This is a genomic window from Umezawaea beigongshangensis (assembly GCF_016464305.1).
Classification (GTDB): Bacteria; Actinomycetota; Actinomycetes; order Mycobacteriales; family Pseudonocardiaceae; genus Umezawaea_A; species Umezawaea_A beigongshangensis.
The window spans coordinates 533,726-591,396 of the sequence record NZ_JAEIOJ010000003.1; the positions used below are offsets into that span (position 1 = coordinate 533,726).

Sequence of the window (57,671 nt, forward strand, 5' to 3'; positions counted from 1 at the left end):
CGACGCCGAATGCCAGCCGGACACCGTCGCGGGGGGGGCGGGCGCGGGGGCGGCCGGGCCGCGGGGGGGCGCCCCCCGCCGGGGGGGGGGGGGGGGGGGGGGGGGGGGGGGGCCCCCCCCCCCCCCCCCCCCCCCGCCCCGGCAACCTGATGAGCCGGACCCCGCCGTCGTTGGCTAGCCTTGGCGCCTTGCCACAGCTCAGCTGGTACGACACGAGGAGAGCAGCACCCGTGATGCGCACGCACGAGGCCGGAACGCTCCGGGCCGAGCACGCCGGGCAGACAGTCACCCTGACCGGGTGGGTGGCACGCCGGCGCGATCACGGTGGGGTCATCTTCATCGACCTGCGCGACGCCTCCGGTGTCGCCCAGGTCGTCTTCCGCGAGGGCGAGATGGCCGAGCGCGCCCACCGGCTGCGCTCCGAGTTCGTCGTCAAGGTCGTCGGAGAGGTCTCGCCGCGACCCGAGGGCAACGAGAACCCCGAGCTGCCCACCGGCGCCATCGAGGTCTACGCCTCCCAGCTGGAGGTGCTCAGCGAGTCGGCCCCGCTGCCGTTCCCGCTGGACGACCACCTGGAGGTCGGCGAGGAGACCCGCCTGCGCCACCGCTACCTGGACCTGCGCCGCAGCGGTCCGGCCCGCGCGATGCGCGTGCGCAGCGAGACCAACCGCATCGCCCGCGAGGTGCTGCACGCCGAGAACTTCGTCGAGGTCGAGACCCCGACGCTGACGCGCTCCACGCCCGAGGGCGCCCGCGACTTCCTCGTGCCCGCCCGCCTGCGCCCCGGCTCCTGGTACGCGCTGCCGCAGTCCCCGCAGCTGTTCAAGCAGCTCCTCATGGTCGGCGGTCTGGAGCGCTACTACCAGATCGCCCGCTGCTACCGCGACGAGGACTTCCGCGCCGACCGCCAGCCGGAGTTCACCCAGCTCGACGTCGAGATGAGCTTCGTCGAGCAGGACGACGTGATCGCGCTCGGCGAGCGCGTCATCACCGCGCTGTGGAAGGAGCTGGCCGACCACGAGATCACCACCCCGTTCCGCCGCATCTCCTACGCCGAGGCCATGGCGAAGTACGGTTCGGACAAGCCGGACCTGCGCTTCGACCTGGAGCTGACCGAGCTGACCGAGTACTTCAAGGACACGCCGTTCCGGGTGTTCCAGTCGCCCTACGTCGGCGCGGTCGTCATGCCCGGTGGCGCGAGCCAGCCCCGCCGCACGCTCGACGCGTGGCAGGACTGGGCCAAGCAGCGCGGCTCCCGCGGCCTGGCCTACGTGCTGATCGGCGAGGACGGCACGCTGTCCGGCCCGGTCGCCAAGAACCTCTCCGACGCCGAGCGCGCCGGACTCGCCGAGGCCGTCGGCGCGAAGCCCGGCGACTGCGTGTTCTTCGCCGCGGGCACCGCCTCCAGCGCGCGCGCCATCCTCGGCGCGGCCAGGGTGGAGATCGCCCACCGCGTCGGCCTGATCGACGAGAACGCCTGGTCGTTCGTGTGGGTCGTGGACTTCCCGATGTTCGAGTCCACCGGTGAGCTGAAGGACGGCGACGTGGCCGTGGGCGGCGGCGAGTGGACCGCGCTGCACCACGCGTTCACCTCGCCCACCCCGGAGTGGATCGACCGCTTCGAGTCCGACCCCGGCAACGCGCTCGCGTACGCCTACGACATCGTCTGCAACGGCAACGAGATCGGCGGCGGCTCCATCCGAATCCACCGCGCCGACGTGCAGCAGCGGGCGTTCTCGGTCATGGGCATCACGCCGGAGGACGCGCAGGAGAAGTTCGGCTTCCTGCTGGAGGCGTTCAAGTACGGCGCCCCGCCGCACGGCGGCATCGCCTTCGGCTGGGACCGCATCGTCATGCTGCTGACGGGGTCCGACTCGCTGCGCGACGTCATCGCCTTCCCCAAGACCGGCGGCGGCTACGACCCGCTGACCGCCGCGCCGGCGCCGATCACGCCGCAGCAGCGCAAGGAGGCCGGTGTGGACGCCAAGCCCCCGGCCGCGCAGAACCCCGGAGCCTGATCGGTCGTGCTGCACCTGCGTGCGATCTGTCCGACCGACCGCACCGACGCCGTGCTGGACGTCCTGCGCGAGCACGACGGCGTGACCCACGTCGTCGTGCTGCGCGGTGCGGCCGTCCAGCCGCCGGGTGACCTGGTCGAGGCGGACGTCGCCAGGGAGTCCACCGACGACGTGGTGGCCGACCTGTGCGCGCTCGGCGTCGACGAGCGCGGCGGCATCACCCTGGAGCAGATCGACACGTCGCTGTCCGACGCCGCCGACCGGGCGGAGGAGGCCGCGCCCGGCGACGGCGCCGACGCCGTCGTGTGGGACGGGCTGGTCAACCGCACCGGCGAGGAGTCCAGGCTCAACGCGACGTTCCTGGCGTTCCTCGTCGTCGCCTGCCTGCTCGCCGCGGTCGGCGTGATCACCAACTCGCCGGTGACGGTGATGGGCGCGATGGTCCTGGGACCGGAGTTCGGCCCGCTGGCCGCCATCGCCGTCGGACTGGTCCAGCGCAGGTGGGACCTGGTGCGCCGGGCCGCTCTGGCGCTGGTGGTGGGCTTCCCGGTCGCGGTGCTGATCACCGCGCTGGCCACGCTGCTCGGCTCGTGGGCCGGGCTGTTCGGCCGCGAGGAGGTGCTGGCCGGGCACGAGATGGACTTCGTGTTCCAGATCGGCCCGTTCTCGCTGGTGGTCGCCCTGCTGGCGGGCGCGGCCGGGATGCTGTCGATGACGTCGGCCAAGTCCGCGGCGCTGGTCGGCGTGTTCATCTCGATCACCACCGTGCCCGCGGCGGGGTACGCGGCGGTCGCCGCGGTGCTCGGCGAGTGGGTGATCTGTGCGCAGGCGCTCGGGCAGCTCGCGATCAACCTGACGGGCGTCGTCGCGGCCGCCGCGCTGGTCCTGGCGGTGCTCAGGAGGGGGCGGCGGCACCGTACCGTCGTCCGGCCGCTTCCCGAGGGCTGAACGGCGCATCCGGAACGGGACCCGCGCGTTATCTGCGGGTGGTAGAAGTCGGGGTCCGTGGCCGGTGCGGCCACGCTCCGGGATTCTCGCGCGAGGGCGGGACCGGGGGGCCGTCGGGGAGTAGGGTCGGAGGAGATGAGCGTGGAGATCACCGCCGGCTCGCCGGACGTGGACGACGCAGCTCCCTCCGAGATCCTCGACGCGGTGGCAGCGGCGGAGTCCGTCCTCAGCAACCGGTTGGGTGCGAGAGTCGGTCTGGCCGATCCCGAGGACCTGGGCGGGACCGGTCGTTCCGTCGTCGTCAGGGTCCGGGTGGCGTCCACCCCGTTCTCCCTCCCGCGCACGCTGGTCGTCAAGAGGTACCCGCCGGCCGCGGCCGACCGCGACTCCTTCGCCCACGAGGCCGTCAGCCACCAGCTCCTCACCGCGCTGCCCTCCGAGGAGCGGCTCACCCCCGAGCTGTTCGCGCAGGACAACGTCAAGCGGCTCGTCGTGCTGGAGGACCTGGGACGCGCGCCGCGACTGGCGGACAAGCTGCTGGGCGCCGACGCCCGCTCCGCCGAGCGCGGCCTCCTGTCGTGGGCGCACGCGATGGGACGGCTGCACGCCACCACCGCGGGCCGCGACGCCGACTTCGACGCCCTGATGCGGCGTCAGCGCACCCAGTGCTGCCAGGACCCGGTGGCGGTCGACGTGCACACGGCGCTGGCCGGGCTGCCCGAGCTGCTGGAGACCGAGCTGGCCGTGGCCACCTCACCGGACGCGCTGGCCTTCGCGCTGCGCGCCGGCAAGCGCTTCGGCTCCTCGCGGTACCGCGCGTTCAGCCCGTCCACGTCCTGCCCGGACAACCACATCGTCACCAGCAGGGGCGTGCGCTTCCTCGACTTCGAGGGCGGGTGCGTGCGCGACGTCGTGTTCGACGCCGCCTGCCTGCGGGTGCCGTTCCCGACGTGCTGGTGCGGCTGGAGCCTGCCGCCCGGCATGTCCGAGGCGATGCTCGCCGCGTGGCGTGCCGAGGTCAGCTCGGTGTGGCCGGACCTGGAGGACGACGCGGTGCTCCTGCCGCGCCTGCTGGAGGCCCAGCTGCTCTGGGTGTGGCTGTCCACCTGGCGCGGACTGCGCGGCATGGAGGCGCTCGACGTGTCGGGCCACCGGCTGCTGGACTCGCCGCCGCGGCACCGGGTGCTCACCTCCCGCTGGGCGCGGCTGCGCACCGAGGCGCTCGCGCTCGGGGAGCACGCGGTGGCCGAGCACGCGGTGGCGATGGTCGCCGCGCTGACCGCGAAGTTCGGCCCGGAGGCGGCCGTCCTGCCGCTGTACCCCGCGTTCCGCTGATCTCCCGCCCCGACCCCGCCGCGGCCGACGCTGGTCAGTCCTGCTGCTCCATCACGAGCAGCGCGCCGTTCGGCTGACCGGAGGCGGACCGCAGGGAGCTGCACACCACCCGCACCAGGACCTCCCGGCCCTTGCGGTTGACCGACGTGATCTTCAGCTCGGTCGTGAAGGAGACGTCGTTGAGGGCCTGGCGCACCGCGGGCCGCAGGTCGGCCACCGGCAGCCCGCTGTCGATGTTGAGCAGGTGCTCGCCCTCGGCCTCGTCGCGCCGCACCCCCCACAGCTCCTCGGCGCCGCTGTTCCAGGCCATGACCCGCATCCCGAGGTCGAGCACGACGACCCCCGCGCGCAGCGACGTGAGGATCGACTCCAGGAAGTCGTTGACCTGGTCCAGCTCACCGCTGCGCTCGCGCAGGGTGTCGTTGATGGCCTGCAACTCGTCGTTGGTGGACTGGAGCTCCTCGTTCATCGTCTCCAGTTCCTCGTTGGTGGACTGGAGTTCCTCGTTGGTGGTCTCCAGCTCCTCCACGGTCGACTGGAGTTCCTCGTTCGTGGTCTCCAGTTCCTCGTTGGTGGACTGGAGTTCCTCGTAGGCGGTTTCGAGCTGCCGGTTCGCGAGTTCCAGGTCCTGGAGCAGCCGGTGGGCCGCGCTCACGTCGTCGAACACGACGGTCACGCCGATGACCCGCTTCGCCACGTCCAGCAGCGGGTTGGCGGTGATCTCCAGCCAGTACCTCTCACCACCGCGCGACCACTCGATCTCCTCGCTCCGCACGGCCCTGCGCTCGGTCCTCGCCCGCTCCACGTACCCGCGCAGCTCCACGGGCCGGTAGGACAGCTCCAGGTCGCGCAGCGGCCGGCCCACGTCGCCGGGCAGCAGGTCGAACAGCTCCTGCGCCCGCTGGTTGATCAGCGCCACGACCTCGTCGGTCGTGACGACGACCTGGGCGACCGGGCTGCTGAGGAAGGCGTGCTCCTGGAGCCTGTCCAGGCTGTCCACCGAGCTCCTGCGGTCGTGGAAGTACGCCTGCGACACGAACGAGGTCACGGGTGGGGAGTCGTTCCCCGACTTGCGGAACAGCCGGTGCTTCAGGTCGATCGCCTCGAAGATGCGGCCGTGGCTGAGGAGCATCTCGGCCTTGCCGAGGAACAGCACGCCGCCGGGGTTCAGGGCGAAGTGGAACCGGCCCAGGATCTTCGACTGCGTCTCCTGGTTGAAGTACATCAGGGTGTTGCGGCAGACGAGCAGGTCGATCCGGGAGATCGGCGCGTCCTGCACGAGGTCGTTGCGCCCGAAGATCACCGACCGGCGGAGGTCCTTGTGGAAGGCGTACCGGCCGCCGGACTGCTCGAAGTAGGCAGCCAGGAGCTCCGGCGGGACGCCCTGGAGCTCCCGCTCGCCGTAGACGGCCTGCCTGGCCTGGGCGAGCGCCTCCTCGTCGACGTCGGTGGCGTAGATCTTCACCCGCTTGCGGAACTCCTCCACGCCCATTTCCTCGGCGAGGACCATCGCCAGGCTGTACGCCTCCTCGCCCGACGCGCAGCCCGCGCTCCACACCCTGACCGGCTCGCCGGAGCCGATGCCCGCCAGCAGTTGCGGGACCACGCTGTGCCGCAGCGCCGCCCACGCGTCCTCGTCGCGCAGGAACGCGGTCACGTTGATCAGGATGGTGTTGAACAGCGCCGCGAACTCGTCCGCGTTGACCTGGAGGTGGTCGACGTAGTCGGTGTAGTCGTCGATGCCCACCTGCGTCATCCGGTGGCGCACGCGACGCTGGAGGCTGGTGCGCTTGTAACCGGTGAAGTCGAACGCCCTGCTCTCCTTCAGGTGCAGCAGCACGTTCTCGAAGGCGTCGTCGGGCACTGTCCGGGTCTCGCTCACACGCGGTAACGCTACTCCGGGTGGACGTGCCCGGTCCGCGGGTTCAGCTCCCGGTCCAGCACCGCCCACACGACCTTGCCGTCCAGGGACGGGGCCGTGCCCCAGGCGCGGCTGATCGTCGCCACGAGCGGCAGCCCGTGGCCTCCCCGGTCGTCCGGCTCGCGCAGCGCCGGCGGTGTCGGATCGGAGTCGCGCACGGCGATCGACAGCTGACCGGGGCGCAGCTCCAGCCGCAGCCGCGGCCCGGAGGCGGTGTGCCGGACGGCGTTCTCCACCAGCTCGCTGGTCACCACCAGCGCGTCGTCCAGGACGTCGTCCACGCCCCACCGCCCGCAGGTCTCCTCGATGAACTGCCTGCTCAACCGGCTCGCGATCAGCGCGGGCGGCAGCTGCACGTGATCGCGCCGCCGGGGCGGCGGACTGCCGAGGGCGGTCACCGCGTCCCGCAGGGTGGCGAAGTACCGCACGAACCGGTGCACGCCGCTGTCCACCATCGTCTCGCGGTGCGCGGCGGTCTCCGCCGCGACGACCACCGGCACGCCGGGCCACTCGGAGATCCGCATCCAGACCGTGCTGAACACGTTCGCCACGCTGTCGGACCCGAACTCGAACTCGTCGCCGAGCTGCACCACGATGCCGACCGGTTCGTCGGCGGCGATCTTGAGCAGGCTGTCGCGCAGCTTCGCGTAGGTGGACAGGTCGAGGCGGCCGGTGGGGCGCACGACGATCGCGTCACCCAGGTGGTACGAACCGAGGACCAGCGCGGAGAGCGTCACCCCGTCTCGCTCACTGCCTGGTCGTGCAGGGCGCCCGAGAGCAGGTGCTCGCGCAGCACGGTCGCGGCCTCGTTCGCCTCCTCCTCGGTGCGCCGGTAGCGCGACACGAGGCGCTCGTGGTACTTGCCCAGTGCGCCGTCGTGCATCCTGCGCGCCAGGGTCGCCTTCTCCTCCAGGGTGCGCAGCGCCGTCCACAGCGCCTTCTCCAGGGTGGTCGACTGCGCCTCCAGGAGCGCGTCCGCCGTCCAGGCGTGGCCGACGCGGCAGCGGAAGCGCGTGCTCGTGTCGTTCAGCCGGACGAGGCCGCCGGAGCAGTCGGGGCAGCTGAGACCGGAGGGCACGCCGAAGTCGTTCACCTCGTCGGCGACAGCACCGCCGTCCCTGCTGGCCACCAGGGCCTCCATCTTCGTCAGCGGTGAGACGTCGTCGACGACGTCCTCGTCCACGACGTGCCCGGCGTGTTCGCGCACGACCTCTCCCATCTTCCCGGCGGGCAGGACGTGGTCCGCCTCGGTGTAGCGCAGAACACTCTCCGGCATGCTGCGGTAGAGGGCGTCGTCCGGGTCCTGCACGATCACCAGCCCGCCGCGCGCGGCGAGGGCGACCATCCCGGCCGCGCCGTCGTCGAGCGCGCCGGAGAGCTGGACACCGATGGTCCGGGGCCCGTGCGAGACCGCCGCGGACCGGAACAGCACGTCCACGGCCGGTCGGTGCCCGTTCTCGGTCGGACCGTGCGACAGGTGGAGCACGCCGTCCGGGACGAGCAGGTGGTGGCCGGGCGGCGCGACGTAGACGCACCCCTTCTCCAGGGGCTGGCCGTTCTCCGCGGTGAAGGCGGGCAGCGGGCCGCTGCGGGAGAGGATCGACGCCAGAGCGCTGTTCCCGCCGGACGGCAGGTGCAGCACGACGCACACGGCGGCGGGAAGATCGGCGGGCAGGCCGGCGACGAACGCGCGCAGTGCCTCGACCCCGCCCGCTGACGCTCCCACCACCACCAGATCCCTGGTCCGGGACGGCACGGGCATCACCCCTCGTCAGTTCTGCTTCCGCCACGGGTACCACCGACGGGTCCGCTCAACCCTCCACGCCCGTCCCGTCACGTAGGGTGCGCTCATGGCGTTGGTCGATCGCGTGCTGCTGGGGCCGGGCCCGTCCACTCCGTACCCGGAGGCGACGGCCGCCCTCGCCGCACCGCTGCTCGGGCATCTCGATCCGGAGTTCCTGCGGATCCTCGACGAGACGTGCGATCGGCTGCGCGTCGTGTGGGGAACCGGCAACCGCAGGACCCTGCCCCTGTCGGGCACGGGCTCCATCGGGATGGAAGCGGCCTTCGTGAACACGGTACGCCACGGCGACCCCGTCGTGGTGGCGGTCAACGGGCTGTTCGGCGAACGGATGTGCGAGGTCGCGGCCCGCCACGGCGCGGAGGTCCACCGGGTCGACCACGAGTGGGGCCAGCCGGTCGACGTGGAGCGCGTCCTGGCCGCCCACCCGGCTCCCGCGCTGGTCGGGGCGGTGCACGCCGAGACGTCCACCGGCGTGCGCAGCGACGTCGGCGCGCTCGGCGCGGCGCTGCGCGCGCGGGGGGACTCGGCTCTTCTGCTCGCCGACTGCGTGACCTCGCTGGCGGGCATCGAGGTCGCCGTCGACGACTGGAACGTGGACCTCGCGTACTCCGGCACGCAGAAGTGCCTCGGGGTCGCGCCGGGTCTCGCGCCGTTCACGATCAACGAGCGCGCCTGGGAGCGGCGGATTCCCCGGCCCGCGACCTGGTACCTGGACCTGGGGCTGATCGGCGACTACGTGGGCGGATCGGCCGGTGGTGGCCGCACCTACCACCACACCGCGCCCGTCGCGATGATCGCGTCCCTGCACGCCGGGCTGGGCCGCGTCCTGGAGGAGGGCCTGCCCGCGGTGCACGCCCGGCACGCCGAGGCCGGCCGCCGGTTGCAGGAGGGCCTGGAGGAGATGGGGCTGTCCCTGTTCGCCGCCGCGGGGCAGCGGCTGCCGGAGCTGACGACGGTCCGCGTGCCGGAGGGAGTGGACGCCGCCGCCGTGCGCGGACGTCTGCTCACCGAGTACGGCATCGAGATCGGCGCGGGCGCGGGCGAGTACGCGTCGACGGTCTGGCGGATCGGCCTCATGGGCCACAACGCCCGCCTGGACCGCGCGGAACTGGTGCTGGCCGCGCTGCGGCGGGTCCTCGGGCGCTGAGCCGTGCTCGACCGCCGCGACGGGCGTACCCCGGCGGTCGTCGTCCCCTCCTGAACGGGGGAGGGGACGACCGCCCGGAGGGGACGGCCGACCAGCTGCTGGCCGTCATCGGCCTCTCCGGACGGCCGCGCCGCGGGCCGCGAACGCTCCACTCGCGGTGCTCGAACGCTCCACTCGCGGTGTCCGAACGCTCCACTCGCGGGCAGGTCGTAGACCGTCCGGCTCCCCGGCGTCGTGGCGGTGTGGTTCGCGGCCACCCGCTCCGCGGCTGCGGTACCGCTCAGGGGCCGAACAGCAGGCGCGCGACCCCGGTGTCGGTCTCGCGACCCTCGTCGTAGCCGCCCTGGTCGCCGAGCGCGTTCATCACCACCAGGGTGTAGCGCTCGCCCGGTCCGGCGAAGCCGACGGTGTTCATCACCCAGCCGTCCACCTCCAGCGACCACCCGTTCTTCGTGCCGGGCTCGGCGGCGGGACCGGCGCCCCACACGCCCCACCGCTGCTCCTCGCCGACCGACCGCATCCGCCGCACGACGAACTCCCGGTCCTCGGCGGGCAGGCTCGACAGCACGAAGGACATCAGCCGGTCCAGGTCGTCGGCCGTGCACTTCTGGAAGCCCCAGTAGGGGAACGTGTCGCCGAAGCCCTCCTGCGGCGTCAGCGACGTCATCCCGTACTCGCCGAACGCCGCGTTGAACGCCGTGTGGCCTGGTCCGCCGTACCGCAGCCACAGCTCGTCGGCCGCGCGGTCGTCGGAGCTGTGCAGCATCGCGTCGACCAGCGCCAGGTCGGCGTCCGTCAGCTCGACCTCGCCCGCGCGCCGCCGCACCAGCAGGTCCACGACCATCGCGAGCTTGATCGTCGACGCGGTCCACACCGGATCACCGGCGTGCTCGTTGCGCCAGAGCGCGCCGGTGACGCGGTCGCGGACCACGACGCCCACCTCGCCTGGCCTGCCCGCGACCCAGTCCCGCGCCGCGACGATCCGCCGTTGCAGGTCGCACTCGAACCCCGAGTCGGGCACCGGGCACTCCCCGGCGGCCCGAGCGGAGGAAGAACCGCCGGTCACGGCCCGCGGCTCGGCGCCGCACGCGGTGATCCCGCAGATCAGCGCCACCGCGGCGAGCACCGGCCCAGCACGTCGGATCATGGCCGCACCCTAGTGCCGCGAGGACGGCGAACGCAGGGTCTGGCGCGTCTGCCCGTGCGATCCACGACGAGCCTTCGTGCCCGAGAACAGCCCCGTCCGCCGCCGTGCCGTGCTCGCCGGAGACGCCGCCGGGGTCCGGCCCGCGGTGGGAGTTCGACCACCCCGCCCACGACGACGTCGGCCCGGCCACGATCTCCACCCCGGTCACGCGGTCCGCGCCGAGCGGGGCGCGACGACCACCCCGCTGCGCGCCGTCGCGGTCGACGACTGCCGCCGGTCCGGCGGCGGCGACTTCCCGCACGTCTCCACCGCCCCCGTGCCGCTGGACGAGCAGCGGGAGATCTGCCCGCTGGTGATCGACCACGCGCGGGTGACCGGCGAGGTCCACCCGGCCACCGTCGCGTCCACCGACCGGCGGCTCGTCGCGAGCGGCAGACCGGTCGTCGTCACCCCCCGACCGCCTGCGGCCGTTCCTCCCGCGACTCGAAGCGGTGGGAATCGCCGCTTGCGGTGGGGAGCGCGGCTCACCGCTGGCATGGTGAGCCGCGTGGTGACCGGACAGGAGGGTCCCGACCAGCTCAGAGCCCTGTCACTGGTCGTGGCCAGACAGCGCGAGGAGCTGGCCCGGCTGCGCCGGGCGGCGCGCACGACAGCCCTCGTGGAGCAGGCCAAGGGCGTCGTCGCCGAACGCCTGGGGTGCAGTCCGGAGCAGGCGTTCGACCACCTCGTGCGCCTCACCCGACCGGGTGAACAACGGTTGGTGGACGTGTGCGCCGAGATCGTCGGCGCACCGGCACCGCCCGCCGGGTCCCCCGAGCCGGTCGACAGCACCGTCTTCGTCCGGGCCGAGCACCTGCGACCGGCCCGGAGGGCCGAGCCCGAGGTGGACGACACCGCCCACCTCGCCGCGCTGGCCGCGCTGGGCGGCGTCGCTGACCCGGCCGAGCTGGCCCGCGTGCTGCGGGAGGAGGCGCTGTCCGGCGGCGGCACGGTCCTCGTCTACACGGCCGAGCCCGGCGGCGGCCTGCACCTGGAGGCCGCGGCGAACGCCCCGACCAGGGTGCTCCTCGGCTGGCGGCAGGTGCCGCCGCACGTCTCCACGCCCCCCTCGACCTGCGCCTCGACCGCCGAGGCGCTCTGGCTGCCCGACCTCGCCGCTGCCCGCGCCCTGCACGGCGCGCTGGTGGGCGACCCCGAACCGCTGTGGCCCAGCCGCGCCTGGGTGCCGTTCTTCGACGGCGACCGCGTCGCCGGGGTCGTCGGCCTGCTGTTCGACGAGCCGCAGGAGTTCGGCCCGGCGGACCGCGCCCGTCTCGCGGCCCTCGTGCGGGGCGCGGGCCGCCGCCTGCTCGCGATGCTCGCGACCGGCCCGGACGGGCGCCCCCGCACCTGGACGCTGTGGGTGCAGCAGGTGCTCGACGCCCTGCCCGGCTGCGTCGCGCTGCTCACGCCCGTGCGCACCGCGGACGGCGCGGTCGTGGACCACCGGATCGAGGCTGCCAGCCCCGACGCCACCGACCCCGCGGGCCGCACCCGCGTCGAGCTGGTCGGCTCCACCGTCGTCGGCACCCACCCCGAACTCGTCGGCACCGAGCTGTGGAACGCCTGCCAGCGCGTGCTCGACACCGGCAAGCGCGAGGTCGTCGGCCCGTTCGAGCACGTCGAGGTCCGTGCGGGGGAGTCGCGCACGTTGACCTCCTCGATGACCGTCGGCCCTTTCGGCGACGCGCTGCTCGTGACGTGGCAGACGCACGAGTCGGCGCGGGAGAGGGACCGGCTGGGGCGGGTGGAGCGGCTGGGCAACCTCGGCTGGGGGCGCTGGAACCTGGTGACCGGCGAGAGCTACTGGTCCGACCAGGTCTACGCGGTCCTCGGCCGCGATCCGGCGCTGGGACCGCTGCTGCTCGACCAGGTGCCCTCGGTGGTCGTGCCCGACGACCTGCCGATCGTCGCCAACGCGATGAGCCGCCTGCTGCGGACCGGCGAACCCGTCGACGCGGAGTTCCGGGTCGACGCGGGGGGACGGGAGCGGCACGTGCGCTTCGTCGCCGAACCGACCCTCGACGCCGACGGCCGTCCCGTCGCGCTCGACGGCATCGTCCAGGACGTCACCGCCGCGCGACGGGCGCAGCGGCAGATGCTCGCGCTGCACCAGCAGGTGCGGCGGCACCGCGACGACTTCACCAGGGAGCACCAGGTCGCCACGCACCTGCGCGACGCCGTGCTGCCGCTGCCGGCCGGTCCGCTCGACCTGCCGGGCGTGCGGGTCACCGTGCGCTACCTCGCCGCCGAGCGGTGGGCCGACGTCGGCGGCGACTGGTACCAGGCGCTGGAGCTGCCCGGTGGCGACGTGCTCCTCGCCGTCGGCGACGTCGCCGGGCACGGCCTGACCACCGCGTCCACCATGGCGAAGCTGCGCTACGCCCTCACCGGGGCCGCCCTGGCCGACCCCGACCCGGCCGGGGTGCTGAGCTGCCTGAACACCCTGCTCGTGGGCGCGGCGGACGTGACGCTGGCGTCCGGCGTCGTGGCCAGGTTCGACCCGCGGACCCGCGAGCTGGTGTGGGCGCAGGCCGGGCACCCGGCGCCGCTGCTGGTGCGCGGCGGCGACGTGGAGGTGCTCGGCCGGCCGCGGGGCATGGTGCTCGGCGCGGTCCCCGACGCGCCCTACGACGTGCTGCGGACCGTGCTGCGCGAGGGCGACACGCTGCTGCTGTTCACCGACGGCCTCGTGGAGCGCAGGCCGGGCGATCCGCGCGCGGGCGACGACGTGGCGAGCCTGGTGGAGGACCTCCGCGGCATCGCCCGCGGCCTCGACCCGGCCGAGCTGCCGGGCGGGATCACCTCGGCGCTGGTGCCCGCGACGCAGCTCGACGACACCTGCGTGCTGGCGGCCACGGTGTGCGCCCCGTCGGGGTGACCACTGGCCAACACACTCGCTGGACCGGGTGAAATCCAGCGGTTCTCCTGCGGATACCCCGGTTCCGGGTGGCACCACCTCGTCCAGATCGGGTACCAACGCCGCACGCCGGTGACCGCCGGCGACCACGGTGGACGTGCTGCTGATGCGGTGATCTCCTTGCAGTTGTCGAAGAAGGTGCCCTGGTCCGTCGCGGCGCTGGTCGTGCCTGCGCTCGTCGCCGGTGTGGGAGTGGTGCGCGGTGGCGGGAAGATGGAGCGCGAGCTGGTGTCCCGCGTCGGCGGCGCGCTCGCCGTCGCCGGGTACCGGGGCGAGGTCGGAGCCAGCGGCCGGGACGTCGTGGTCTCCGACGTCGTGCCGCGCGACGCCGCGAGCGTGCGCCGGGTCGCCGCCGGGGTGCCCGGCGTGCGGTCGGTCGCCCTGCGGGAGGTCCCGGCCGGGTGGCTGACCGTGCTGCTGCGCGCGGACGAGGTCGTGCTGTCCGGCACCGCGGCCGACGCGGCCGAGCACGACGAGCTGATCGCCGCCGTCCACGCCGCCGCGCCCGACCACCGCGTCACCGACATGGTCGCGCCGGACTCCTCGCACCGGCTGCCCGTTCTCGCCGCCGCCGCGGCGGCGCTGCTGCGCGCCGCGCTGGACAGCCGGGCGCACGACTTCGGCGCGGCCGTCGACGGCGGGGGGCTCGACGTCACCGCCACCACCGCCGACGACGAGCACGCGACGGCGCTGCGCATCGCGCTGCGCGACGCCGCCGGAGACCTGCCGGTCCGCGAGCACGTCGTGATCGGCGCGCGCCCCGCGGTCGGTGACCTCGACGTCGCCGCGCTGAACGACTCGGTCGCACGACTGCTGCGCGGCAGCGGCGGCATCCGCTTCCAGCCCGGCTCGGCGGAGTTCGAGGGCGACGGCGCGGTGCTCGTCGAGCGCGTGGGCCGCCTGCTGCGCGTCGCGCCGCGCGTCACCACGACCGTCGTGGGTCACGCCTCCGCCGCGCACGACCGCGAGGACTCCCGCGCGCTCGCCGGGGCGCGTGCGAACCGCGTTCGCGACGTGCTGGCCGCCCGCGGTGTGCCCCTCGCGCTGCTGGAGGTCTCGACCTCGGTCGACGCCGCCGCGGAGTCCGATCCCGCCGCGCGTCTGGTCGACGTGCGCGTCCGTTAGGAGCTGTGCGTGTTCTGGTTGTTCTCGCAGGTGTTCGCCCTGTGCGCGGTGGCGTTCGCCGCCGGTGCGCTCCTCACCTGGCTGCCGATGCGCGTCGCGCTGCGCCGCGCGTCGGCGCGCGGCGCGGTCGTGCGCACCTCGTCCGCGGCGCTGCTGCCCGTTGCGCGCGAGCCGGAGAGACCGGTCGAGCGGGACGCCGGGGAGCCGGAGGTGAAGGGCAACTCGAAGTCGATGATCTGCCACACGCCCTCCTCGCCGTACTTCCGGCGGATGAAGGGCGACGTGTCGTTCCGGTCGGCCGAGGACGCCGTGCGGGCCGGGTACACGCTGTGGACTCCCCGCCCTCGTGGCGGGGCCGACGCGGAGCGAACGCGCGCGTCGTCGTCGGCGTTGTCATGATGGAGACGTGACTCCGACTCGCGACCAGCTCGCCGAGGCCAAGAACCTGACCCTGCCCGACGTGGTCGGACCGGGGCTCGACGTGCTGTTCTGCGGGATCAACCCCGGCCTGTACTCCGCCGCGACCGGGCACCACTTCGGACGGCCCGGCAACCGGTTCTGGCCCGCGCTGCACCTCGGCGGGTTCACGCCCCGGCAGTTCGAGCCCTCCGAGCAGGACCTGCTGCCCGAGCTCGGCCTGGGGATCACCAACCTGGTCGCGCGGGCCACGGCGCGGGCCGACGAGCTGAGCGACGAGGAGCTGCGAGCCGGTGGGAAGCGGCTCGTCGCGCTCGCGCTGGAGCACCGCCCGCGCGCGGTGGCGGTCGTGGGCGTGACGGCCTACCGCGCCGCGTTCGGCCGCAAGCACGCGAAGGTCGGGCCACAGCAGGAGCGCGTGGGGGAGTCGCCGCTGTGGGTGCTGCCCAACCCCAGCGGGCTCAACGCCCACTACGGCCGCGAGGCGCTCGGCGCGGAGTTCCGCGCGTTGCGCGAGGCGCTGCCGCGGGGCTGGTGACCACCGGTCAGTGCCGCCGGTGGTTCTGGTTGATGAGCCTGCGCAGCTCGCTCTCGCCCAGCCCGCCCCACACCCCGTAGGTCTCCTCGACGGCGAGCGCGTGCTCGCGGCACCGCGCCAGGACGGGACACGTGTCGCAGATGGCCTTGGCGCGCGCCTCGCGGTTCTCCCTGGCCGAGCCGCGTTCGTTCGGCGTGTGGAAGAACAGCGTGCTGTCCATGCCGCGACAGGCGCCGTGCAGCTGCCAGTCCCAGGAGTCGGTGACGGGAACGGGCAGTCGGGAGAGTTCGGGCATCGTCACCACGTCCTGGATCGCGTCGGGTGGAACCGGTGCAACCCACAGTAGATTCGATTCAAATTCGTTTCAACTTGGGGGACTGTGACGTGCGATCCTTCCGCGTCCGCGCGCGGCGACACGGGTCGAGCGGGAGCGCGCGGTGGAGGGAGGCGGTGGAGGAGGTGGGGTCAGCGGGTGGCGTCGGCCGAGCGCCCGGAGTGCCGCAGCACCCCGGAGATCGCCTCGTCGAGGCTCGACACGCGCTCCACACCGGCGGGCAGCCGCAGGCCGGGCCAGCCGGGGCCGCCCACGAGGACGGCGGTGTCGACGTCGCCCAGTTCGGGCAGCGGCACCAGCCGCGCGTGCTCCGCGGTGTGCGCCCACACGACGACCGCCGCCGGTGACAGCAGCGCCACGGCGTCGAGCAGCGCGGTGGCCGGGACGCGTGCGCCGAGGTTGCGGAACGCGCAGCCGCGCTCGACCAGCGCCGCCCCGAGCGCCTCCAGCGGCAGGCTGTGCTGCTCCTCCGGCGCGCAGGCCAGCAGCGCGGGCAGCCGGCCGCCCTCCGGGACGTCCGCGCTGAGCCGCAGCGCGGCGACGATGCTGCTCGTGGCGACGTGCTCGACCTCCACGCCGCCGTTCAGCTCGACCGTGCGCTCGCCCAGCGCCACCAGGAACGGCGAGAACACCTGCTCCCAGGCGTTGACCACGCCGTGCTCGCCGATCAGCTCGACCGCGAGCCTGCGCATCAGGGGGGCGTCCAGCCGGTTCGCGGCACGGGTGAACCCGCGCCTCTCCGCGGCGGCTCGCACGATCGGGGTGGTGCGCGTGCCGGTGCTGTCCGGTGCCGCTCCGCTCAGCGCGCCGGCCGCCGCGGCCGCGGGAGCGACGCCCTGGCCGGTCAGCTCCAGCATCCGGCGCAGCCGGTCCACGTCGGCGGAGTCGTAGCGGCGGTGCTTGCCCTCCTCCCGCGTGCTCGGGCCGAGCCCGTAGCGGCGGTCCCAGGTCCGCAGCGTGGTGGGGGAGATGCCGAGCATCCTGGCCACCGCACCGGCGCTCCACCGCGGGCCGGACCGGGCGTCGGGCTCCTCGGCCACGCTCGATCACTCCCCGTGTGCACCGTGAAACGCTTGTGAAACGAAATTCAGACTGTACTCGTCGTCGTGCGGGAGCACCCGGCGGCCGTTAGCTTTCGCGACGTGGCTGACGAGGTGGACGTGGTCGTCGTCGGTGCCGGACTGGCGGGTCTGAGCGCCGCTGACCTGCTGTGCGACGCGGGACTCGACGTGGTCCTGCTGGAGGCGGGCGACGAGGTGGGCGGGCGGGTGCGCACCGATCGGGTGGACGGGTTCCTGCTCGACCGCGGGTTCCAGATCGTGCTGCCCGGCTACCCGGAACTCGCGCGCCGGGTCGACCTGGAGGCGCTGCGGCTGCGGCCGTTCACCCGCGGCGCGTTCGTCCACTCGCGCGGGCGCCGCTTCCTGCTCGCCGACCCGCGCGAGGGCGGGACGGCCCTGCGCGGTCTCGCCGGACAGGGCGTGCTGGGTGCGCGCGACCTCGCCGCGCTCGCCGGACTGTCCGCCAGGGACCTGCTCGCCCCCGCCTCGGCGATCCTGGGCGGCACCGACCGCACGACCCGCCACGAGCTGAGCCGCTGGGGCGTCTCCGCCGCCGCCGTGAACTCCGTGCTGCGGCCGTTCCTCGCGGGTGTGTTCCTGGAGGCCGACCTGACCACGTCGTCGCGGTTCTTCCACCTCGTGTGGCGCAGCTTCGCCCGCGGTGGCGCGGCGCTGCCCGACGAGGGGGTGGGCGCGCTGCCCCGCCAGTTCGCCGCGCGCCTGCCCGCGGGCGTGCTGCGCCTGCGCTCGCCGGTGACCGCCGTGCGGACGGGGAGGGCCGACCTCGCCGACGGGACGCGGATCGCGGCGCGCGCCGTGGTCGTCGCCACCGACGGCGGCACCGCCGCGTCCCTGCTGCCCGGCGTGCCAGCGCCCGTGTGGCACGGCGTCACCACCTGGTACTTCACCACGCCCGAGCCTCCGCTGAACCGGCCCGCGCTGCTGGTGGACGGTGACGGCGGGCCGGTCGTGAACACCGCGGTGCTCTCGGTGGTCGCGCCGTCGTACGCGCCGCCGGGACACGCGCTCGTGCAGGCCTCCGCGCTCGGCGCCGACGATCTCACGACCGAAACCGAAGTCCGAAGAGGACTGTCCACCCTGTACGGGACGGACACGCGGAACTGGGAACTGGTGGCACGGCGGGCGATCCCGCGCGCGGTGCCCGCGATGCCCGCGCCGCACCCCTTCCGCAGACCCGTCCGGTTCGGCGACGGCCGCTACGTGTGCGGAGACCACCGCGACACCGCGTCCACGCAGGGCGCGCTGTTCTCCGGCGCCCGCGCGGCGCGCGCGGTGCTGGCCGACCTGGGCCGAGCCGGTCGCGGCGGCCCGCGTCCCCGCACGACTTCGCCCTGATCAGGACGGACGTCACGAGGCGGCTCGGTTTTCCGCCGGGTCCACCCGGGTAGCCGAGGCGGCATGGCGGAAGTGAGCACGGAGATCCTCACCTCGGCGGAACGGGTGTGGGAGGTGATCGCGGACGGCTGGTCCTACGCGGGCTGGGTCGTCGGCGCCTCCCACATCCGCCAGGTGGACGAGGGGTGGCCCGCGCTCGGCACGCGCATCCACCACAGCATCGGCTTCTGGCCCGTGGAGATCGAGGACACCACCGAGGTCAAGGCGGTCGAGCCGCTGCGGATGATCGAGCTCGACGCGCGGATGTGGCCGGTCGGCGCCGCGGTCGTCCGGCTCGAACTGCACCCCGTCGCCCCCGACCGCACCAGGGTGCGGATGATCGAGCGGATCACCCGCGGCCCGGCGACGGTGCTGCCGAAGACCGTGCAGGACGTGCTGTTCCCCCCGCGCAACCGCGCGGCGCTCGCCCGGCTGGCCGACCTCGCGGTGCGCCGCCAGCGCTGAGCGCCGCGCTCGGCCTTCAGCGGTAGATCGCCCGCTGAAGGCCCTGCACCACCGCGCGGTAGCCGCCCCCGACGACGCCGTCGCGGACCAGGGCGGCCCGCGCGGCGTTCGCGCCGGCCGACCCGTGCACACCCCCGCCGGGGTGCGCCGAGGAGCTGGCCAGGAACAGCCGGTCGATCGGCGTGTCCGGCCGGGACAGGCCGGGCACCGGCCGGAACACCAGCTGCTGGTGGATCGCCGCCGTGCCCGAGTTGATCGCCCCGTCCACCAGGTTCGGGTTCATCGACTGGATCTCGGCCGGGCCGTTGACCACGCGGCCGACGATGCTCTCGCGGAACCCCGGCGCGTGCTGCTCCACCACCTGCTCGATGCGGTCCGCCCTGCGCCGCAACCGGTCCGCCGTCCAGCGCTCACCGCGCGGCACGTGCGTGTAGGCCCACACCGACTCGGTGCCCTCCGGCGACCGGGTGGGGTCCGTCGTCGTCATCTGGCCCAGCAGCAGGAACGGCGTGCGCGGCACCCGGCCGCACGCCAGGTCGTTGCCGACGCCCGCCAGTCCGTTGAAGTCCGCGCCGAGGTGCACGGTGCCCGCGCCGCGCGCCTGTGGCGCGGTCCACGGGATCGGCCGGGACAGCGCCCAGTCGACCTTGATCGTCGCGTCGTCCCACTCGAACTTCGCCAGGTCGTCGACGAGCCGGGACGGCAGCGCGTCCGCGCCCACCAGCCCCAGGTACAGCGCCGGGGCGTTGACGTCGGCGAGCACCGCCCGGCGCGCGCGCACGTCCACGCCGTGCGCGTCCCGCACGCCCAGCGCCAGCCCGCGCGCCGTGAGGACCTTCACCACGGGCCGTCCGCACTCGACCCGGCCGCCGCGGTCCTCCAGCCGTCGCACCAGCGCTGCCGTGAGCTGCCCCGCGCCGCCCTCCGGCACGGGGAACCCGACGTCCTGGCCGAGCATCGCGAGCAGCCAGCCGAACACGGCGCTGCCCGACTGGTCCGGGCCGAGGTCGGTGTGCATCGCGTTGCCCGCGAGCAGCAGCCGCGCGCCCTCGCCGGTGTAGCGCTCGTCGGCGTAGGCCCGCACGGACTGCGTCAGCGTGCGGGCGAAGCGCAGCGCCCCACCGGCACCCAGCGTCCGCAGCAGCCGCCCACCGGCCCGCACGGGCGGGAACGGCCGCAGCAGCGCCTCCAGCAGGTCGTCGCGGAGCCGCCGCCACTCCGCCACGTCGGCGCGCCACGCGTCGGCGTCACCCGGCGCGAAGGTCGCGACGGACGCGACGGTGCGCTCCAGGTCCCGCGACAGCAGCACCGCGCGGTCGTCGGGCAGCACGTGCGCCAGCACCTCCGGCGCGTGCCGCCAGCGCAGGCCGTACCGCTCCAGCTCCAGCTCCCGCATCACCGGTGATCCGGCTCCGAGCGGGTAGAACGCGCTGAACAGGTCGTTGTGGTAGCCGGGGGCGGTGTTCTGCGTCGTGCGCACCGCGCCGCCCGGCTCGTCGGACGCCTCCAGCACGAGCACCCGCCACCCCGCGTCCGCGAGCACGTTCGCCGCGACCAGACCGTTGGGACCGGACCCCACCACCACCGCGTCTGCGTCCGCGTCTGCGCTCACGCCACGTCCCTTCGTCGCTCGCCCCGACCGGGGGCACGTTTCTCCCTCCGTACCCCCGGACGAGCGATGACAACCTCAGCTTCCCCGCAGACCCGCCCTGCGCAGGGCGTCGGCCATCGCGCCGCCGCCGAACCCGGACCCGGAGCCGCCGCCGGAACCGCCGGAGCGCCCGCCCGACCGCTGCGGCTGCTGACCCCGGCCACCCCGGTCGCCGCCACCGCCGCCTCGGCCGCCGCGCTCGCCCCCGCCGCCCCGGTTCTGCTTCGCGGGCTTGCCCGGCTCGTCCTGCAACCGCAGGGTCAGGCCGATGCGCTTGCGGTCGACGTCGACCTCCAGCACCTTCACCTTCACCACGTCGCCGGACTTCACGACGTCGCGCGGGTCCTTCACGAAGGTGTTCGACAACGCCGAGATGTGCACGAGACCGTCCTGGTGCACGCCGACGTCGACGAACGCGCCGAACGCGGCCACGTTCGTCACGACGCCCTCCAGCACCATGCCGGGCTCCAGGTCGCCGATCTTCTCGACGCCCTCGGCGAAGGTCGCCGTCGTGAACGCCGGACGCGGGTCGCGGCCCGGCTTCTCCAGCTCCTTGAGGATGTCGGTGACCGTGGGCAGGCCGACCGAGTCGTCGACGAACTCGGCGGGACGCAGCGAGCGCAGCACCGAGCTGTTGCCGATCAGCGACTCGACGCCCGTCCCCGCCCGCTCCAGGATGCGGTGCACGACCGGGTAGGACTCCGGGTGCACGCTGGAGGAGTCGAGCGGGTTCTCGCCGTCCCGGATGCGCAGGAAGCCCGCGCACTGCTCGAACGCCTTCGGACCGAGGCGCGGCACGTCCTTGAGCGCCCGGCGCGAGCGGAACGGGCCGTTCGCGTCGCGGTGCAGCACGATGTTCTCCGCGAGGCCGGTGCTGATGCCGGAGACGCGGGTCAGCAGCGGCGCGGAGGCGGTGTTGACGTCGACGCCGACGGCGTTCACGCAGTCCTCGACCACGGCGTCCAGCGACCGCGACAGCTTCGACTCCGACAGGTCGTGCTGGTACTGCCCCACGCCGATCGACTTCGGATCGATCTTCACCAGCTCGGCCAGCGGGTCCTGGAGGCGGCGGGCGATCGACACCGCGCCGCGGATCGACACGTCGAGGTCGGGCAGCTCCTGCGAGGCGAACGCCGACGCCGAGTAGACCGACGCCCCGGCCTCGGACACGACCGCCTTCGTCACCTTCAGCTCCGGGTGCCGCTTGATCAGGTCGGTGGCCAGCCGGTCGGTCTCGCGGGACGCGGTGCCGTTGCCGATGGCGATCAGCTCGACCGAGTGGGCCTTCGCGAGCCGCGCCAGCGTGGCGATCGACTCGTCCCAGCGGTTCGCCGGCACGTGCGGGTAGATCGTCTCGTGCGCGACGACCTTGCCGGTCGCGTCGACCACGGCGACCTTCACGCCGGTGCGGAAACCGGGGTCCAGGCCCATCGTCGCGCGGGTGCCGGCGGGAGCGGCGAGCAGCAGGTCGCGCAGGTTCGTGGCGAACACGCGCACCGCCTCGTCCTCCGCGGCCTGGCGCAGCCGCGAGCGCAGGTCGATGCCGAGGTGCACGAGGACGCGCGTGCGCCACGCCCAGCGGACGGTGTCGGAGAGCCAGCGGTCGGCCGGGCGGCCCAGGTCGGCCACGCCGAAGCGCTGCGCGATCCGCGTCTCGTAGGAGCTGGGGCCGTCCTCGGCGGTGTCGTCGGACTCCGGCTCCAGGACGAGGTCGAGCACCCCCTCCTTCTCGCCGCGGAACATCGCGAGCACGCGGTGCGAGGGCAGCGTGGTGAACGGCTCGGAGAAGTCGAAGTAGTCGGAGAACTTCGCGCCCTGCGCCTCCTCGCCCTGGCGGACCTTCGCCACCAGGCGGCCGCGCGACCACACGGTCTCGCGCAGCTCGCCGATGAGGTCGCCGTCCTCGCCGAAGCGCTCCACGAGGATCGCGCGGGCGCCCTGGAGCGCGGCGGCGGCGTCGGCGACGTCCCCGCCCGCGTCGACGAAGGTCTCCGCGAGCGCGCGGGGGTCCTGCGACGGGTCGGCCAGCAGCGTGTCCGCCAGCGGTTCGAGCCCGGCCTCGCGCGCGATCTGGGCCTTGGTGCGGCGCTTGGGCTTGAACGGCAGGTAGAGGTCCTCCAGCCGCGCCTTGGAGTCGGCGGCGCGGATCTGGGCCTCCAGGGCGTCGTCCAGCTTGCCCTGCGATCGGACCGAGTCGAGGACGGCGGTGCGCCGGTCCTCCAGCTCCCGCAGGTAGCCGAGGCGCTCCTCCAGCGTGCGGAGCTGCGCGTCGTCGAGCGTGCCGGTGGCCTCCTTGCGGTAGCGGGCGATGAACGGCACGGTCGCGCCGCCGTCGAGCAGCTCCACCGCCGCCGTCACCTGGTTCGCGCGCACACCGAGCTCGTCGGCGATCCTCTGGTCAATGGACGTCGTCACGGGCTGGCATTCTGCCGGTGGGGTCCGACGCTTCCGGACGGCGGGGGCACCGCATCACCTGATCGTGCGCGTGCGAACGGACGCGCCGCGCGGCGACCGACTTCCCCTGGTCGGTCGCCGCGCGGCGCGGTCCGCGGCCGGGCTACCCCTGCGCCCGGACCTCGGCGGCGCACGCGAGGTCGCGCGCAGGACGCGGCCCGCCGAGCAGGTAGTCCGTCACCCGGTCGTTCGCGCAGGTGTTCCCGCCCAGCACGTAGGCGCCGTGACCGCCCTGGTCGACGGTGACCATCGCCGCCCGGTCGCCGAACGCCCGGCGCAGGGTCCGCGCCCCGGCCAGTGGCGTGGCGGGGTCGCGCTCGTTCTGCACCATCAGCACGGTGCGCGGTCCCCGGTCGGAGATCCGCACCGGCGGCTCGACGGGGTCGGGCCAGAAGGCGCAGGGCTGGACGTTGGCCCCGGCCGCGCCGAACAGCGGGTAGCGGACGCGGTCGACGGCGACGTTGCGCTGGTAGGTCTCCACCGACGTGGGCCAGCGGGAGTCGGCGCAGATCACGTGCAGGCGGCTGGAGACCAGGTTCTCCAGGTCCACGCCGGGGAGTTCCGGCAGCTCCGGCAGCGGCACGTTCGTGTCGACCGCCCTCCAGATCGCGGCCAGCGTGCCGAACGCGGCGTCGCTGTAGGTGAAGACGAACGAGAGCATCCGGAACTGCGGACCGGTCAACCCCTGAACCGGTGCCTCGTCGAGGCGACCGGCGAGGTCGAAGTACTTCGCGCGCACCTGCTGCGGCGTGCTGCCCAGGCCGAGGTCGGGGCGGGCCGCCACCCACGTCGCGAAGTCGGGGAACCTGTCCTCCATTCCGCGGCCGTACCTGCGGTTGGCGTCGACGTCCCAGCCGCCGGCGCCGAGGTTGCTGTCGAGCACGACGCGGTCGGTGGTCCGCGGGAACAGCGTCGTGTACACCGCGCCCAGGTGGGTGCCGTAGGAGTAGCCGAGGAACGACGCCGTGCGCTCACCCAGCGCGGCGCGGACCCTGTCCAGGTCGCGGGCGGTGTTCGCGGTGCTGATGTGCGGCAGCATCCAGGCCGTCGAGGACGCGGCGCACTGCTGCGCGATCTTCTTCGTCTCCTCGGCCCACTCCCGCACGTCGGCGGGCGTCACGGCGTACGGCGGGACGCTGCCCGCGGCCTGCTGCTCCTCCGTCAGGTCGCACGTCACCGGTGTGCTGTGGCCGATCCCGCGCCCGTCGACGCCGATCACGTCGTAGGCGTCGAGCACGCTCTGCGGCAGGCCGAAGGCCTTCAGCTCGGCCGGGAACATCAGGCCGGGGCTCGGTCCACCGGGGTTGGTCAGCAGGACGCCCCGGCGCTTCTCCGGGTTCGTGCTGGCCAGGCGCGAGATCGTCAGCTCGATCGTGCGTCCCTCCGGTTCGGCGTGGTCCAGCGGCACCTCGACGGTCGCGCACTCCAGGTCCGGCGCGGTGACGGCCTGCGGGCACCCGCCCCACGTCACGGTGCCGACCGGCGCCGGAGCAGCCGAGGAGACCCCCGGCACCACCAGCGCCACCACCGCGGCCACGACCGCGGACGTCGTCCTTCGCACGTGCGAACACCTCCTGGTGGCGTGACACGGCACGCCCTGGTCGACAGATGGGAGAACTAGCTGTTCAGACGGACGAGAACGTCGATCTGAGCGGTGTTGTAGAGCTCGGCGACGACCTCGCCGATCGTGCGCCCGGCGAGCGCTTCGCCCCGCGGCGCACCGGCCAGCACGCTGGTCGCGTCCGGGAAGATCCCGCGCAACCTCTCCACGACCGGGAGCTCGCGCATCCGGTCGGCCAGGTGTTGCCGGGTCCGCTCGTCCGCGTCGGCGGGCAGGTCGTCGAACTCGGCCTCCACCGGGTCCTGCTCGTACCCCCGCAGCGCCTCGGCGTACGCGGACAGCTTCTCCGGCGCGATCAGCCGTGCCAGCACCACGGCGAACGAGCGGTCCGCCGTGGACGGTGTCGCGTCGGCGATCACCCGCGCCACGTCCGGCGGCAGGGCGATCAGCACCTCCTGGTCCAGGACCAGGGCGAGTTCGGCCCGCACCCCCTGGAGGTGTTCGACGGTCGCGGCCAGTTCGGCGTCCAGCTCGCGCAACGCTTCACGGGGGTGGTCGTCGACGTCGCCCAGCTCCGCGACCTGCGCCAGCGACAGCCCGAGACCGGTCAGGCGCTTGACGTGCAGCACCCGGACGAGGTGGGGCACGCCGTAGCTCTTGTAGCCGTTGGCCCGGCGCTCGGGCTCCGCGAGCAGGCCCACCTCGTGGTAGTGCCGGATCGTGCGCAGCGTGGTGCCGGCGAGCTCCGCGAGCTGCCTGGTGCTCCACCCCACGACGTGTCCCCCTCCGGTCTCCGCGACGTGGTCCCGACGCCGACGACACCCAGTGAAAACCATGCCGCTGCGGCACGGTCAAGCTCGGCGGCGGGACTTCAGACGAAGGAACGATCCCGGAGTCCACCTTCGTCGCGACCCGTCCGCCGGGCCGAGCCGGCAGGAGCTGACGACGGGGGCGGTGTCGCTGGTCGTGCCGGACCGCGCGTTCCCCGGCCGGACCCCGGCCCCGATCGAGACGTGACGGTGCTGGCGGTGTGATCGATTCTGAAACACACTGGCAGCGCCGCACGCTCGACGCCGAGCCGGGGAGGTACCCGTGCCCAGGACTACGGACCACGTTTCCGCACCACCCGAGCCCGAGCCGAGAACCTCTCCGCTGCACCTGGTCACCGGGCGGCCTCCGGGGTGGCTGTGGTGCCTCACCGAGCCCACGCGCTGCGTGGTGGACCTGGGGCAGTTCGCGATGTCGCGGTCGCTGCTGCGCGGTGCGCCCAGCGGCGACGGGCACCCCGTGCTCGTCCTGCCCGGCCTGCTCGCCGGTGACAGCGCGACCGCGCCGCTGCGCCGGTTCCTCGCCGGGCTCGGCTACGACGTGCACGGCTGGCGGCTCGGGGCGAACCTCGGTCCCACCGCGCCGGTCGTGCGCGGCGTGCGCACGCTGCTGCGCGAGCTGACCGACGCGCGCGGCGGCCCGATCAGCCTCGTCGGCTGGAGCCTGGGCGGCATCTTCGCCCGCGAGCTGGCCCGCGAGGCGCCGGAGCTGGTGCGCCAGGTGATCACGCTGGGCAGCCCGTACGCGATGACCGACCTGCGGCAGACCCGCGCCAAGGAGGTCTACCAGCTGCTCACCCGGTTCTTCCGGCACGACGTGGAGCACCCGCTGCCCGAGCGGGCGCGGCACCCGGTCCCGGTGCCCGCCACCTCGCTGTACTCGCGCACGGACGGCATCGTGGCGTGGGAGACGTGCGTCGAGGAGCCGGGACCGCTGCGGGAGAACGTCGCCGTGGCCAGCAGCCACCTGGGTTTCGGCTGCAACACCTCCGTCATGTGGGTCGTCGCCGACCGCCTCGCGCAGCCGGTGGGCGCGTGGGCGCCGTTCCGCCCGCCGCCCGGCCTCGTCCGGATGTACCCGAAGGCGGCCTGACCTCCCGCGCAGCGAGACGAGGGGAGTCGTTCGCTCCCGCGGTGCTGCCCGTGGACGCGTCACCCCCGTCGATCCGCCGCTTCCCGGCGCGCGGCGGTCGTACGGTGCGGGGACCGGTGGCTCGCGGGCCCCGGCACCGCCCCGGGCGCGGACGGACGCGCTCGGACAGCCGGTGGAACGCGGTCGGACGCGTCGGGGGACGCGCCAGCGAGGGGAACGACGATGGGGATCGAGACGACCAGCACGGCGGGCAGCCGCGCGGCCGGCACCGGGGCGCAGCCGTCGGGACCGCCGAGCTGCGGACGCGTGGTCGGGCCGCGCGAGCGCGTCGCGGTCGGCGAGGGCGAGCACCGCGGCGCGCACCTGGTCGACGTCGCCACCGGTGACGTCGTGCTGTCGCAGACCGACGTGGAGGTGCGGGGGACGCTCGCGCTCCTGGTCCGCCGCACGCACGTGTCCTCCTACCGCCACGGGCGCTGCTTCGGCCCGTCGTGGGCGTCGACCCTGGACACGCGGCTGGAGCTGAGCGACGGGCGCGCGCACTGCTTCTGGCCGGACGGGCTGGTGCTGGACCACCCGCTGCCGGTGCCCGGCTCCTCCTCGCTGCCCCTGCGCGGTCCGCGCTGGCCGCTGTTCGCCGACGAGGACGGCGCCCTGCGCGTGGTGCACGCGCCCACCGGGCACACCCTCCACTTCGGACGCCCCGACGACGCGGAACGGCCGGTCGACGCCGTGCTGCCGCTGCTGGCGGTCACCGACCGCGGCGGTCAGCGCGTCGACGTGGAGCGCGACGACGCGGGCGCTCCGGTCGCGCTGCGCCACTCCAGCGGCACCGCGATCGGGATCAGCACCGCGCGCGGCCGGGTCACCGGCCTGCGCGTGCTGACGGCCCGCTCCGGCGTCGCCGTGCCGGTCGCCCCGCTGGTGACCTACCGCTACGACGCGCGGGGGCACCTCGGCGAGGTGGTCGACTCCACGGGCGAGTCGACGTTCTTCGAGCACGACCGGGCGGGCCGGCTGCGCGGCTGGCGCGACCGCGTCGGCACGTGGTGCCGCTTCGTCCACGACTCCGCGGGGCGCTGCGTGCGCGTCCTCGGCCCCGGCGGGAACCTCGACGCGCGGTTCGACCACGGCGAGCGCTCCGCCGACGGCGGGCGGACCACCACGCGCACCGACGCGCGCGGCCACACCACCGAGTTCCACCTCAACGCCGCTGGCCAGGTGGTCCGCGAGGTCGACCCGCTGGGCAACGCCACCGAGTTCGCCCGGGACCGCCACGACCGGCTGCTGTCGGTCACCGACGCCCTCGGCCACACCACCCGCCACCGCTACGACCGGTGCGGCGACCTGGTCTCCACCACCCACCCCGACGGGACCGTGCGGCGCTGGGTCCGCGACGCCGCGGGCCGGCTGGCGCGGTTCGTCGACGAGACCGGCGCGGCGTGGCGGTACGAGATCGACGACCGCGGCCACCTCGTCGCCCTCGTCGACCCGCTGGGAGCGCGCACCGTGCAGACCTTCGACGAGACCGGGGCGCTGGCGTCGCGGACGGACCCGCTGGGGGCCACGACCTACTGGGTGAACGACCGCGCGGGACTGCCCGTCGCGGTGATCGACCCGCTGGGCGGCACCACCCGCTGCGTCCGGGACGTCTTCGGCAGGCCGATCTCGGTGACCGACCCGGTCGGCGGGGTCCACCGGTTCCGCTGGTCCCCCGAGGGCGCGCTGCTGGAGGCCACCGGGCCGGACGGAGCGCGGGAGAGCTGGACCGTCGACGCGGAGGGCCACCGGCGGCGCCACGTCGACGCGATGGGCCGCACCACCCACTACGACGTCGGGCACTTCGGGCTGCTGCTCGGCGAGACCGCGCCGGACGGCGCCCACCGCGAGCACGAGTACGACCGCACCCTGCGCCGGATCTCGACCACCGACGAGCGGGGCCTCGTGCACAGCCGCGAGCACGACGCGGCGGGCAGCCTCGTGCGGGAGGTCGACGGCGACGAGCGGGTGCTGACGCACGTCCGCGACGCGGCGGGACGGGTCGTCGAGCGCACCGACGGGACCGGTGTCACCACCGTGCTCACCAGGGACCCGCGCGGCCGGGTGATCCGCACCCGGTGCGGCGACGAGGTCACCGAGTTCCACCGCGACGCAGCCGGGCGCCTCGTGCGGGCTCGCACCGCGGACGTCGAACTGGTGATCACCAGGGACGCGGTGGGCCGCGTGCTCACCGAGACCGTCGACGGCCGCACCACCACCTCCGAGTACGACGCGGCCGGGCGGCGGGTGCTGCGCCGCACGCCGACGGGCGTGGAGAGCCGCTGGGAGTACGACGCGGCCGGGCGTCCCGCGGTGCTGCGCACACCGGGCCGGGTGGTCGAGTTCCGCCACGACGCGGCGGGCCGCGAGGTCGAGCGCCGCTGCGGCGACTCCGTGGTGACGACCACCTGGGACGCGGCTCACCGCCCGCGCACCCGCACCCTCGTGGCGGGGACCCCCGGCCTGGTGGTGCAGCACAAGGCGTGGGTCTACCGCCTCGACGGCGTGCTGCTGGCGGAGGAGGACGCGCTGTCCGGGGCGCGCACCCTGGACCTGGACGCCGCTGGCCGCGTGCTCGCCGTGCAGGGCGAGGGCTGGTCCGAGCTGTACCACCACGACGCGGCCGGTGAGGTGGTGCTGGCGAGCTGGCCCGCGCCGCAGACCGACGCGATCGGCGGTCGCGAGCTGCACGGGACGCTCGTGCGGCGCGCGGGCAACGTCCACCAGGTCCACGACGGCCACGGGCGCGTGGTGCGGCGGCAGCACGTCGCGCCGTTCGGCGCCACCGGGACGTGGCTCTACTCGTGGGGGCCGGGCGACCGCCTGGTCGGCGTGGTCACCCCGGACGGGCAGCGCTGGCGCTACCGCTACGACCCGCTGGGCCGGCGGGTGGCGAAGCTGCTGGTGGACCGCGACGACACGTCCGTGCTGCACCAGGTGGACTTCGCCTGGGACGGCGACCGGATCGCCGAGCAGGTGCACCGCAACAGCAGGGCGACGGTGTGGGACTGGGACCCGCGCACGGGCTGCGCGGTGGCCCAGTCGGAGTGGACGACCCTCGCCGGTGGGAGCCGGTGGCTGCGGCAGCGGAACTGGACGGTGGTCACCGACGTGACCGGCACGCCGACCGAGCTGGTGGACGAGTCCGGAGCCGTCGCGTGGCACTCCCGGTGGACGGCGTGGGGAGCGCCGTTGCAGCAGCGCTTCGGCGACGCGTGGACACCGCTGCGGGCACCGGGCTGGTACTGCGACCCGGAGACCCGCGCGCACCACGGCCTCGCGGGGGTGCACGACCCGCTGACCGGAGGTCCGCTGGCGATCGGCGCGGTCCACCCGTCCCCGGTGCGCGCGCTGCCCGGCTGGACGGACCCCCTCGGCGCGGTGTGCGGCGCGGGAGTGGTCGAGTTCGGCCGGTGACCGGGTTCCTGAGGCCGGAGACCGCCGGTCGGGTGGCGACGCTCCGGCGAGTTCCCGACGCCGCGAGCGCCGCGCGCGCCGCGCGCGACAGCGCCGCCGTGCACGCGGGGGAGCGACCCCGGACGAGCCGACCGTCGCGGCGATCACCGGCTTCTGCGTCGGCGGGGGTGCGAGATCGCCCTCGCGTGCGACCTGCGGGTGGCCGCCGACGACCTCACCTCGACCGAGCGGCCCGCCGTCTTCTGACCAGGGGGAGCAGATCGACGAGAAGGCCCACTCCCCGAAAGCTCAACTCACCACGCCCGAAAGCTCAACTCACCACGCCCGAACGCTCAACTCGCGCCGGGGTGGGAAAGGACCGGACCAGAGCGCCCGCACCGCCGTCTCCGGAGGAGCGGCGATCGGATTCAGCGCTTCCAGAGGACCGGGGAGTCGTCGTAGTCGCCGCCCTTGCCGAAGGTCGCGCCCGTTACGGCCGACGCGTCGCGCGCGCCCTGGAGCACGCAGGTCTCGTACGTCTCACCGGCCGCGGTGAAGCTCTTCGGCGCGCTCTCCGACTCGCACTTCGGGGTGTCGCCGGTGATGATCACGCCGGTGCCGCGGCCGTCGCTGCCGACCGCGCGCAGGCTCACCGAGCTGTAGGCCAGGTCGTCGCCGCCGACGTTCTCCACGGTCACCCGGACGTAGATCGGCACGATGCCGGCGGCCTTCTCGCCGAACGCGGCGAGGTCGGCGTTGTCGCCCGCCTCGATCGCGGTGACGGTCACGGCGATCGTCCCGGACTTGTCGGTGCCGTACTCGAACGGCACGACCGCGCGGTCGCCGACCGACAGCTCCGTGCCGGGCGGGGTCGTGTCACCGGTCGCGGCCGGGGCGCTCTTCGAGGAGGAGGCCGCGGAGGAGGCGGTGGACGACGACGGCGTGCTCGACTTCTCGGCGGCCGTCGACCCGCTCGCCGGCGCGGAGGTGCCCGCGACGTCCTCGCTGCCGCAGGCGGACAGCAGGACGGCGGTCACGCCGGAGAGGACGAGCAGGGTGCTGCGCGAGTGCTTCACGGAACTCCTCGGTAGATCTCACCGGAGGGCTTTCCGGTGACGACGGGGCACGGGCGGCGGCGCGGTGGGGGTCGGTGGCGGTCGCGGCCACGACCACGTGGCCGTGCCGCCCTGCGAACTCCGCTCCCACCCCCGGCGGGAACCGCGCCCGCGTCCTGGACGCTAGCCGCGACCGGTGCCGGGCGGTGTGGGTCGTTCGCACCACACCCGCCGCTCACAGGTCGTGGGCGGCGACCAGCCCGTCCTGGATGGCGCGGGCCACGAGCGCGGCCTTCGTCGGGGCGTCGCGGCCGATCTGGGCGTACTTGACGCGGATGCGTTCGAGGTGGGAGTTGACGGTGGTCGGCGCGATGCCGAGGCGGTGCGCGACGAAGTCCTTCGACTCGGACTGGAACCACTCGACGAGCACCTCGACCTCCCGCGCCGACAGCGCGGGCCGCTGGTCGGAGCGGTCGCCCGCGAGCGCCCCGGCCAGCGACGGCGGGGTGTGGGGCCGGTCGTGACCGGCCGCGCGCACGGCCTCCACGAGGTGGTCCTCGCCCTCGGCCTTCGTCAGGTAGCACAGCGCGCCCAGTTCGAGGCACTGCAACGCGGTGGCGTCGTCGGCGCGCATCGAGTAGACCACCACGCGCCGACCTGCCGCGGCCAGCCTGCGCAGGTCGCCCAGTGCCGGGGTCGGTCCGCCCAGGTGCAGGTCCAGGACGACGACGTCCGCGTCGGCGCCCTCCCCGAGCCACGCGACCCGCACGTCCTCGCCGCTCGCGACGACCCGGATCGGCGGGTCGGCCGAGGACAGCCAGTGCGCGACCCCGGCGCGGACCGCCGGGTGGTCGTCCACGACCACCGCCGTCAGTCCTGCGCCGTCCGGTGGGAACGCCATCTCGCCTCCGTCCACGTCTGCTGCCCGTGCGCGTGGCACGTGACCTCGACCTCGGGTGACCCGGCCGGTCGCGGGCCGGGACCTTCCGCGTCGCAGACCACGGCGACCCGCACCTCCTCCTCGGTGCGCAGCACGCTGACCCTCGCACGGGACCGCGCGCGGGCCAGCGCCGCCACCACCGGGCCGGTCAGCTCGCGGCGCACCGCCGTCGGCACCGGCACCGCGTCCCCGCTGACCGCCAGCGACACCGACAGCCCCCAGCGCTCGGCCGCGTCCACGCACGCGGACACCTCGTGCACCAGCGGGTCCGGCACCTCGTCGTTCTCGGCGAACAACCGGCGCAGCTGCGCGGCGACGACCGCGCACCGGTGCCGGACGTCGTCCTCGCGCGGGTCGAGGGTCCGGTCCGCCAGCCCGGCCAGCAGCGGCAGGGTCGCCCCGAGCTGACCGGCGAACCTGGCGCGCTGGTCGAGCTGCCGCTGCTCGGCCAGCGCCGCGCCGGTGACCAGCCGGTCCCGTTGTGCGGCCAGCTCGTCGGCCTGGCCCGCCCTGCGGTGCAGCACGCGGGCGATGGCCACCGCCGCGAGCTGGAAGGTCGTCACGCCGAGCACGACGATCCCCGCGCCGCCCACCGCGGCGCGATCGGACGGACCGGTCGCCACGACGTGCCCGACGGTCATCGCGACGTGCGTCGCGAGAGCCGCGCCGAACAGGGGGAGCCGGTCGAGCAGCAGCAGCATCAGGTGCCAGCCGATCAGGCCGAACGACCAGTCCGGCGTGCTGAACTGCCCACCGGGCGGCAGCGCCAGGGTGGCCGCGGCGGAGGCGAGGAGCACCACCGCGGTGCCGGGCGCGACGACCACCGGAGGCAGCGGTCGCCCGCGCAGGACCGGGACCGCGCTGACCGCGGTCACCAGCGCGAGCGCGGCGAACGCCGCGTCGGCGGCCCACGCCGGGCGGTACTCGCCGTGGTGGGTGATCAGCGGCGCCGAGCTCAGCCCGATCTGGAGGGCGGCCACGACGGCGAGCAGCGCGACGCGCACGATGACGGACATCCGGCCCGCCGCGGTGCTCTCCCCGCTCATCCGGGCCACACCAGCCGCACCGTCGTGCCGCGGCCCGGCTCCGAGGTCACGGTGGCGCTGCCGCCCACGGCAGCCACGCGCTCCACCACCGAGTCCCGGATCCCGCGCCGGTGCCGGGGCACGTCGGCCGGGGCGAAACCGGAACCGGTGTCGGTCAGGGTCACCACCACGCCGCCGTCGCGCGCCTCGACGCCGAGCCGCACCGCGCACGTCCCCGCGTGCCGCTCGACGTTGGTCAGCGCCTCGCGCACCGCGCGCACCAGCGCGAGCACGACCGAGGCGGGGAGCGGCGGAACCGGCTCCCACCGCGCGTCGACCGGCAGCCCGCTCTGCCCGAGCAGGGCGCGCAACGACTCCCCGGCGTCGACGAGGCCGTCCTGCGCGCCCTGCGACGAACCGGTGAGCACGGCCAGGTCGCGGCGCGCGTACTCGGCGACCTCGGCCGGATCGGCGGCCCGGCCGTGCGCCGCCACCACCAGGAACGTCGCGGACGCGGTGTCGTGCAGCAGGGCCAGGTACTCGCGCTCCTGCCTGCGGCGCGCGCGCAGCAGCAGCTCCTCGCGCTCCAGCGCGGCCCGCCGCTCGCGCAGCGCGTCCACCTCGCGGGTCGTCCGCAGCAGCAGCGCGAAGACCAGCCGCGCCAGCACGCACTCCACCAGCACCCGCGCGGTCGTGAACACGGCCTGCTCGGCGTCGATCGGCAGCAGGTCCACGAGCAGCAGTCCCGCGGTGACCGGCACGGTGACGGCGGGCGGCCACTCCCACTGGAGGGTGAGCGCGGTGACGGTCAGGGCGTTGACCGCCCACTGGTTCGGCTCACCGGGTTCCGGCGCCGTCCACGTCCCGGCCGCGCAGATCACCGCCGTCCGCGCCACCACGAGCGCGAGGGTGGTCCGCGCGCCGAGGCCGGTCCTCGCCGTGCGCAGCTCGGCCACCGCGACGACCGCGGTGAACCCGAGCAGCGCGAAGCCCAGCGGCAGCGCCCCGGACGGCGTGGCCAGCACCCCGAAGACCCCGATCAGGCACAGGACGGCCCCGCGCGCCCGCCCGGCGAACCGGCCGACGGCGCCGAGGAACTCCGCCTCGACCCGGCCGGGGACCGGCCCGCTACCCGAGACCGGGGGCACCGCGTCCGCCCGCCGTCGTGGCGGGCCGGTCGCACCGGGCGTCGCAGCCGGTGCGACCGGGACGTTCCGCCGCGGCCGACATCCACGGCATCGTAGGCGACGGCCCCGGCCCGTCAGACGTTCGCGGCCTCCGCGGCGATCGTCGTGCTGTCGCCGTGACCGGTGTGCACGACCGTCTCCGGCGGCAGCGTCAGCAGCCGCGACCGGATGGACGCCACGATCGTCGGGTGGTCGGAGTGGGAGCGGCCCGTCGCGCCGGGACCGCCCTGGAACAGGGTGTCGCCGGTGAACACCACGCCCAGCTCGGGGACGTGGAAGCACACCGCGCCCGGCGCGTGGCCCGGCGTGTGGATCACGTGCACCTCCGTGCCGCCCACCGCGACGACCTGACCGTCGGACAGGTCGCCGTCGGGCGCCCGGTCCGGGTGCGTCAGGTCCCACAGCACGCGGTCGGCCGGGTGCAGCCACACCGGCGCCCCGGTCGCCGCGGCCAGCGCGGGGGCCACCCGCACGTGGTCGTCGTGCGCGTGGGTGGCCAGGACCGCGACGACCCTCCTGCCGTCCACCACCCGCAGGATCGCGTCCACGTCGTGCGGGGCGTCGATCACCGCGCACTCCTCGGCGTCGCCGATCACCCAGACGTTGTTGTCCACGTCGAAGGTCTGGCCGTCCAGCGAGAACGTGCCCGACGTGGTGGCGTGGTCGATCCGCGCCGCCATCAGAGCACCACCACCGAGCGCAGCACGTCACCGGAGCGCATCCTGTCGAACGCCGCCTCGACGCCGTCCAGGGCGATCTCCTCGGTGACGAACGCGTCGAGGTCGAAGCGTCCCTGGCGGTAGAGGTCGACCAGCACCGGGAAGTCGCGGCCGGGCAGGCAGTCGCCGTACCAGGAGGACTTGAGCGAACCGCCGCGGCTGAAGAGGTCGATCAGCGGGATCTCCAGCGTCATCTCCGGCGTGGGCACGCCGACCAGGACGACGGTCCCGGCCAGGTCGCGCGCGTAGAACGCCTGCTTCCACGTCTCGGGGCGGCCCACCGCGTCGATCACCACGTCCGCGCCGAACCCGCCGGTCAGCTCCCTGATCGCCTCCACGACGTCGCCCTCGCGGGCGTCCACCACGTGCGTCGCCCCGAAGCCCCGCGCCCACTCCAGCTTCCGCGGGTCGGTGTCCACGGCGATGATCGTCCCGGCGCCCGCGAGCCGCGCGCCCGCCACCGCGCCGTCGCCCACGCCGCCGCAGCCGATCACCGCGACCGAGTCGCCGCGGGTGACCCCGCCGGTGTTGACGGCAGCGCCGACCCCGGCCATGACACCGCAGCCGAGCAGGCCCACCGCCGCGGCCCGCGCCTGCGGGTCGACCTTCGTGCACTGCCCGGCGTGGACGAGGGTCTTCTCCGCGAACGCGCCGATGCCCAGGGCGGGGGAGAGCGCCGTGCCGTCGGTCAGCGTCATCGGCTGTGCCGCGTTGTGGGTGTCGAAGCAGTACCAGGGCCTGCCGCGCTCGCAGGCGCGGCACCGCCCGCACACCGCGCGCCAGTTCAGCACCACGAAGTCGCCGGGCTCGACGGACGTGACGCCCTCGCCGACCCGCTCCACGACACCGGCGGCCTCGTGGCCGAGCAGGAACGGGAACTCGTCGTTGATGCCGCCCTCGCGGTAGTGCAGGTCGGTGTGGCACACCCCGCACGCCTGCACGCGCACCACGGCCTCGTCGGGGCCGGGGTCCGGGACCACGATCGTCGTCATCTCGACCGGGCGGCCCTTCCCGCGCGCGATCACGCCCTGAACTTCCTGCGACACGACGCCACACCTCCACGTTGGGCTGTCATGCGTGGTTGCGCATGCAAGCGGGAACCTACCTCTCGGCAGCGCTCCGACGCCGGGTGACACGACGGCGCCGACCCCGGTCGTGCGATGGTGTCTCGACGGAGATCTTCTGACGAGAGGTGCGGTGTGGAGCGCGTTCTCCTTCTCGACGAGTCCGGCAACGCCGTGGGTACGCAGGACAAGGCGGCGGTGCACCACGCCGACACGCCCCTGCACCTGGCGTTCTCCTGCTACGTGTTCGACGCCGGCGGACGGCTGCTCGTCACCCGCAGAGCGCTGCACAAGAAGACGTGGCCCGGCGTGTGGACCAACAGCTGCTGCGGGCACCCGCTGCCGGACGAGCGCTTGGAGGAGGCGGTGCGCCGCCGCCTCGACGACGAGCTGGGCCTGACCGGGGTGGGCCGCCTGAACCTCGCGCTGCCCGCCTTCCGCTACCGGGCGGTGATGGACAACGGCGTGGTGGAGAACGAGATGTGCCCGGTGTTCTTCACGTTCTCCGACGGCGGGTTCGCGCCCAACCCGGAGGAGGTCGACTCGGGGGAGTGGGTGCCGTGGGCCGAGTTCTCCGCGGGCGTGCTGGACGGCACCCGCGAGATCTCGCCCTGGGCGGCGCTGCAGATCCCCGCCCTGGTGGCGCTGGGTCCCGACCCGCGCGACTGGCCGGTGGCGTCCCCGGAGTCCCTCCCGCCCGCCGCCCGCTGACGCCGGCGCCGGGGCCGCCTCGGCGGAGACGGCCCCGGCGTCGCTCCCGGCTCTACAACCACTACAGCTTCAGTGTTGAGTGAAAGGAACGCTCGGGTCCGTGGCCTTCGACCACGGCAGCGCCTATCACCGGCTGGTGCTGCGGCAGGTGCCAGCCGGTGCGCGGACGGCGCTCGACGTGGGGTGCGGGACCGGGGCGCTGGCGGGGAAGCTCGCGCGGCGCGGGCTCGACGTGGAGGCGCTGGACGTCTCCGCGGACGTGCTCGCGCGTGCTCGGCCGCACCCCGGCGTCCGCTACCGGTGCGCGGACGTCACCACCGCGGACCTCGGCCGCCACGACGTGATCACCTGCCTGGCGAGCCTGCACCACGTGCCGTTCGAGACCGTCTCCCGGCTGCGGGACGCGCTCGCGCCGGGCGGTGTGCTGATCGTCCTGGGCTGCCCGGCAGGGCCCGCGCCGGTCGATCTCGTGGCCGTGCCGGTCAACGCGGTCGTGCGGGTCGCCGTGGCGCTGGGGGAGCGGATCACCGGGCGCGAGCTGCACGAGCCGATGACGGCGCCGGTGACGCCGCCGGAGATGACGCTCGCGCAGGTCCGGCGGCGTGCTGCGGAACTGCTGCCCGGCTCGCGGGTGCGCCGCCTGCTGCTGTGGCGCTACCTCCTCGTCGCCGGGGCGGGGCGTCCCTGAGAAGTTCCTGTCGATCGGCCGGGTGCGGAATCGGGGTGGGAGGGGTGTCGTTGGTGGGGTGAACCCCCGCCCCGGACACGAGGAGCACGGTGCTGATCGACGACGCGACCCCGCACGCGAGTGCCGCTCACCCCGGTGTCCGCGCCCTGGCGCTGTCCGGGGCGCTGGCGGTCGTCGTGACGGTGGTGATGATCGGTGCGATGGACCTGCGGCAGGCCACCGAGTCGGTGACGCTGCTGCGCCGCACGATCAGCCAGTACGCGCTCGGGCCGCAGCGGTGGGTCTTCGACTCGGCGGTGCTGCTGCTGGCGGCGGGCAGCGCGGCGATCCTGGCGGCGCTGGTGCACCGGGGACTGGCGCGGTGGCGCTCGGGGGGCGCGGTGGCGCTGCTGCTGTGGTCGCTGGGGCTCGTGGTCGTGGTGCTGTTCCCGAAGAACGACTGGTCGCGCGGGGGCGACGAGATCAGTGGCCACGTCCACCGGTTCGGCAGCCTGCTGGCGTTCGTCAGCCTGCCGGTCGCGGCGCTGCTGCTGGCGCGCCCGTGGCTGCGGGACGCCGTGTGGGGCGTGCACGCGCGGTGGTCGTTCGGGCTCGGCGCGGCCTCGGTCGTGGCGTTCTCGCCGCTGCTGCTCGCGATCGTGCGCTCGGCCGTGGGAGGGACGCCCTGGTGGCGACTGGTCCCGCTCGGTTACGTGGAGCGAGCACTGGTGCTCGTCGAGGTGATGGCGGTGCTGGCGATCGGGGTGTGGGCGGTGGCGGCCTGTGCACGCCCTAAGGTGAGTTCGTGGCCACCTGGGACGATCTGACGGCATACGTCCGCAGCGAGTACGACGTCATCCGCGAGGAGGGCGACGAGCTGCGCATCCTCTTCACCTTCGACCACCTGAACGAGGAGGACGCGCGTTCGCAGGTCGTGATCATCGTGCGCGAGGTGCTCGACGCGAAGCACGAGTGGGTGCAGATCGCGTCGCCGTGCGGGCTGGCGGCGAATGTCGACCTGCTGGCGCTGCTCACCGAGATCGGTCACTCGACCGTGGCGTGCGGTGCCGCGGTCATGGGCGATCACGTGGTGCTGCGGCACTCCCTCCCGCTGGAGAACCTGGACATCAACGAGTTCGTCGACCCGCTGGCGCTGCTCGCGGGCACCGCGGACACCATCGAGGAGCAGTTCTTCGGCGGCGACGGCTACTGAGGCGTCAGGCGTGCTCGACGGTGGCGTAGAAGCTGTCGAGCAGTGCGCGGTGGCGCTGTTCCACGGCGCGGCGGCGCAGCTTCATGCTGGGTGTGAGGTCGCCGGACTCCACGGTGAACTCCTCGGCGAGGATCGCGAAGTCCTTGACGGTCTCGTGCCGCGCCAGCCGCGCGTTGACGCCGTCGACGGCCTCGCGCACCAGCGCGCGCATCTCCGGGTGGCCGCTCACCTCGCCGGGGGGCACGCCCCGCTCCCGCGCCCACGCGGCGCTGATGTCGGGGTCCAGCGTGACGAGGGCGACGCAGAAGTTGCGGCGGTCGCCGTGCACGAGCACGTTGCTCACGTAGGGGCAGGCGGCCTTGACCAGGCCCTCGACGTGGGTGGGCGCGACGTACTTGCCGCCGGAGGTCTTGATCAGCTCCTTCTTGCGGTCGGTGATGCGCAGCCGCCCGCGCTCGTCCAGCTCGCCGATGTCGCCGGTGTGCAGCCAGCCGTCGACGACGGTGCGGGCGGTCTCCTCGGGGAGTCCGTGGTAGCCCCGCATGACCCCGGCGCTGCGGATGAGCACCTCGCCGTCCTCGGCGATCCGCACCCGCGTGCCGGGCACGGGCTGCCCGACGGTGCCGAGCGCGGCCTCGCCCGGCCTGGTGATGAAGCTGGCCGCCGAGCTCTCGGTGAGCCCGTAGCCCTCCAGGATCGCGATGCCCGCGCCGTCGAAGAACTGCGCGACCTCGTGGGGCAGCGGTGCGGAGCCGGACACGAAGTACCTGATGCGTCCGCCGAGGCGGGCGCGCAGCTTCGCGAAGACCAGCCGGTCGGCGACGGCGTGCTGCACGCGCAGCGCCGGTGACGGCCGGCGGCCCTCCTGGCGGGCGCGGCTGGTCCGCGCGCCGACCCGGCGGGCCCAGCGGAACAGGGCGAGCTTCACGCCGCCGTCGGCCCGCACGGTGGCCACGACCGTGTTGTGGATCTTCTCGAAGATGCGCGGCGCGGCGGCGACGATCGTGGGCCGCAGTTCGGCCATGTTCGCCGCGATGCGCTCCACCGCGCCGTCCACGGCCGTGGCCATGCCGGTCGAGATCATCTCGATCTCCAGGACCTTGCCCATGGCGTGCGACAGCGGCAGCCACAGGAAGTGCACGTCGTCCTCGTGCAGCACGGCCAGCTCGCGCAGGGCGCGCGCCGGGTACAGCCAGTTGGCGTGGGTGAGCTCCACGCCCTTGGGACGGCCGGTGGTGCCGGAGGTGTAGATGAGCGTGGCGAGGTGGTCGGGCCGCACGGCGTCGACCCGCCGCTCGTGCTCGTCGGGGTCGCGCTCGCGTCCCAGTTCGGCGAGGCGGCGCAGCGGCAGGACGGTGTCGTCGGCGGGGTCGGGCTCGCCCTCGACCTGCACGACGTGGCGCACCTCGGGGGTGTGCTCGCGCACCGATCGCAGCTTGGCGACCTGCTCGGCGTTCTCGGCGAAGACGACGACGCTGCCGGAGTCGCGCAGGACGTAGGCGCACTCGTCGGCGGTCGTCGTGGGGTACACGGAGGTGACGGCGGCGCCCGCGTCGAGGGCGGCCATGTCGGCGGCGATCCACTCGTAGCGGGTTCCGGAGAGGATCGCGACCCGTTCCCGCGGGGCCACGCCGAGGGCGATCAGGCCGAGCGACAGCTCCCGCACCAGGTCGCCGAAGCGTGCCCACGACAGCGAGGTCCAGCCGTCGCCGTCGCGGTAGCGCATCGCCTCGCGGTCGGGGGTGGCGCCGATCCGGCGGCGGAGGAGGTCGGGGATGGTCGGGGCATCGGTGATCTCGGCCATGAGCGCTCCCGTGGTCGAACGGTCGAACTGCTGTGTCCCGCGTCACTCGGAGCGTCATGCTGCCGTGATCCGATCACGGGCACCAGGGCCGGTCGGCCACCACGTGCGGCGACGGCTGTGCTGCGTCCTGTCGGGGTGGGGGATTAGCCTGACGCGACCAGTCGTGCCGTGGAGGGGAAGTCGTGAGCGGTAGCTCGCAGTCGATGATCGTGCAGGTCCGGGCCGGGCTCGGGGAGGAGCGCCTCGTCGCCGGGGTGGGTTCCCTCCTGGACCGCCACGACGTCCTGCGGACGCGGCTGCGTCGTGCCGACGGCCGACCGACGCCCCCGCTGCCCGCCGGCGGGGTGCCCGCGATCCTGTGCCTGCGGCACGTCGACGTGTCCGCGGCCGGGCCGGAGCAGGTCGCCGCGGTCGCGCGGGAGCAGCTCGCGGCGGCGGCGGCCCGGCTCGATCCCGGTGCCGCGGTGATGATCCAGCTCGTGTGGCTGGACGCCGGTCCCGTCCGATCGGGACGCCTGCTGGTGGTCGTGCACGACCACGTCGCCGACCGGGTTCCGTGGCCCGTTCTGCTGCGCGATCTGGTGAGCGGCTGGAAGGACGCTCCGCCCGCGCCGGCGCAGGGCTCTCCCGCCGTCGGGATTCCGATCGAGCGGGTCGTCCTGCGTTTCCCGGCTCCCGCTGGTGGTCCGTTTGTTTCGTCTCCGCTGCGCTGAACGGTCTCAGACCGCTCCGGGCGTGTCGGGACATTCCCGCGGAGGAATCTTCTGGCACGGCGCGGAGAGCTGTTTCTCCCCGTCCCGAACAACCGTCCGAAAAGGTGATCAAGCCTTTTCGGTGATCGTCGGGGAGGTGCTGCCGCAGAAGAACGATCACGTGTCGGTGGTGGGCGTCACAGCGCGCCAGGGGGGCGTCGGTGGAACGCTGGTCCGAGCGCGCCGGCGGTTCACCGTTGACACTGCACCATTTCTGACGTCGACGGAACCGGTCGGGTGACAGGGTGCGTCCATGCGGAAGAACAACCAATTGCGTTCAAAAGGCTTCTGTGCGTGATCGTGACTGTGCATAGTGGCATGAGTGCGCGGGGTAGCCGTGCTCACGCGCGGACAGAGCAGCCTGGTGGGCGCCGCCGCGCACACGGACTGGGGGCTTGACGGTGACACCGGGAACAGCACGGGTGCGCGAGTACCGGGCGCTGTGCTGGGCCGAGGTCGCGTCGGTGGCCGGAGACCAGTTGGCCAAGGTCGCGTTGTCGCTGCTCGTCTTCGACCGCACCCAGTCGGCGATCTGGACCGCGCTGACCTACTCCATGACCCTGCTGCCCGATCTGATCGCCGGTCCGCTGCTGTCCGGTCTCGCCGACCGCTACCCGCGGCGCGAGGTCATGGCCCTGTGCTGCGTGCTCCAGGCCGGGCTGGTGGCCCTCATGGTCGTGCCGGGGATGCCGCTGTGGGTGGTCGGAGCGCTCGTCGCGCTCGTCGCCGTCGCGCAGGCCCCGTTCAAGGCCGCGCAGACCGCCAGCGTCCTCGACGTCCTCGGCGAGGAGGACAACACGGCCGGTCAGGCCCGCATGTCGACCATCCGCGAGGTGGGCCAGCTCGTCGGCCTCGCCGGTGGCGCCGTCCTCGTGGACCGCCTGGGCACCACCACCGCGCTGCTGATCGACTCCGCCACGTTCCTCGTCGCGGCCGTCCTGCTGCGGGTGTTCCTCGCCGAGCGCGGCGTCGTGCGCGGAGAAGACCACCCGATCGGGGGACTGGCGACCATCTGGGGAAACCCGCTGCTGCGGACGTACGTCTGGCTCTACTGCCTGTGGGGGCTGGCCATCCTGCCGGAGGCGGTGCTGATCCCGCTGGCCGCGGAGATCCACGCGCCCACGTGGAGCATCGGCCTGCTGATGGCGGCCGACCCGCTCGGCTTCACCCTGATGCTGCTGCTCGTGGGGGGCAGCACCAACTCCGCGCGCCGCCGCTTCTCCGCCTCGACGCAGCAGGCGCTGGTGGGGCCGCTGGCGGTGCTGGTGTTCGCGCCGCTGGTGCTGTTCGCCCTGACCTCGCACGTCGTGGCGATCGGCGTGCTGCTGTTCGTGTCCGGGATGGGCGCGTCCTACCTGGGGCTGGCCAAGGGCCCCATCGTCGCGATGGTGCCCGATCAGGTGCGCGGCAGGGTCAGCGGCCTGGTGCGCACCGGTCTGCGGGCGAGCCAGGGCGTCGTGGCGGCCACGGCGGGCCTGGTGGTCGAGCTGTTCGGCTCGGCCACCACGGCCATCGCCGTGGCCGGTGCGTGCGGCACGCTCCTCGCGATCGTCGCCGCGCTGAGACTGCGCCACTACTCCGCGCGCGGCGGAACCACCGCGGTGGTGGCACCGTCGTGACGGACGAGATGACGACGTGCGGGCGTCAACCGCGGTCAGAGATCACGGTCTCCCCTGGATGGCGTTCTGCGGGCGGACATCGCATTCACCTCCTTGGCGGGGGTCAGTTGGACATCGCAAGTACAGCCGCGATTCACGGGGGTGTGAAGTGGTACTGAAAGGGGCACAGCGTCTAACGTTTCAAACCGTACCGGTAACCGGAGCCAAGGTGCTGGCTCGCGTCCGAACCGTGTTCTCCGGATCGTTCTACTGGCTTCTGGGAACCGCGCACCGGATCCGGCGCTGGGTGCCGCTGGCGGTCGCCTGCGTCTGCCGTCCCCGGTCGTGGTCGCTGTGGCAGGCCCGCCGCCCGTTCGTCCGGCTGATCCTCGCCGTGGACGTCGTGGCCCTCACCGTGGTCGTCGTGGGCCTGAGCACCGCGGCGCCGCTGGGGCGCGACGACTGGGCGCACTGGGTGGCCCTGATGATCTGCGCCGGCATCCACCTGGTGTGGTCGCACCGCCACGAGGAGACCAGGCGCGAGAGCAAGAAGGTCTCGCCCAACGTCGACTGGGCCGGGATCTGGTCGGTGGCCGCGCTGCTCGTGCTGCCCGTCCCGCTCACGGTCCTGCTGGTCGTGGTCGTGCGGCTGGTGCGCTGGTTCGTCGCCCGCAAGCCGCCGCACCGCTACCTGTTCAGCACCGGCAGCATCCTGTTCAGCGCCGTCGTCACCACCTGGCTCGTGCGGGCGATCGGAGTGCAGGTCGGGCACACCCCCGGTCTCGTCCACTCCACGACGCAGCTGCTGCTGATGATCGCCGCCGGTGTGCTGTACGCGGTGATCCAGGCCGCGCTGGTGGGGGTCGCGTTCGTGCTGTCGACCCCCGACATGCCGCTGTCGATGGCGCTGGGCAGCCGCGCGGAGAACACCGTCTCCGCGGTCAGCGCCCCGCTCGGCGCGCTCGCCGCCATCGCGCTGGTGACCGCGCCCGCCGCCGTGCTCGTGGTCTCCGGCATCGCCGTGGCGTGCACGAAGTACACGTCCCTGAACCAGGACGCCACCTACGACCTGCGCACCGGGCTGCTCAACCACTCCGCGTGGGAGCAGCAGGCCGGGCGGGCCATCGCGCAGGCGCAGCGCAGCCACGCGCCGTGCAGCGTCATGTTCATCGACGCCGACAAGTTCAAGCTGATCAACGACACCTACGGTCACCCCGCCGGTGACGCGGTCCTGCGGGCGCTGGGCGACGTGCTGCGCCGCGAGACCCGGCGCGGCGACCTGGCCGCCCGCTTCGGCGGCGAGGAGCTCGTGGTGCTGCTGCCCGACACCGGCCCCGACCAGGCCGCGCACGCCGCGGAGCGCATCCGCCACGTCATCGGCGCGCTGTCCGTGCCGACCACCAACACGCGCGGTGCGCCGGTGATACTGCTCGGGCGCGACGCGCCGCTGCCCGTCGACGCGCACGGCGACCCGCAGCTCGACGGGCTCGGCCGGCCCGTCGACGCCGACTGCCGCACCATCAGCGTCTCCATCGGCGTGGCCACCGCCTCCGGGCCCGACATCAGCCTGGAGTCGCTGACCGCCGTCGCCGACGCCGCCGTCTACGCGGCCAAGCAGAACGGCCGCAACCAGGTGAAGCTGAGCTTCCCGAAGCCGGAGGCGCCGGCGCCGCTGCCGCACCGCGCCCCGGCCCGCTGGCGCTCCTGACGCCCGGCCGGGGCGTGCCTCACCAGCAGTGGACCGGCTCGTTGGAGTGCATCAGCGTGCGGTAGGTGCGCAGCATCGCGCGCAGCGCCTCGGCGCGGTCCAGGCCGCTGTGGTCGTAGAGGTCGTGGAACGTGCGGGCCTGCCACGTCGCGCCGTTCACCCCGGTCAGGCAGCGCTGCTCGATCACGCCGAGCAACCGGTCGCGCTCCTCGGCCTGCACGCCCCACCGCACCAGACCCTCGTGGGCCATCGGCAGCAGCCGCCGCAGCACCAGCTCCACCACCGGCACCGTGCCCAGCCCCGGCCAGTACACCTGCGCCTCCATGCCGTGCCGCGCGCCGGCGAAGAAGTTCTCCTCCGCCGCGCTGAACGACATCTGGGTCCAGAGCGGACGGTCCTGGTCGACCAGCGCGCGCACCAGTCCGAAGTAGAACGCCGCGTTGGCCAGCGTGTCCACCACCGTCGGGCCCGCCGGGAGCACCCGGTTCTCCACGCGCAGGTGCGGCTTGTCGCGCACCACGTCGTAGACCGGGCGGTTCCAGCGGTAGATCGTCCCGTTGTGCAGCCGCAGCTCCGCCAGCGCCGGGGTGTCGCCGCGCTCGAACACGCGGACCGGGTCCTCCTCGTCGCAGATCGGCAGCAGCGCGGGGAAGTAGCGCACGTTCTCCTCGAACAGGTCGAAGATCGAGGTGATCCACCGCTCGCCGAACCACACCCGCGGCCGGACGCCCTGGGCCTTCAGCTCGTCGCCCCGGGTGTCGGTCGCCTGCTGGAACAGCGCGATGCGCGTCTCCCGCCACAGCTCCTTGCCCGCGAGGAACGGCGAGTTCGCGCCGATCGCGACCTGCACGCCCGCGACGACCTGCGCCGCGTTCCAGTACGCCGGGAACTGCTCCGGGCTCACCTGCAGGTGCAGCTGCGTGGACGTGCACGCCGCTTCCGGCACGATCGAGTCCGCCGTGAGCTGCAACCGCTCCACGCCGTCGATGGAGATCTGCAGGTCCTCGCCGCGCGCGGCGAGGACCTGCTCGTTGAGCAGCGCGTAGCGCGGGTTGACCGACAGCGCGTCGATCTCCAGGTGCTCGGCCCGCAGCGTCGGCAGGATGCCCACGGTCACCATGTGCGCGCCGACCTTCGCCGCCTTGGACTCGGCGGCGTTGAGGCTGTCCCGGACGGACTCCTCGAAGCCGCTGACGCCGCCGTCGGCCAGGCGGCGCGGGGCGACGTTGATCTCCAGGTTCCACTGGCCCAGCTCCGTCACGAAGTCCGGGTCGGCGATGGCCTCCAGCGCCTCGGCGTTGCGCATCGCCGGCTCGCCCCGCTCGTCGACGAGGTTCAGCTCGATCTCCAGGCCGGTCATCGGCCGCTCGAACTCGAACCTGGCGTCGCTGAGCATGCGCTCGAAGACGTCCAGGCACCGCCGCACCTTGGTGCGGTAGCGCGTGCGGTCGTCGCGCGTGAAGTCCTGCCTCGCGACTTCCTCGCCCATGCGGACCCTCCTCAGCAGTCTCGCGGTGTTCCTACCCGCGCGCTCCGCCGCGCACACATGCTCTCGCGCACCGGCACCGCGCGTCCCCGTCGCCTCACGCGGCCGCGGGCACCGCGACGGTGGTCAGCAGCAGGCCGTCGCGGCACAGCCAGCGCCCGTGGAACACGTCCAGCGGCACGCCGCCGACCACGGGCGGCTCGACCAGGACGCGGGAGGTGAAGGTGCCGTCGGGACGCAGGACGATGTCGGCGTCCTCGAAGCCCAGCCAGCGCCGCGCGACCGGGTACCACGCCTTGTAGGTGCTCTCCTTGGCGCTGAACAGCAACCGGTCCCAGCTCACGTCGGGGTGCGCCGCCGACAGCGCCTCGCCCCTGGCGATCTCCGCGGGCAGGGCCACCGCGCCCAGCACCCCGTCGGGGGTGGGCGCGTTCGGCTCGGCGTCGATGCCGACCGTGAGGAGGTCGGAGACGCGCGCCACCGCGCACGCCCGGTAGCCGGCGCAGTGGGTGATGCTGCCCACCACGCCGTCGGGCCACAGCGGTTCGCGCTTCGGGCCCGGCAGCACCGGGACGGGCGGCACGCCCAGCCCGCCCAGCGCCTCCCGCGCGCACAGCCGCGCCGTGCTGAACTCGGCGCGGCGCGAGGCCACCGCCCGCCCGAGCAGCGCCTCCTCCTCCGGGAACAGCGCCACGTCCGCCGAGTCGTCGAACCGCTCCGCCGTCGACACCGGCGCCCCCAGCACGTCGGCGATCACCGCTGGTCCCCCTCGCGCAGCACGTCGACGAGCTTCACCGCGGTGGTGCCGCGCGGACGCCACTCGCGCGGGTAGCCCAGCGACACCTCGTCGAACCGGACGCCGTCGTGGCGGGTCGTGCGCGGGATGTGCAGGTGCCCGTAGACCATCGCGGCGGCGTCGAACCGCAGGTGCCAGTCCGCGGTGCGCTCGGTCCCGCACCACAGGGCGAACTCCGGGTAGTGCAGCACCCTCGTGGGCTCGCGCACCAGCGGGTAGTGGTTGATCAGCACGGTCCGTCCCCGCACCTCCGCCAGTCGCCGCTCGGTCTCGGCGATCCGCGCCTCGCACCACGCGTCCCGCGTCGGGTACGGGTCGGCGTGCAGGAAGTACTCGTCGGTGCAGACCACTCCGGCGGCGTGCGCGGCGGCCAGCGCGCTGTCGCGGTCGTGCGTGCCCTCGGGGCGGAACGTGTAGTCGTACAGGGTGAACAGCGGCGCCACGGTCAGCGGCTCGCCCGCGCCCTCCCAGACCGGGTAGGGGTCCTCGGGGGTCAGCACGCCGATCGAGCGGCACAGCTCCACCAGCAGCCGGTAGCGCTCCTCGCCGCGAGCCTGCACCGGGTCGTCCTTCGTGGTCCACAGCTCGTGGTTGCCGGGGGACCACAGGACGGTGTGGAACCGCTGGGCCAGCAGGGACAGCGTCCGGTCCACGTCGGCGACCTTCTCGCCGACGTCCCCGGCGACGATCAGCCAGTCGTCGGGACCGTCCGGGCGGAGGTCCTCGACCAGCTGCCGGTTCTCCTCGTAGGTCACGTGCAGGTCGCTGGTGGCGAGCAGTTTGCGCGCCGAGGTCGGTGACGGGCTCACCCGGCGACGATAACCGGACGGCGGCGCGGCGTGGCGGCGCAAGTCCGTTCGGTGACGAACGACCGCTCGTCCGCTCGTCGCACACCAGGGGCCGCGCATCGCCGCAGCAGGACGTTCGGCGCTTCACGGCAGAGCGGCCCTTACGTGACAGGACGTCTCATTTCTACGGTGATCGTCGTCACGCTGAGTTGGCTACGACGTCCTGGCGGAGGACCACATGCCCGACCCCCAGAGGGTGAGCAGCAACGGAGCGATCCCGACCCAGCACAGGCGGAGCCCCTCGCCGCAGATCACGGCGAGCCCCGGCGTCCACCAGCGGCAGCGCGTCGAGCAGCGCAGGCCGGAGCACGACCGCGCGGTGCCCCAGCAGGTCGGTCGCGGCGACGCGGTGGAGCAGCTCTCCTCACGGCTCGTCCCGCCGTCGCTGTGGGCGGTCGTCGAACCGCTGATCCCGCCGGTCAAGGTGCGTCACCAGGGCGGTGGGCGCGGCCGGGTCGGCAACCGCACGGTGTTCACGGCGATCGTGTTCGTCCTGGCCAGCGGCTGCGCGTGGCGGCACCTGCCCCCGTCGTTCGGCGTGACGGTCCCCACGGCACACCGTCGCTACCAGGAGTGGACCGAGGCCGGACTGTGGCGCAGGTTGCGTCGCGCCGCCCAGGAGGGGCTGCTCGACCCCGCCCAGGCCGCCTGGCTCGCCGGGGTGCTGGACGCGGCGGAACTGCGGTCCGCGAGGGCGACCGTCGGCTAGGGCGTTCGTCGACCCGGCTCCCGCACCGCCTCCACGCGACCGGGGGCACGTGGAGGCGGGGGTCCGGCGCGGTGGTCGAGACGCTCCGGGAGGCACCACCGCGACTCCGGCCCGACCCGCGTCGGGTCCTCGCGGCCGGTCTCGACGCGCGCCCTAGGAGGCGTGGACGCCCGGCTGGTACTTCGGGAACCGCACCCTGATCTTCGTGCCCAGCCCCTCCGCCGTCTCCACGACGAGGCCGTAGTCGTCGCCGTAGAGACGGCGCAGCCGTTCGTCGATGTTGCCCAGCCCTATCCCCGCCGACTCGTCCACGCGGCCAGCCAGTGTCCGGCGCAGCTCCTCGGGGTTCATGCCGATGCCGTCGTCCTCGATGGTGATGTGGGCCTCCGAACCGCCGTCCGCGGCGTGGATCGAGATGTGGCCCGGCTCCACCTTGCCCTCCATGCCGTGCCGCACCGCGTTCTCCACCAGCGGTTGCAGGCACAGGAACGGCACCGTCACCGGCAGCACCTCCGGCGCGATCTGCAACGTCACCGTCAGCCGCTCGCCGAAGCGCGCCCGCTCCAGCGCGAGGTACTGGTCGATCGACTTCAGCTCCTCCGACAGCGTCGTGAAGTCGCCGTGGCGGCGGAAGGAGTAGCGGGTGAAGTCGGCGAAGTCCAGCAGCAGCGTGCGGGCCCGCTCCGGGTTGGTGCGCACGTAGGACGCGATGGCCGACAGCGAGTTGTAGATGAAGTGCGGGGAGATCTGCGCCCGCAGCGCCCGCACCTCCGCCTCCACCAGCCGGGTGCGCGAGCGGTCCAGCTCGGCCAGTTCGAGCTGCCCCGCCGCCCAGCGCGCCACCTCGGTGGTGGCCCGCACCAGACCGGCGGTCGCCTCGGGGGAGTAGGCGGCGAGCACACCGGCGACGTGCCCCTCCACCACCAGCGGGGCCATCACCACCGACCTGATCGGACAGCTCGGCTCGTCGCAGGTCACGTCGAACACCTGCGTGCGGGCGTTCTCGAAGACCTCCTCGGACAGGTCCATGGTCTGCGCGCCGTGCTGCTCGCCCGTGCCCTCCCACGCCACGACGTCGGTCTCGTCGGTGAGCGCGAGCGCCGGGGTGTCGAGCAGGGTCCGCAGGTGCCTGGCCGACTTGCGGGCCGCGTCGGGCACCAGCCCGGCGCGCAGCGGGGGAGCGGCCGACCACGCGGTGTGCAGCGTCTCGTAGGTGACGCGCTGCGCCTGCGTCCAGAAGCCCCGCCGCGACCTCGTCGCGTGCCAGACGACCGCGACGAGCGCCGCGCCCACCAGCAGGACGGCACCGGCCGTCAGCACGTCGTCCACCGCGATCTCCTCACCTGGTCCCGCCCGAGCCGAGACCCTCCGGCGCGTGCAGCCGCACCATGACCCGGTCGACGCCGACCGGCACGTGGCCCGGCGTCAGCAGCGACACCGCGTACATCACCCCGAAGCCCAGCGGCACCGTCCACGCGGCCGGGCGGGCCAGCAGCACGTGGTACCAGGCGTCGCCGACGTCGAGGAAGATCGTCGCCAGTCCGGCGGCCAGCGCGGGCGCACCGCCGGCGAGCATGCCCGCCACCGCGCCGACCGTGGTGATCCGCCTGCTCCAGATGCCCAGCAGCAGCAGCGGGCACAGCGAGGACGCGGCCACCGCGAACGCCAGCCCCACCAGGTCCGCCACCGGCATCCCGCTCACCAGCAGCGTCATCCCCAGCGGCACCAGCACGGCCACCAGCGCGGAGACGCGGAAGCCGCGCACGCCGCCCAGCCGCAGCACGTCCTGGCTCAGCACCCCGGCCAGCGAGATCATCAACCCGGAGGACGTCGACAGGAACGCGGCGAACGCGCCACCGGCGACCAGCGCCCCGAGCAGCTGCCCGCCCAGCCCGTCGATCATCCGGCTCGGCAGCACCAGCACCACGGCGTCGGTGTTGCCCGTCATCAGCAGCTCGGGCGTGTAGAGCCGCCCCAGCGCCCCGTACAGCGGCGGCACGAGGTAGAACACGCCGAGCAGACCCAGCACGATCAGCGTCGTGCGGCGCGCGGCCCTGCCGTTGGGATTGGTGTAGAAGCGCACGATCACGTGCGGCAGCCCCATCGTGCCGAGGAACGTCGCGATGATCAGCGAGTACGCCGCGTACAGCGGGTACCGCTCGCCGCCGGACAGCGGCAGCGCCCACGCCTCGCCGGAGAGCGGCGCGACGTCGTCCACGTGCGGCACGGGCGAGCCGCCGGGGAACGTCAGCCTGCTGCCCGCGTCGACGGTGTGCGTGCCCGGCCCCAGCTCCAGCGCGCCGCCTGCGAGCCGCTGCCCGTCGACGACCCCGCTGCCGGTCACCGGCACCGCCTCCAGCGCGCGCACGGTCGTCGGCGTCTCGAACGTCACCGTCGTCTCGTCGGCGAACACCGGCAGCGCGGGACCGGCCAGGTCCGGCATCCCCTGCGCGCGCCACGCCAGCACCAGGAACACCACCGGCACCGCGATGGCCGTGAGCTTGAGCCAGTACTGGAACGCTTGCACGAACGTGATGCTGCGCATCCCGCCGGACATCACGTTGATCGTCACCACCACCGCGACGATCAGCGCGCCCGCCCACGTCGGAGCGCCGGTGATCGTGTGCAGGGTCAGCCCGGCGCCCTGGAACTGCGGCAGCAGGTACAGCCAGCCGATCGCGATGGCCAGCGCGCTCGCCGCCGCGCGCACCCGGCGGGAGGCGAACCGCGCCTCGGCGAAGTCGGGCAGCGTGTACGCGCCGGAGCGGCGCAGCGGCGCGGCCACCATCGTCAGCAGCACCAGGTAGCCCGCCGTGTAGCCGACGGGGAACCACAGCATGTCCGGACCGTGGGCGAAGATCAGGCCCGCGATGCCCACGAACGAGGCTGCCGACAGGTACTCACCGCCGATGGCCGAGGCGTTCCACCACGGCGACACCGTGCGGGAGGCGACGTAGAAGTCCGACGTGGTGCGGGAGATGCGCAGGCCGTAGGCGCCGATCAGCACGGTGCCCAGGGCCACGGCGATCACCGCCGCGAGGCTGTAGGTGCCGCTCACGGTCGTTCGACGAGTTCGGCGAACTCGCGTTCGCTGCGCTCGGCCTGCCACACGTAGAACCACCCCGCCAGCACCAGCACGGGGAACACCAGCACCCCCAGGACCAGCCACGGCAGCGGCAGGCCCAGCAGCCGCTGCTCGCCCAGCCGGGGCGCGAGCGCGAACAGCAGCGGCAGCGCGGCCAGCGACCCGCACACCACCCCGCAGACCAGCAGCCCGAGCCTGCGCTGCTCCTTGATCAGCGACCGCACGTAGTGCGTGCTCAGGTCGCTCTCCTCGCTGAGCAGCGGCACCGGCACCGCGGGCTGCGCCCTGCGCACGCGGGCCGCGCGGGTGCGCGGGCTCGTCACCACCACGCGCTGCGCCGGGCGCCCGCCCTCCCCCGGATCGCTCACGGCGCCACCTGGTCCGGTCCGGCCGGCGCGTGCTTCTGCAGCATCGGCCGGGCGCGTCGCACCAGCAGCTGCCGCAGGTGCCGGGAGTGGCGGCGGCTCACCGGCAGCACCGCGCCGCCGATGTTCACGCTCAGGTGCCCGTCCTCCAGCCGCAGCTCCTCGATGTGCCCCAGGGACACCAGGTGGCTGCGGTGGATGCGCACGAACCCGGCCGAGCGCCAGCGCTCCTCCAGGCCGCTCAGCGCCGCGCGCACGAGCCCGCTGCCGGTGGCGGTGTGCAGGCGCGCGTAGTCGCCGTGCGCCTCGACGTAGCGGATGTCGGCCAGCCGGATGAACCGGGTGACCCCGCCCAGCTCCACCGGGATGACCTCGTCCCCCGCGTCCGGGGCCGGCGCTCCGGGCTGGGTCGCCGGTTCGGGCGTCTTGCCGTCCCACACCTCGTGCACGATGCGGTGCACCGACTCGGCCAGCCGCTCCGGGCGCACCGGTTTGAGCAGGTAGTCCAGCGCCTTCAGCTCGAACGCCTCGACGGCGGGCTGCTGGTGGGCCGTGACGAACACGATCGGCGGCGGCTGCGCGAACCGCGACAGCACCCGCGCCAGGTCCAGCCCGTCCAGGCCGGGCATCCGGATGTCGAGGAACACGGCGTTGAACGGCTGACCGGCGTCCTCGGCGCGGTGCAGGCAGCGCAGCGCCGTCGTGGCGTCGGTGACCGGCTCGGCGTGCGCGATCCGCGGGTCCGAGCGCAGCAGGTACACGAGGTCGTCGAGCGCCGGGGCCTCGTCGTCGACCGCGAGCACGCGCAGCGTGCGGTCGAGACCACCCCGGCGGTCGGGCCCCTCGCAACTGGGGCAGGGCAGGGCAGAGGTCATCCGTATCCGGTCCAAACTGCCGACGGCGGTGTCAACATGACGGCGGTGTCAACCTGCGGGCGACATGTTAACTGAGTCACAACGCGCTGGTGAGTCGATCGCGCCGGTCGCGTTCATCACGGTGCGGACGGGTCATCCCATCTGCCCGACCTCCACGATCCGCACGTCGGCCGTGCCCAGCTCGTCGGAGGACTCCAGGTCGACCTCGGCGGTGATGCCCCAGTCGTGGTCGCCGGCCGGGTCGTCGAAGGCCTGCCGCACCCGCCACCGGCCCGGCTCCTCGGTGATGATCAGCAGTGCCGGACCGCGCGCGTCCGGGCCGGTGCCGATCTCGTCGTGCTCCTCGAAGTAGGGCTCCAGCGCGTCCTGCCAGGCGTCGGAGTCCCAGCCCGAGCCGCCGTCCAGCTCGCCCAGCTCCCACCAGTGCCGACGCGCGGCCAGCTCCACGCGCCGGAACAGCGCGTTGCGCACCAGCACCCGGAACGCCCTGGTGTTGCGGGTCACGGCGGGCGGGCGCTCGTCGACGGGAGCGGCGCCGGGACCGGTGACCTCGCCGGTGGGGTTGCGCAGCTTCTCCCACTCGTCGAGCAGGCTGGAGTCGACCTGCCGCACCAGCTCGCCGAGCCACTCGACCAGGTCGTTGAGCTCCTCGGTCTTCGCGTCCTCCGGCACGGTCTGGCGCAGCGCCTTGTAGGCGTCGGCGAGGTAGCGCAGCACCAGGCCCTCGGAGCGCGCCAGGCCGTAGAAGCTCACGTACTCGCCGAAGGTCATCGCGCGCTCGAACATGTCCCGCACGACCGCCTTGGGGGACAGGTGGTGGTCGGCGACCCACGGGTGACCGCGCCGGTAGGTCGTGAACGCCGCCTCCAGCAGCTCCGCCAGCGGCTTGGGCCAGGTCACCTCGTCCAGCAGCTCCATGCGCTGGTCGTACTCCAGGCCCTCGGCCTTCATCGCCGCGACGGCCTCGCCGCGCGCCTTGAACTGCTGCTGCGACAGGATCTGCCTCGGATCGTCCAGAGTGGACTCCACGACGGACAGCACGTCCAGCGCGTAGCTCGGCGACTCCCGGTCCAGCAGCTCCACCGCCGCCAGCGCGAACGGCGACAGCGGCTGGTTCAGCGCGAAGTTGAACTGGAGGTCCATCGTCAGCCGCACGCGGCGGCCCTCGTCGTCGGGCGTGGCCAGCTCCTCGACCACCCCGGCGTCGCGCAGGCCCTTGTAGATCGAGATGGCCCGCAGGACGTGCTTGCGCTGCGCGGGCCGCGGCTCGTGGTTGTCCTCCAGCAGGTGCCGCATCCCGGCGAACGCGTCACCCGGTCGGTTGATGACGTTGAGCAGCATCGCGTGGCTCACGGCGAAGCTGGAGGTCAGCGGCTCCGGCTCGGCGGCGACCAGGCGCTCGAAGGTCTGCTCGCCCCACGACACGAAGCCCTCGGGAGCCTTCTTGCGGACGACCTTGCGGCGCTTCTTCACGTCGTCGCCCGCCTTGGCGAGCGCCTTCTCGTTCTCCACGACGTGCTCGGGGGCCTGCACCACGACCGTGCCGATCGTGTCGTACCCGGCCCGGCCGGCACGCCCGGCGATCTGGTGGAACTCGCGCGCCTTGAGGTGCCGGGTGCGCGTGCCGTCGTACTTGGACAGGGCGGTGAACAGCACCGTGCGGATCGGCACGTTGATGCCCACGCCCAGCGTGTCCGTGCCGCAGATGACCTTCAGCAGCCCCGCCTGGGCCAGCTGCTCCACCAGCCGCCGGTACTTCGGCAGCATCCCGGCGTGGTGCACGCCGATGCCGTGGCGCACCAGCCGCGACAGCGTCTTGCCGAAGCCCGAGGTGAAGCGGAAGCCGCCGATCGCCGCGGCGATGGCGTCCTTCTCCGCCCTGGTGGAGACGTTGACGCTCATCAGGGACTGCGCGCGCTCCAGCGCGGAGGCCTGGGTGAAGTGCACCACGTACACCGGGGCCTCGCGGCCGTGCAGCAGCTCCTCGATCGTCTCGTGCAGCGGCGTGGTGACGTACTGGAAGTTCAGCGGCACCGGGCGCTCGGCGGAGCGCACCACGGCCGTGGGACGGCCGGTGCGCCGTTCGAGGTCCTTCTCGAAGAAGGTGACGTCGCCGAGGGTGGCCGACATGAGGAGGAACTGCGCCTTCGGCAGCTCGATCAGCGGCACCTGCCACGCCCAGCCCCGGTCGGGCTCGGAGTAGAAGTGGAACTCGTCCATCACGACCTGGCCGACGTCGGCGTCGGCGCCGTCGCGCAGCGCGATGTTCGCCAGGATCTCCGCCGTGCAGCAGACGATGGGCGCACCGTCGTTGACGCTCGCGTCACCGGTCGTCATGCCCACGTTCTCCGCGCCGAACGTCTCCACGAGCGCGAAGAACTTCTCCGACACGAGCGCCTTGATCGGGGCCGTGTAGTAGGTGCGCTGCCCCTTGGCGAGCGCCGCGAAGTGGGCGCCGAGCGCGACGAGGCTCTTGCCGGAGCCGGTGGGCGTGCTCAGGACGACGTTCGAGCCGGAGACGATCTCGATCAGCGCCTCCTGCTGGGCCGGGTACAGCGAGAGTCCCCGCTCCTCCGCCCAGGTGGCGAAGGCGTCGAAGAGGGCGTCGGGGTCGGGGTTCGCGGGGAGCTGATCGGTGAGAGTCATGGCACGCGGGATCATAGGTGGGACCGGCGCCGACGTGTCGGTCCGCGTTGGTTTGAGTCCGCAAGTACTGTGCCGGGAGCGACCGCCGAGCGGGACCACCACCGGGAACGACGAGGAGCAGGGGGAGTCCGAGTTGTCCGGTAATCACAGCGCCACCGAAACGGAACGGGCCGTGCGGGCGAAGCTCGGCGAGGTGCCCCTGAACCGGGAGCAGATGGCCGCGGTCACCACCGTGCACCGCGCGGCCACGGCGGTCCGCCAGCACCTGGAGAACTCCGTGCTGCGCGAGGCCGACCTGACGTGGACCGGGTTCGTCGTGCTGTGGGTCGTGTGGATCTGGGGCGACATGGAGACGCGCTACGTCGCCGAGGAGGCCGGGATCTCCAAGGGCACGCTCACCGGCGTCGTGAAGACCCTCCAGTCGCGCGGGCTGCTGGAGCGCCGGCCTCACCCGACCGACGGTCGCCTGGCTCTGCTCAGCCTCACCGGATCGGGCGAAGAGCTGATGGCCGAGCTCTACCCGCGCTTCAACGCCGAGGAGGCGTTCGTCGTCGCGCCCCTGGACGACGCGGAGGCGCAGGCGCTCGCGGACCTGCTGGGCAGGGTCGTGGCCCACCTGGACGCCCAGGGCGGCCAGCGCCGCTCCGACCTGCGCGGGGGCCACCCCCTCCCGCCCCGCCGCAGCGGTCGCCGCCCCAGGGTCTGAGGCGCTTCTCGCCGGTGTCGCCGCTCACGCCCGCGGTTGTCGCCAGGGTCTGGCCACAGCCGTCGGTCGGCAACTAGCGTGACCGGCGTGCAGACAACACTGGCCATGCATGTGAGCGACGGGCTGCTCGACGCGCGCACGTCCGTGCTGTTCCTGGTCGTGGCCGCCCTCGGGGTGGCCGTCGCCCTCCACCGCGCCCGGCGCGACCTCGACGACCGCACCGCACCGCTGGCCGGCCTCGTCGCGGCCTTCGTGTTCGCCGCGCAGATGCTCAACTTCCCCGTCCTGCCCGGCGTCAGCGGCCACCTGCTCGGCGGCGCGCTCGCCGCGATCCTCGTCGGCCCGTGGGTCGGGGCGCTGTGCGTGACGATCGTCCTGGTCGTCCAGGCTCTGCTGTTCGCCGACGGCGGTGTCACCGCGCTCGGCGCGAACATCACCAACATGGCGCTCGTCGGCACCGCGGCCGGGTTCCTCGTCGCGCTGGCGCTGCGCCCGCTGGCCGTGCGCGGCAAGGGCGGGCTCGCCGCAGCCGCGTTCCTCTCCGCCCTGGTCAACACCGTGATCGCCTCCGGCGGCTTCGTCCTGGAGTACGGGATCGGCGGACAGGGCGGCGTGGCGTTCGGCACGGTCGCCGCCGCGATCATCGGCGTGCACGTCCTCATCGGCCTCGGCGAGGGCGTGATCACCGCCGTCACCGTCACCTCCGTCGCCGCCGTGCGGCCGGACCTGGTGCACCTGCTGCGCGGCACGGCCCGTCCGCTCGAACTGCGCACGTCACCGCTCACCGGGGGGAACCGGGCATGACCCGCAACCGCACCTTCTTCGTCGGGTTCGCCGTCGCGGCGCTGCTGCTGGCCGGGATCGTGTCCTACTTCGCCGACTCCGACCCCGACGGACTGGACTCGGTCGCCCTCGACGGCTGCACCGTCGTGGAGACCGGGGGCGGCGAGACGCTGGAGGGCGACTGCATCGCCCAGCACGCGCAGGACCACCCGCTCGCCGAGGGCCCGTTCGCGGACTACACCGTCGGCGGCGACGACCGGCTCACCGGCGCGGCCGGGGTGATCGGCGTCGTGGTGACGCTGGCGGTCGGCGGCGGCCTGTTCCGGGTGCTGCGCCGCCGTCCCGAGAAGGGGTAGTGGGCGCTGGACACGGCCCCGGTGCGCTGCACCGGCCGGGGGACTCGCCGATCCACCGCCTTCCGCCGCAGGTCAAGGTGCTCGCGACGCTCGGGGTGGTGCTGTGCGTCGTGGCGACGCCGCGCGAGGCGTTCTGGGCGTTCGGCTGCTACCTGCTGCTGGTCGTGGGCACGTGGGCCGTGGCGCGGGTGCCGGTGCGCTGGTTCGCCACCAGGGCGCTGATCGAGGCCCCGTTCGTGGTCCTCGCGCTCGTGCTGCCGTTCGTCGGGCCCGGAGAGCGCGTCGACGTGCTCGGCGTCCCCGTGTCGGTCGAGGGCGCGCTGGCGGGCTGGAACATCCTCGCCAAGGGCACGCTCGGCGTGCTGGTGTCGCTGACCCTCGCCGCCACGACCTCTCCGCACGACCTGCTGCTGGGGCTGCAACGGCTGCGCGTCCCCGTCGTGCTGATCACCATCGCCTCGCTGATGCTGCGCTACGCGGAGATCGTCGTGGGCGAGGCGGGGCGGATGCGGGTCGCCCGCATCTCCCGCGGCCACGACCCGCGGTTCCTCTGGCAGGTCGGCGCCACCGCGCGCGGCGTGGGCGCCCTGTTCGTCCGCGCCTACGAGCGCGGCGAACGGGTGCACCTGGCGATGGTGTCGCGCGGCTGGACGGGCACGATGCCCGACGTGAACCGCGATCCGATCCCCGCGTCCGCGACGGAGCCCGCGTCCAGCGACGCGCCCGCGCTGCTCGTGCGCCGCCTGGCCTACGCCTACCCCGACGGGCGCCAGGCGCTGCACGGCGTCGACCTGCGCGTCGAGCGCGGTGAGCGGGTCGCGCTGCTCGGCCCCAACGGCGCGGGCAAGACGACGCTCGTGCTGCACCTCAACGGCGTGCTCAGCGGCGGCAGCGGACGCGTCGAGGTCGCCGGGCTGCCGGTGGACCGGGCGAACCTG

At 73.8% G+C, this 57,671-nt stretch carries 48 protein-coding genes and 2 pseudogenes (1 of these 50 cut by a window edge); 25 read left to right on the forward strand and 25 right to left on the reverse strand.

Annotated features, from left to right (window positions below):
- Positions 1-230: 230 nt before the first annotated feature.
- The 3 genes from aspS to IMZ35_RS10760 all read left to right on the forward strand — a co-directional run bounded on the left by aspS (position 231) and on the right by IMZ35_RS10760 (position 4,301).
- Positions 231-2,018 carry an aspartate--tRNA ligase gene (aspS, locus tag IMZ35_RS10750; RefSeq protein WP_199441023.1) on the forward strand — a complete coding sequence of 596 codons (1,788 nt, stop codon included), beginning with the start codon at positions 231-233 and terminating at the stop codon, positions 2,016-2,018.
- Between the two features lie 6 nt (positions 2,019-2,024).
- A complete protein-coding gene (locus IMZ35_RS10755) occupies positions 2,025-2,966 on the forward strand; it encodes a DUF389 domain-containing protein (RefSeq protein WP_199440822.1) in 942 nt (313 codons plus the stop codon).
- A 135-nt stretch (positions 2,967-3,101) separates the two neighbouring features.
- On the forward strand, positions 3,102-4,301 hold the full coding sequence (locus tag IMZ35_RS10760; protein ID WP_199440823.1) for a hypothetical protein: 1,200 nt from the start codon (positions 3,102-3,104) through the stop codon (positions 4,299-4,301).
- Between the two features lie 34 nt (positions 4,302-4,335).
- Here the strand turns inward: IMZ35_RS10760 and IMZ35_RS10765 are convergent, their stop codons facing one another.
- From IMZ35_RS10765 to IMZ35_RS10775, 3 genes are read right to left on the reverse strand one after another with little or no spacing between them, the layout of a single operon-like run.
- Positions 4,336-6,183 (reverse strand): CheR family methyltransferase, encoded by a 1,848-nt coding sequence (locus IMZ35_RS10765; RefSeq protein ID WP_199440824.1) that lies wholly within the window; start codon positions 6,181-6,183, stop codon positions 4,336-4,338.
- An 11-nt stretch (positions 6,184-6,194) separates the two neighbouring features.
- Complete coding sequence (locus IMZ35_RS10770) at positions 6,195-6,959, reverse strand: ATP-binding protein (RefSeq protein WP_199440825.1); 765 nt, start codon at positions 6,957-6,959, stop codon at positions 6,195-6,197.
- On the reverse strand, positions 6,956-7,984 hold the full coding sequence (locus tag IMZ35_RS10775; RefSeq protein WP_229371365.1) for a chemotaxis protein CheB: 1,029 nt from the start codon (positions 7,982-7,984) through the stop codon (positions 6,956-6,958). Before IMZ35_RS10775 ends, IMZ35_RS10770 begins: the two co-directional genes overlap by 4 nt.
- A gap of 88 nt (positions 7,985-8,072) precedes the next feature.
- On the opposite strand from IMZ35_RS10775, the gene IMZ35_RS10780 reads away from it, so the two are divergent.
- Complete coding sequence (locus IMZ35_RS10780) at positions 8,073-9,173, forward strand: pyridoxal-phosphate-dependent aminotransferase family protein (protein ID WP_199440826.1); 1,101 nt, start codon at positions 8,073-8,075, stop codon at positions 9,171-9,173.
- A gap of 280 nt (positions 9,174-9,453) precedes the next feature.
- Here IMZ35_RS10780 and IMZ35_RS10785 read toward each other — a convergent pair whose 3' ends face one another.
- Positions 9,454-10,320, reverse strand: a complete 867-nt coding sequence (locus tag IMZ35_RS10785) for a serine hydrolase (RefSeq protein WP_229371367.1) — start codon at positions 10,318-10,320, stop codon at positions 9,454-9,456.
- A 76-nt stretch (positions 10,321-10,396) separates the two neighbouring features.
- On the opposite strand from IMZ35_RS10785, the gene IMZ35_RS10790 reads away from it, so the two are divergent.
- From IMZ35_RS10790 to mug, 4 genes are all read left to right on the forward strand, one after another.
- Complete coding sequence (locus IMZ35_RS10790) at positions 10,397-13,240, forward strand: SpoIIE family protein phosphatase (protein ID WP_199440827.1); 2,844 nt, start codon at positions 10,397-10,399, stop codon at positions 13,238-13,240.
- A gap of 150 nt (positions 13,241-13,390) precedes the next feature.
- Entirely contained in the window at positions 13,391-14,404 is a 1,014-nt protein-coding gene (locus IMZ35_RS10795; protein ID WP_199440828.1) for an OmpA family protein, read from the forward strand.
- 9 nt (positions 14,405-14,413) lie between these two features.
- Complete coding sequence (locus IMZ35_RS10800) at positions 14,414-14,803, forward strand: sunset domain-containing protein (protein WP_199440829.1); 390 nt, start codon at positions 14,414-14,416, stop codon at positions 14,801-14,803.
- Between the two features lie 7 nt (positions 14,804-14,810).
- Positions 14,811-15,359 carry a G/U mismatch-specific DNA glycosylase gene (gene mug / locus IMZ35_RS10805; RefSeq protein ID WP_199440830.1) on the forward strand — a complete coding sequence of 183 codons (549 nt, stop codon included), beginning with the start codon at positions 14,811-14,813 and terminating at the stop codon, positions 15,357-15,359.
- A 7-nt stretch (positions 15,360-15,366) separates the two neighbouring features.
- Here the strand turns inward: mug and IMZ35_RS10810 are convergent, their stop codons facing one another.
- The gene (locus IMZ35_RS10810) at positions 15,367-15,654 is read right to left on the reverse strand and encodes a WhiB family transcriptional regulator (protein WP_199440831.1); all 288 of its coding nucleotides are present in this window, start codon (positions 15,652-15,654) and stop codon (positions 15,367-15,369) included.
- A 170-nt stretch (positions 15,655-15,824) separates the two neighbouring features.
- The gene (locus IMZ35_RS10815; RefSeq protein ID WP_307867912.1) at positions 15,825-16,733 is read right to left on the reverse strand and encodes a MerR family transcriptional regulator; all 909 of its coding nucleotides are present in this window, start codon (positions 16,731-16,733) and stop codon (positions 15,825-15,827) included.
- 102 nt (positions 16,734-16,835) lie between these two features.
- Here IMZ35_RS10815 and IMZ35_RS10820 point away from each other — a divergent pair, with 102 nt between their 5' ends.
- Positions 16,836-18,110, forward strand: a complete 1,275-nt coding sequence (locus tag IMZ35_RS10820; RefSeq protein WP_199440832.1) for an NAD(P)/FAD-dependent oxidoreductase — start codon at positions 16,836-16,838, stop codon at positions 18,108-18,110.
- 63 nt (positions 18,111-18,173) lie between these two features.
- On the forward strand, positions 18,174-18,614 hold the full coding sequence (locus IMZ35_RS10825) for an SRPBCC family protein (protein ID WP_199440833.1): 441 nt from the start codon (positions 18,174-18,176) through the stop codon (positions 18,612-18,614).
- A gap of 16 nt (positions 18,615-18,630) precedes the next feature.
- Here the strand turns inward: IMZ35_RS10825 and IMZ35_RS10830 are convergent, their stop codons facing one another.
- From IMZ35_RS10830 to IMZ35_RS10845, 4 genes are all read right to left on the reverse strand, one after another.
- Positions 18,631-20,226: a phytoene desaturase family protein gene (locus tag IMZ35_RS10830; RefSeq protein ID WP_199440834.1), complete on the reverse strand. Its 1,596-nt coding sequence runs from the start codon at positions 20,224-20,226 to the stop codon at positions 18,631-18,633.
- Between the two features lie 75 nt (positions 20,227-20,301).
- Positions 20,302-22,680 carry a Tex family protein gene (locus IMZ35_RS10835; RefSeq protein ID WP_199440835.1) on the reverse strand — a complete coding sequence of 793 codons (2,379 nt, stop codon included), beginning with the start codon at positions 22,678-22,680 and terminating at the stop codon, positions 20,302-20,304.
- 142 nt (positions 22,681-22,822) lie between these two features.
- Positions 22,823-24,280 (reverse strand): alpha/beta hydrolase, encoded by a 1,458-nt coding sequence (locus tag IMZ35_RS10840; RefSeq protein WP_199440836.1) that lies wholly within the window; start codon positions 24,278-24,280, stop codon positions 22,823-22,825.
- Positions 24,281-24,336: 56 nt separating this feature from the next.
- The gene (locus IMZ35_RS10845) at positions 24,337-25,053 is read right to left on the reverse strand and encodes a MerR family transcriptional regulator (protein ID WP_199440837.1); all 717 of its coding nucleotides are present in this window, start codon (positions 25,051-25,053) and stop codon (positions 24,337-24,339) included.
- Between the two features lie 319 nt (positions 25,054-25,372).
- Between IMZ35_RS10845 and IMZ35_RS10850 the strand changes: the two genes are divergently transcribed.
- Positions 25,373-26,200 (forward strand): esterase/lipase family protein, encoded by an 828-nt coding sequence (locus IMZ35_RS10850; protein ID WP_199440838.1) that lies wholly within the window; start codon positions 25,373-25,375, stop codon positions 26,198-26,200.
- 222 nt (positions 26,201-26,422) lie between these two features.
- Positions 26,423-29,656, forward strand: coding sequence for a DUF6531 domain-containing protein (locus IMZ35_RS10855; RefSeq protein WP_199440839.1), 3,234 nt, complete (start codon positions 26,423-26,425; stop codon positions 29,654-29,656).
- A gap of 407 nt (positions 29,657-30,063) precedes the next feature.
- On the opposite strand, the gene IMZ35_RS10860 is transcribed toward IMZ35_RS10855, so the two are convergent.
- From IMZ35_RS10860 to IMZ35_RS10885, 6 genes are all read right to left on the reverse strand, one after another.
- Positions 30,064-30,711, reverse strand: a complete 648-nt coding sequence (locus IMZ35_RS10860; RefSeq protein ID WP_199440840.1) for a hypothetical protein — start codon at positions 30,709-30,711, stop codon at positions 30,064-30,066.
- Positions 30,712-30,925: 214 nt separating this feature from the next.
- A complete protein-coding gene (locus IMZ35_RS10865) occupies positions 30,926-31,591 on the reverse strand; it encodes a response regulator (protein WP_199440841.1) in 666 nt (221 codons plus the stop codon).
- Positions 31,561-32,676 carry a hypothetical protein gene (locus IMZ35_RS10870; RefSeq protein WP_229371726.1) on the reverse strand — a complete coding sequence of 372 codons (1,116 nt, stop codon included), beginning with the start codon at positions 32,674-32,676 and terminating at the stop codon, positions 31,561-31,563. The genes IMZ35_RS10865 and IMZ35_RS10870 overlap by 31 nt, the downstream gene beginning before the upstream one ends.
- Positions 32,673-33,803 carry a sensor histidine kinase gene (locus tag IMZ35_RS31710; RefSeq protein ID WP_199440842.1) on the reverse strand — a complete coding sequence of 377 codons (1,131 nt, stop codon included), beginning with the start codon at positions 33,801-33,803 and terminating at the stop codon, positions 32,673-32,675. Before IMZ35_RS31710 ends, IMZ35_RS10870 begins: the two co-directional genes overlap by 4 nt.
- A gap of 113 nt (positions 33,804-33,916) precedes the next feature.
- Entirely contained in the window at positions 33,917-34,522 is a 606-nt protein-coding gene (locus IMZ35_RS10880; protein WP_199440843.1) for an MBL fold metallo-hydrolase, read from the reverse strand.
- Complete coding sequence (locus IMZ35_RS10885) at positions 34,522-35,607, reverse strand: S-(hydroxymethyl)mycothiol dehydrogenase (RefSeq protein ID WP_199440844.1); 1,086 nt, start codon at positions 35,605-35,607, stop codon at positions 34,522-34,524. Before IMZ35_RS10885 ends, IMZ35_RS10880 begins: the two co-directional genes overlap by 1 nt.
- 153 nt (positions 35,608-35,760) lie before the next feature.
- On the opposite strand from IMZ35_RS10885, the gene idi reads away from it, so the two are divergent.
- The 4 genes from idi to IMZ35_RS10905 all read left to right on the forward strand — a co-directional run bounded on the left by idi (position 35,761) and on the right by IMZ35_RS10905 (position 38,216).
- Positions 35,761-36,336, forward strand: coding sequence for an isopentenyl-diphosphate Delta-isomerase (idi, locus tag IMZ35_RS10890; protein WP_307867913.1), 576 nt, complete (start codon positions 35,761-35,763; stop codon positions 36,334-36,336).
- A 100-nt stretch (positions 36,337-36,436) separates the two neighbouring features.
- Complete coding sequence (locus IMZ35_RS10895) at positions 36,437-37,024, forward strand: class I SAM-dependent methyltransferase (RefSeq protein WP_199440846.1); 588 nt, start codon at positions 36,437-36,439, stop codon at positions 37,022-37,024.
- Positions 37,025-37,113: 89 nt separating this feature from the next.
- Entirely contained in the window at positions 37,114-37,830 is a 717-nt protein-coding gene (locus IMZ35_RS10900) for a DUF998 domain-containing protein (protein WP_307867914.1), read from the forward strand.
- Complete coding sequence (locus IMZ35_RS10905; RefSeq protein ID WP_199440847.1) at positions 37,809-38,216, forward strand: type III secretion system chaperone family protein; 408 nt, start codon at positions 37,809-37,811, stop codon at positions 38,214-38,216. The genes IMZ35_RS10900 and IMZ35_RS10905 overlap by 22 nt, the downstream gene beginning before the upstream one ends.
- 4 nt (positions 38,217-38,220) lie before the next feature.
- Here the strand turns inward: IMZ35_RS10905 and IMZ35_RS10910 are convergent, their stop codons facing one another.
- Positions 38,221-40,020: an AMP-dependent synthetase/ligase gene (locus IMZ35_RS10910; protein WP_199440848.1), complete on the reverse strand. Its 1,800-nt coding sequence runs from the start codon at positions 40,018-40,020 to the stop codon at positions 38,221-38,223.
- Between the two features lie 182 nt (positions 40,021-40,202).
- Here IMZ35_RS10910 and IMZ35_RS10915 point away from each other — a divergent pair, with 182 nt between their 5' ends.
- The 3 genes from IMZ35_RS10915 to IMZ35_RS31715 all read left to right on the forward strand — a co-directional run bounded on the left by IMZ35_RS10915 (position 40,203) and on the right by IMZ35_RS31715 (position 44,078).
- A complete protein-coding gene (locus IMZ35_RS10915; RefSeq protein ID WP_199440849.1) occupies positions 40,203-40,733 on the forward strand; it encodes a condensation domain-containing protein in 531 nt (176 codons plus the stop codon).
- A gap of 440 nt (positions 40,734-41,173) precedes the next feature.
- Complete coding sequence (locus IMZ35_RS10920; RefSeq protein ID WP_307867958.1) at positions 41,174-42,391, forward strand: MFS transporter; 1,218 nt, start codon at positions 41,174-41,176, stop codon at positions 42,389-42,391.
- A 229-nt stretch (positions 42,392-42,620) separates the two neighbouring features.
- Positions 42,621-44,078 (forward strand): GGDEF domain-containing protein, encoded by a 1,458-nt coding sequence (locus tag IMZ35_RS31715; protein ID WP_199440851.1) that lies wholly within the window; start codon positions 42,621-42,623, stop codon positions 44,076-44,078.
- A gap of 19 nt (positions 44,079-44,097) precedes the next feature.
- Here the strand turns inward: IMZ35_RS31715 and IMZ35_RS10930 are convergent, their stop codons facing one another.
- The 3 genes from IMZ35_RS10930 to IMZ35_RS10940 all read right to left on the reverse strand — a co-directional run bounded on the left by IMZ35_RS10930 (position 44,098) and on the right by IMZ35_RS10940 (position 47,169).
- The gene (locus IMZ35_RS10930; protein ID WP_199440852.1) at positions 44,098-45,567 is read right to left on the reverse strand and encodes a glutamate-cysteine ligase family protein; all 1,470 of its coding nucleotides are present in this window, start codon (positions 45,565-45,567) and stop codon (positions 44,098-44,100) included.
- Positions 45,568-45,661: 94 nt separating this feature from the next.
- Positions 45,662-46,321: a 4'-phosphopantetheinyl transferase family protein gene (locus tag IMZ35_RS10935; RefSeq protein ID WP_199440853.1), complete on the reverse strand. Its 660-nt coding sequence runs from the start codon at positions 46,319-46,321 to the stop codon at positions 45,662-45,664.
- On the reverse strand, positions 46,318-47,169 hold the full coding sequence (locus tag IMZ35_RS10940; RefSeq protein ID WP_307867916.1) for a metallophosphoesterase family protein: 852 nt from the start codon (positions 47,167-47,169) through the stop codon (positions 46,318-46,320). Before IMZ35_RS10940 ends, IMZ35_RS10935 begins: the two co-directional genes overlap by 4 nt.
- 388 nt (positions 47,170-47,557) lie before the next feature.
- On the opposite strand from IMZ35_RS10940, the pseudogene IMZ35_RS10945 reads away from it, so the two are divergent.
- Positions 47,558-47,902, forward strand: a pseudogene (locus IMZ35_RS10945) (transposase); the annotation flags it as partial.
- 168 nt (positions 47,903-48,070) lie between these two features.
- Here IMZ35_RS10945 and IMZ35_RS10950 read toward each other — a convergent pair.
- From IMZ35_RS10950 to IMZ35_RS10970, 5 genes are all read right to left on the reverse strand, one after another.
- Entirely contained in the window at positions 48,071-49,246 is a 1,176-nt protein-coding gene (locus IMZ35_RS10950; protein WP_307867917.1) for a sensor histidine kinase, read from the reverse strand.
- A gap of 10 nt (positions 49,247-49,256) precedes the next feature.
- A complete protein-coding gene (locus IMZ35_RS10955; RefSeq protein WP_199440855.1) occupies positions 49,257-50,975 on the reverse strand; it encodes a sodium/solute symporter in 1,719 nt (572 codons plus the stop codon).
- Complete coding sequence (locus IMZ35_RS10960) at positions 50,972-51,370, reverse strand: DUF485 domain-containing protein (RefSeq protein ID WP_199440856.1); 399 nt, start codon at positions 51,368-51,370, stop codon at positions 50,972-50,974. The genes IMZ35_RS10955 and IMZ35_RS10960 overlap by 4 nt, the downstream gene beginning before the upstream one ends.
- Positions 51,367-52,242, reverse strand: a complete 876-nt coding sequence (locus IMZ35_RS10965; protein WP_199440857.1) for a LytR/AlgR family response regulator transcription factor — start codon at positions 52,240-52,242, stop codon at positions 51,367-51,369. Before IMZ35_RS10965 ends, IMZ35_RS10960 begins: the two co-directional genes overlap by 4 nt.
- A 132-nt stretch (positions 52,243-52,374) precedes the next feature.
- On the reverse strand, positions 52,375-54,888 hold the full coding sequence (locus IMZ35_RS10970) for a DEAD/DEAH box helicase (protein ID WP_199440858.1): 2,514 nt from the start codon (positions 54,886-54,888) through the stop codon (positions 52,375-52,377).
- 133 nt (positions 54,889-55,021) lie between these two features.
- On the opposite strand from IMZ35_RS10970, the gene IMZ35_RS10975 reads away from it, so the two are divergent.
- From IMZ35_RS10975 to IMZ35_RS10995, 5 genes and pseudogenes are all read left to right on the forward strand, one after another.
- Positions 55,022-55,594: a MarR family winged helix-turn-helix transcriptional regulator gene (locus IMZ35_RS10975; protein WP_199440859.1), complete on the forward strand. Its 573-nt coding sequence runs from the start codon at positions 55,022-55,024 to the stop codon at positions 55,592-55,594.
- An 87-nt stretch (positions 55,595-55,681) separates the two neighbouring features.
- Positions 55,682-56,398 carry an energy-coupling factor ABC transporter permease gene (locus IMZ35_RS10980; protein ID WP_199440860.1) on the forward strand — a complete coding sequence of 239 codons (717 nt, stop codon included), beginning with the start codon at positions 55,682-55,684 and terminating at the stop codon, positions 56,396-56,398.
- A complete protein-coding gene (locus IMZ35_RS10985) occupies positions 56,395-56,733 on the forward strand; it encodes a PDGLE domain-containing protein (protein ID WP_199440861.1) in 339 nt (112 codons plus the stop codon). The genes IMZ35_RS10980 and IMZ35_RS10985 overlap by 4 nt, the downstream gene beginning before the upstream one ends.
- A pseudogene (cbiQ, locus tag IMZ35_RS10990) lies at positions 56,733-57,377 on the forward strand (cobalt ECF transporter T component CbiQ); the annotation flags it as partial. The gene IMZ35_RS10985 and the pseudogene cbiQ, both read left to right, overlap by 1 nt.
- A gap of 15 nt (positions 57,378-57,392) precedes the next feature.
- Positions 57,393-57,671 carry the 5' portion of an energy-coupling factor ABC transporter ATP-binding protein gene (locus IMZ35_RS10995; RefSeq protein WP_199441030.1) on the forward strand. The gene runs 522 nt beyond the window's last position, so only the first 279 of its 801 coding nucleotides appear in the window; its start codon is at positions 57,393-57,395; its stop codon lies off the right edge, out of view.

What these genes read in the sequence shown, in the direction of transcription:
- IMZ35_RS10870 (WP_229371726.1), bottom strand. Translation starts at nt 32,676, where the DNA reads ATGAGCGGGGAGAGCACCGCGGCGGGCCGGATGTCCGTCATCGTGCGC.
- IMZ35_RS10855 (WP_199440839.1), top strand. Translation starts at nt 26,423, where the DNA reads ATGGGGATCGAGACGACCAGCACGGCGGGCAGCCGCGCGGCCGGCACC.
- IMZ35_RS10780 (WP_199440826.1), top strand. Translation starts at nt 8,073, where the DNA reads ATGGCGTTGGTCGATCGCGTGCTGCTGGGGCCGGGCCCGTCCACTCCG.
- IMZ35_RS10970 (WP_199440858.1), bottom strand. Translation starts at nt 54,888, where the DNA reads ATGACTCTCACCGATCAGCTCCCCGCGAACCCCGACCCCGACGCCCTC.
- IMZ35_RS10775 (WP_229371365.1), bottom strand. Translation starts at nt 7,984, where the DNA reads ATGCCCGTGCCGTCCCGGACCAGGGATCTGGTGGTGGTGGGAGCGTCA.
- IMZ35_RS10910 (WP_199440848.1), bottom strand. Translation starts at nt 40,020, where the DNA reads ATGGCCGAGATCACCGATGCCCCGACCATCCCCGACCTCCTCCGCCGC.
- IMZ35_RS10965 (WP_199440857.1), bottom strand. Translation starts at nt 52,242, where the DNA reads ATGACCTCTGCCCTGCCCTGCCCCAGTTGCGAGGGGCCCGACCGCCGG.
- IMZ35_RS10785 (WP_229371367.1), bottom strand. Translation starts at nt 10,320, where the DNA reads ATGATCCGACGTGCTGGGCCGGTGCTCGCCGCGGTGGCGCTGATCTGC.
- IMZ35_RS10880 (WP_199440843.1), bottom strand. Translation starts at nt 34,522, where the DNA reads ATGGCGGCGCGGATCGACCACGCCACCACGTCGGGCACGTTCTCGCTG.
- IMZ35_RS10985 (WP_199440861.1), top strand. Translation starts at nt 56,395, where the DNA reads ATGACCCGCAACCGCACCTTCTTCGTCGGGTTCGCCGTCGCGGCGCTG.
- IMZ35_RS10825 (WP_199440833.1), top strand. Translation starts at nt 18,174, where the DNA reads ATGGCGGAAGTGAGCACGGAGATCCTCACCTCGGCGGAACGGGTGTGG.
- IMZ35_RS10810 (WP_199440831.1), bottom strand. Translation starts at nt 15,654, where the DNA reads ATGCCCGAACTCTCCCGACTGCCCGTTCCCGTCACCGACTCCTGGGAC.
- IMZ35_RS10930 (WP_199440852.1), bottom strand. Translation starts at nt 45,567, where the DNA reads ATGGGCGAGGAAGTCGCGAGGCAGGACTTCACGCGCGACGACCGCACG.
- IMZ35_RS10865 (WP_199440841.1), bottom strand. Translation starts at nt 31,591, where the DNA reads ATGGCGTTCCCACCGGACGGCGCAGGACTGACGGCGGTGGTCGTGGAC.
- IMZ35_RS10760 (WP_199440823.1), top strand. Translation starts at nt 3,102, where the DNA reads ATGAGCGTGGAGATCACCGCCGGCTCGCCGGACGTGGACGACGCAGCT.